54 protein-coding genes and 2 pseudogenes (2 of these 56 cut by a window edge) are annotated in these 57,671 nt (G+C 29.4%); 48 read left to right on the top strand and 8 right to left on the bottom strand.

From position 1 onward, the window contains the following. From tnpB (ACTG46_RS19195) to ACTG46_RS19110, 18 genes and pseudogenes are all read left to right on the top strand, one after another. On the top strand, positions 1 to 27 hold the end of the coding sequence (tnpB, locus tag ACTG46_RS19195) for an IS200/IS605 family element RNA-guided endonuclease TnpB (RefSeq protein WP_479922843.1). The gene continues 1,083 nt to the left of window position 1, outside the view; 27 of the gene's 1,110 nt are visible here — the last part of the coding sequence; the start codon falls outside the window, past its left edge; its stop codon occupies positions 25 to 27. 132 nt (positions 28 to 159) lie between these two features. Next, positions 160 to 444: pseudogene (locus ACTG46_RS19190) on the top strand (isochorismatase family protein); the annotation flags it as partial. A 485-nt stretch (positions 445 to 929) separates the two neighbouring features. Then, the gene (locus tag ACTG46_RS19185; RefSeq protein WP_479923402.1) at positions 930 to 3,017 is read left to right on the top strand and encodes a BglG family transcription antiterminator; all 2,088 of its coding nucleotides are present in this window, start codon (positions 930 to 932) and stop codon (positions 3,015 to 3,017) included. A 14-nt stretch (positions 3,018 to 3,031) separates the two neighbouring features. Next, entirely contained in the window at positions 3,032 to 3,319 is a 288-nt protein-coding gene (locus ACTG46_RS19180; RefSeq protein ID WP_054272057.1) for a PTS sugar transporter subunit IIB, read from the top strand. Positions 3,320 to 3,345: 26 nt separating this feature from the next. Continuing rightward, positions 3,346 to 4,617, top strand: coding sequence for a PTS ascorbate transporter subunit IIC (locus tag ACTG46_RS19175; RefSeq protein WP_054272056.1), 1,272 nt, complete (start codon positions 3,346 to 3,348; stop codon positions 4,615 to 4,617). Positions 4,618 to 4,681: 64 nt separating this feature from the next. After that, on the top strand, positions 4,682 to 5,281 hold the full coding sequence (locus tag ACTG46_RS19170; protein ID WP_054272055.1) for an SIS domain-containing protein: 600 nt from the start codon (positions 4,682 to 4,684) through the stop codon (positions 5,279 to 5,281). Then, positions 5,253 to 6,182 (top strand): 4-hydroxy-tetrahydrodipicolinate synthase, encoded by a 930-nt coding sequence (gene dapA, locus ACTG46_RS19165; RefSeq protein WP_284182488.1) that lies wholly within the window; start codon positions 5,253 to 5,255, stop codon positions 6,180 to 6,182. The genes ACTG46_RS19170 and dapA overlap by 29 nt, the downstream gene beginning before the upstream one ends. 125 nt (positions 6,183 to 6,307) lie before the next feature. Beyond that, positions 6,308 to 6,940, top strand: coding sequence for a beta/alpha barrel domain-containing protein (locus ACTG46_RS19160; protein WP_054272054.1), 633 nt, complete (start codon positions 6,308 to 6,310; stop codon positions 6,938 to 6,940). A 183-nt stretch (positions 6,941 to 7,123) separates the two neighbouring features. Beyond that, positions 7,124 to 7,558, top strand: a complete 435-nt coding sequence (locus ACTG46_RS19155) for a helix-turn-helix domain-containing protein (protein WP_407964188.1) — start codon at positions 7,124 to 7,126, stop codon at positions 7,556 to 7,558. Positions 7,559 to 7,773: 215 nt separating this feature from the next. Further along, positions 7,774 to 8,118 (top strand): zinc ribbon domain-containing protein YjdM, encoded by a 345-nt coding sequence (locus tag ACTG46_RS19150; protein ID WP_054272094.1) that lies wholly within the window; start codon positions 7,774 to 7,776, stop codon positions 8,116 to 8,118. 280 nt (positions 8,119 to 8,398) lie between these two features. Beyond that, positions 8,399 to 9,265, top strand: a complete 867-nt coding sequence (locus ACTG46_RS19145; RefSeq protein WP_479923401.1) for a pentapeptide repeat-containing protein — start codon at positions 8,399 to 8,401, stop codon at positions 9,263 to 9,265. Positions 9,266 to 9,376: 111 nt separating this feature from the next. Next, a complete protein-coding gene (locus tag ACTG46_RS19140) occupies positions 9,377 to 9,781 on the top strand; it encodes a YmaF family protein (protein ID WP_021386546.1) in 405 nt (134 codons plus the stop codon). 175 nt (positions 9,782 to 9,956) lie between these two features. Continuing rightward, positions 9,957 to 10,406 (top strand): GNAT family N-acetyltransferase, encoded by a 450-nt coding sequence (locus ACTG46_RS19135; RefSeq protein ID WP_054277815.1) that lies wholly within the window; start codon positions 9,957 to 9,959, stop codon positions 10,404 to 10,406. 147 nt (positions 10,407 to 10,553) lie between these two features. Beyond that, positions 10,554 to 12,389 (top strand): glycerophosphoryl diester phosphodiesterase membrane domain-containing protein, encoded by a 1,836-nt coding sequence (locus ACTG46_RS19130; RefSeq protein ID WP_479923400.1) that lies wholly within the window; start codon positions 10,554 to 10,556, stop codon positions 12,387 to 12,389. A 70-nt stretch (positions 12,390 to 12,459) separates the two neighbouring features. Next, positions 12,460 to 13,368, top strand: a complete 909-nt coding sequence (locus ACTG46_RS19125; protein ID WP_479923399.1) for a DUF2268 domain-containing putative Zn-dependent protease — start codon at positions 12,460 to 12,462, stop codon at positions 13,366 to 13,368. A 483-nt stretch (positions 13,369 to 13,851) separates the two neighbouring features. After that, entirely contained in the window at positions 13,852 to 15,264 is a 1,413-nt protein-coding gene (locus ACTG46_RS19120; RefSeq protein WP_054277813.1) for a potassium/proton antiporter, read from the top strand. Positions 15,265 to 15,344: 80 nt separating this feature from the next. Continuing rightward, positions 15,345 to 16,157 (top strand): MerR family transcriptional regulator, encoded by an 813-nt coding sequence (locus ACTG46_RS19115; protein WP_054277812.1) that lies wholly within the window; start codon positions 15,345 to 15,347, stop codon positions 16,155 to 16,157. Between the two features lie 204 nt (positions 16,158 to 16,361). Continuing rightward, positions 16,362 to 16,979 carry a DUF488 domain-containing protein gene (locus ACTG46_RS19110; RefSeq protein WP_054277811.1) on the top strand — a complete coding sequence of 206 codons (618 nt, stop codon included), beginning with the start codon at positions 16,362 to 16,364 and terminating at the stop codon, positions 16,977 to 16,979. 157 nt (positions 16,980 to 17,136) lie between these two features. Here the strand turns inward: ACTG46_RS19110 and ACTG46_RS19105 are convergent, their stop codons facing one another. Beyond that, positions 17,137 to 17,580 (bottom strand): staygreen family protein, encoded by a 444-nt coding sequence (locus ACTG46_RS19105; protein WP_479924081.1) that lies wholly within the window; start codon positions 17,578 to 17,580, stop codon positions 17,137 to 17,139. Between the two features lie 373 nt (positions 17,581 to 17,953). On the opposite strand from ACTG46_RS19105, the gene ACTG46_RS19100 reads away from it, so the two are divergent. From ACTG46_RS19100 to ACTG46_RS19055, 10 genes are all read left to right on the top strand, one after another. Next, complete coding sequence (locus tag ACTG46_RS19100; protein WP_054277810.1) at positions 17,954 to 19,312, top strand: MATE family efflux transporter; 1,359 nt, start codon at positions 17,954 to 17,956, stop codon at positions 19,310 to 19,312. 270 nt (positions 19,313 to 19,582) lie between these two features. After that, complete coding sequence (locus ACTG46_RS19095) at positions 19,583 to 19,963, top strand: VOC family protein (protein ID WP_054272043.1); 381 nt, start codon at positions 19,583 to 19,585, stop codon at positions 19,961 to 19,963. Between the two features lie 125 nt (positions 19,964 to 20,088). After that, positions 20,089 to 20,289: a hypothetical protein gene (locus ACTG46_RS19090; RefSeq protein ID WP_054272042.1), complete on the top strand. Its 201-nt coding sequence runs from the start codon at positions 20,089 to 20,091 to the stop codon at positions 20,287 to 20,289. A 195-nt stretch (positions 20,290 to 20,484) separates the two neighbouring features. Then, positions 20,485 to 21,213 carry an ABC transporter ATP-binding protein gene (locus ACTG46_RS19085; RefSeq protein ID WP_054272041.1) on the top strand — a complete coding sequence of 243 codons (729 nt, stop codon included), beginning with the start codon at positions 20,485 to 20,487 and terminating at the stop codon, positions 21,211 to 21,213. 21 nt (positions 21,214 to 21,234) lie between these two features. After that, positions 21,235 to 22,152 (top strand): SufB/SufD family protein, encoded by a 918-nt coding sequence (locus tag ACTG46_RS19080; RefSeq protein ID WP_054272040.1) that lies wholly within the window; start codon positions 21,235 to 21,237, stop codon positions 22,150 to 22,152. A gap of 140 nt (positions 22,153 to 22,292) precedes the next feature. Then, a complete protein-coding gene (locus ACTG46_RS19075) occupies positions 22,293 to 23,477 on the top strand; it encodes an amidohydrolase family protein (protein WP_479923398.1) in 1,185 nt (394 codons plus the stop codon). Between the two features lie 106 nt (positions 23,478 to 23,583). Then, entirely contained in the window at positions 23,584 to 23,772 is a 189-nt protein-coding gene (locus ACTG46_RS19070; protein ID WP_003422320.1) for a ferredoxin, read from the top strand. A 148-nt stretch (positions 23,773 to 23,920) separates the two neighbouring features. Next, positions 23,921 to 24,571 (top strand): HAD family hydrolase, encoded by a 651-nt coding sequence (locus ACTG46_RS19065; protein WP_479923397.1) that lies wholly within the window; start codon positions 23,921 to 23,923, stop codon positions 24,569 to 24,571. 102 nt (positions 24,572 to 24,673) lie between these two features. Beyond that, positions 24,674 to 25,612, top strand: coding sequence for an SDR family oxidoreductase (locus tag ACTG46_RS19060; protein ID WP_054272037.1), 939 nt, complete (start codon positions 24,674 to 24,676; stop codon positions 25,610 to 25,612). Between the two features lie 25 nt (positions 25,613 to 25,637). Further along, positions 25,638 to 26,489, top strand: a complete 852-nt coding sequence (locus tag ACTG46_RS19055; RefSeq protein ID WP_479923396.1) for a metallophosphoesterase — start codon at positions 25,638 to 25,640, stop codon at positions 26,487 to 26,489. Positions 26,490 to 26,717: 228 nt separating this feature from the next. Here ACTG46_RS19055 and ACTG46_RS19050 read toward each other — a convergent pair whose 3' ends face one another. After that, positions 26,718 to 27,458: a tRNA 2-thiocytidine biosynthesis TtcA family protein gene (locus tag ACTG46_RS19050; RefSeq protein ID WP_479923395.1), complete on the bottom strand. Its 741-nt coding sequence runs from the start codon at positions 27,456 to 27,458 to the stop codon at positions 26,718 to 26,720. A gap of 126 nt (positions 27,459 to 27,584) precedes the next feature. Here ACTG46_RS19050 and ACTG46_RS19045 point away from each other — a divergent pair, with 126 nt between their 5' ends. The 9 genes and pseudogenes from ACTG46_RS19045 (at position 27,585) to ACTG46_RS19005 (ending at position 36,015) form a co-directional block, all read left to right on the top strand. After that, the gene (locus tag ACTG46_RS19045) at positions 27,585 to 28,301 is read left to right on the top strand and encodes a M15 family metallopeptidase (RefSeq protein WP_054277805.1); all 717 of its coding nucleotides are present in this window, start codon (positions 27,585 to 27,587) and stop codon (positions 28,299 to 28,301) included. A gap of 136 nt (positions 28,302 to 28,437) precedes the next feature. Further along, complete coding sequence (locus ACTG46_RS19040; RefSeq protein ID WP_479923394.1) at positions 28,438 to 28,929, top strand: response regulator transcription factor; 492 nt, start codon at positions 28,438 to 28,440, stop codon at positions 28,927 to 28,929. Positions 28,930 to 29,509: 580 nt separating this feature from the next. Beyond that, positions 29,510 to 29,575: pseudogene (locus ACTG46_RS19035) on the top strand (IS200/IS605 family transposase); the annotation flags it as partial. Positions 29,576 to 29,601: 26 nt separating this feature from the next. Further along, the gene (gene tnpB, locus ACTG46_RS19030; RefSeq protein WP_479923393.1) at positions 29,602 to 30,711 is read left to right on the top strand and encodes an IS200/IS605 family element RNA-guided endonuclease TnpB; all 1,110 of its coding nucleotides are present in this window, start codon (positions 29,602 to 29,604) and stop codon (positions 30,709 to 30,711) included. A gap of 129 nt (positions 30,712 to 30,840) precedes the next feature. After that, complete coding sequence (locus tag ACTG46_RS19025; RefSeq protein ID WP_054272029.1) at positions 30,841 to 31,041, top strand: winged helix-turn-helix domain-containing protein; 201 nt, start codon at positions 30,841 to 30,843, stop codon at positions 31,039 to 31,041. Beyond that, on the top strand, positions 31,031 to 32,218 hold the full coding sequence (locus tag ACTG46_RS19020) for a sensor histidine kinase (RefSeq protein WP_479923392.1): 1,188 nt from the start codon (positions 31,031 to 31,033) through the stop codon (positions 32,216 to 32,218). The genes ACTG46_RS19025 and ACTG46_RS19020 overlap by 11 nt, the downstream gene beginning before the upstream one ends. 273 nt (positions 32,219 to 32,491) lie before the next feature. After that, on the top strand, positions 32,492 to 32,947 hold the full coding sequence (locus ACTG46_RS19015) for an S-ribosylhomocysteine lyase (RefSeq protein WP_021386558.1): 456 nt from the start codon (positions 32,492 to 32,494) through the stop codon (positions 32,945 to 32,947). Further along, a complete protein-coding gene (locus ACTG46_RS19010; protein WP_074178765.1) occupies positions 32,937 to 33,656 on the top strand; it encodes a vitamin B12 dependent-methionine synthase activation domain-containing protein in 720 nt (239 codons plus the stop codon). Before ACTG46_RS19015 ends, ACTG46_RS19010 begins: the two co-directional genes overlap by 11 nt. Further along, positions 33,634 to 36,015, top strand: a complete 2,382-nt coding sequence (locus ACTG46_RS19005) for a homocysteine S-methyltransferase family protein (RefSeq protein WP_074178766.1) — start codon at positions 33,634 to 33,636, stop codon at positions 36,013 to 36,015. Before ACTG46_RS19010 ends, ACTG46_RS19005 begins: the two co-directional genes overlap by 23 nt. 204 nt (positions 36,016 to 36,219) lie before the next feature. On the opposite strand, the gene ACTG46_RS19000 is transcribed toward ACTG46_RS19005, so the two are convergent. Then, positions 36,220 to 37,449 carry an aminopeptidase gene (locus tag ACTG46_RS19000; RefSeq protein ID WP_479923391.1) on the bottom strand — a complete coding sequence of 410 codons (1,230 nt, stop codon included), beginning with the start codon at positions 37,447 to 37,449 and terminating at the stop codon, positions 36,220 to 36,222. Positions 37,450 to 37,817: 368 nt separating this feature from the next. On the opposite strand from ACTG46_RS19000, the gene ACTG46_RS18995 reads away from it, so the two are divergent. The 7 genes from ACTG46_RS18995 to carB (ACTG46_RS18965) all read left to right on the top strand — a co-directional run bounded on the left by ACTG46_RS18995 (position 37,818) and on the right by carB (ACTG46_RS18965) (position 49,506). Then, positions 37,818 to 38,732 (top strand): nitroreductase family protein, encoded by a 915-nt coding sequence (locus ACTG46_RS18995; RefSeq protein WP_407815158.1) that lies wholly within the window; start codon positions 37,818 to 37,820, stop codon positions 38,730 to 38,732. Positions 38,733 to 38,755: 23 nt separating this feature from the next. Further along, the gene (locus tag ACTG46_RS18990) at positions 38,756 to 39,391 is read left to right on the top strand and encodes a DUF1847 domain-containing protein (protein WP_054277798.1); all 636 of its coding nucleotides are present in this window, start codon (positions 38,756 to 38,758) and stop codon (positions 39,389 to 39,391) included. Between the two features lie 375 nt (positions 39,392 to 39,766). Continuing rightward, entirely contained in the window at positions 39,767 to 40,483 is a 717-nt protein-coding gene (pyrF, locus tag ACTG46_RS18985) for an orotidine-5'-phosphate decarboxylase (protein ID WP_054277797.1), read from the top strand. A gap of 25 nt (positions 40,484 to 40,508) precedes the next feature. Continuing rightward, on the top strand, positions 40,509 to 41,552 hold the full coding sequence (carA, locus tag ACTG46_RS18980; protein ID WP_479923390.1) for a glutamine-hydrolyzing carbamoyl-phosphate synthase small subunit: 1,044 nt from the start codon (positions 40,509 to 40,511) through the stop codon (positions 41,550 to 41,552). Positions 41,553 to 41,604: 52 nt separating this feature from the next. Next, a complete protein-coding gene (gene carB, locus ACTG46_RS18975; RefSeq protein ID WP_074178769.1) occupies positions 41,605 to 44,811 on the top strand; it encodes a carbamoyl-phosphate synthase large subunit in 3,207 nt (1,068 codons plus the stop codon). A 257-nt stretch (positions 44,812 to 45,068) separates the two neighbouring features. After that, the gene (carA, locus tag ACTG46_RS18970) at positions 45,069 to 46,118 is read left to right on the top strand and encodes a glutamine-hydrolyzing carbamoyl-phosphate synthase small subunit (RefSeq protein ID WP_054272032.1); all 1,050 of its coding nucleotides are present in this window, start codon (positions 45,069 to 45,071) and stop codon (positions 46,116 to 46,118) included. 181 nt (positions 46,119 to 46,299) lie between these two features. Further along, positions 46,300 to 49,506 carry a carbamoyl-phosphate synthase large subunit gene (gene carB, locus ACTG46_RS18965; RefSeq protein WP_074178770.1) on the top strand — a complete coding sequence of 1,069 codons (3,207 nt, stop codon included), beginning with the start codon at positions 46,300 to 46,302 and terminating at the stop codon, positions 49,504 to 49,506. A 57-nt stretch (positions 49,507 to 49,563) separates the two neighbouring features. Here the strand turns inward: carB (ACTG46_RS18965) and ACTG46_RS18960 are convergent, their stop codons facing one another. Continuing rightward, entirely contained in the window at positions 49,564 to 49,773 is a 210-nt protein-coding gene (locus ACTG46_RS18960) for a hypothetical protein (protein WP_243194366.1), read from the bottom strand. A 47-nt stretch (positions 49,774 to 49,820) separates the two neighbouring features. Continuing rightward, positions 49,821 to 50,150, bottom strand: a complete 330-nt coding sequence (locus ACTG46_RS18955; protein ID WP_054272018.1) for a PadR family transcriptional regulator — start codon at positions 50,148 to 50,150, stop codon at positions 49,821 to 49,823. 360 nt (positions 50,151 to 50,510) lie between these two features. Between ACTG46_RS18955 and ACTG46_RS18950 the strand changes: the two genes are divergently transcribed. The 4 genes from ACTG46_RS18950 to ACTG46_RS18935 all read left to right on the top strand — a co-directional run bounded on the left by ACTG46_RS18950 (position 50,511) and on the right by ACTG46_RS18935 (position 55,491). Beyond that, positions 50,511 to 51,197 carry a response regulator transcription factor gene (locus ACTG46_RS18950; protein WP_054272017.1) on the top strand — a complete coding sequence of 229 codons (687 nt, stop codon included), beginning with the start codon at positions 50,511 to 50,513 and terminating at the stop codon, positions 51,195 to 51,197. Beyond that, positions 51,184 to 52,173: a sensor histidine kinase gene (locus ACTG46_RS18945; RefSeq protein WP_243194365.1), complete on the top strand. Its 990-nt coding sequence runs from the start codon at positions 51,184 to 51,186 to the stop codon at positions 52,171 to 52,173. Before ACTG46_RS18950 ends, ACTG46_RS18945 begins: the two co-directional genes overlap by 14 nt. Positions 52,174 to 52,255: 82 nt before the next feature. Continuing rightward, positions 52,256 to 52,945, top strand: a complete 690-nt coding sequence (locus tag ACTG46_RS18940; protein WP_054272015.1) for an ABC transporter ATP-binding protein — start codon at positions 52,256 to 52,258, stop codon at positions 52,943 to 52,945. Then, positions 52,942 to 55,491, top strand: a complete 2,550-nt coding sequence (locus tag ACTG46_RS18935) for an FtsX-like permease family protein (protein ID WP_479923389.1) — start codon at positions 52,942 to 52,944, stop codon at positions 55,489 to 55,491. Before ACTG46_RS18940 ends, ACTG46_RS18935 begins: the two co-directional genes overlap by 4 nt. A gap of 146 nt (positions 55,492 to 55,637) precedes the next feature. On the opposite strand, the gene ACTG46_RS18930 is transcribed toward ACTG46_RS18935, so the two are convergent. The 3 genes in view from ACTG46_RS18930 to ACTG46_RS18920 are tightly spaced (at most 20 nt apart) and all read right to left on the bottom strand, a layout consistent with a single transcriptional unit that may run on beyond the window. Next, positions 55,638 to 56,495: a MerR family transcriptional regulator gene (locus tag ACTG46_RS18930; protein ID WP_054272013.1), complete on the bottom strand. Its 858-nt coding sequence runs from the start codon at positions 56,493 to 56,495 to the stop codon at positions 55,638 to 55,640. Between the two features lie 20 nt (positions 56,496 to 56,515). Beyond that, entirely contained in the window at positions 56,516 to 57,181 is a 666-nt protein-coding gene (locus ACTG46_RS18925) for an RluA family pseudouridine synthase (protein ID WP_479923388.1), read from the bottom strand. After that, positions 57,181 to 57,671 carry the 3' portion of a class I SAM-dependent methyltransferase gene (locus ACTG46_RS18920; protein WP_054272011.1) on the bottom strand. It continues 382 nt past the right edge of the window, so only the last 491 of its 873 coding nucleotides appear in the window; its start codon lies off the right edge, out of view — the gene reads right to left on this strand; it ends in the stop codon at positions 57,181 to 57,183. Before ACTG46_RS18920 ends, ACTG46_RS18925 begins: the two co-directional genes overlap by 1 nt.

Below are 57,671 nucleotides of genomic sequence, written 5' to 3'. Positions count from 1 at the left end.
GAAGGATTAAGACTAATAACAGTTTAAAATAGATAACTTATGTAAGAACCGTAGGAACTACGGGGATAGCCTGTGGAGAATTTGTAAGACATATTTTAGTATGCAAAATTCTATGAAACAGGAACCATGTGACTTTAGTCATGTGAGGTTCAGAAAAAAGTAAACAGTGCTTTTAAGGAAACTGGTCTATTAGAATACTTAACAAATAAGGGTGAAAAAGATATAATTGTTGTTGGACTTCAAACAGATTATTGTATTGATGCAACTATAAAATGTGGATTTGAGCATGGTTTTAATATGATAGTTCCAGCTTATTCAAATACAACTGTTGATAATTTATTTATGTCAGCAGAACAATCATATAAATACTACAATGAATTTATATGGAATGGAAGATATGCAGAATGTATTTCATTGGATGAGACACTTAAAAGAATGAAGTAAATATAGGCTACCTATAATAAAAAAATTTAACCTACTTGGTTTTAAAATATTAAAGTCATAAGAGGTATAAGTTACTGAATCTTGTATTTAGATAAATTAATTTCAGAAAAATGATACTAGAGTACAAATTAATAAACAAATCTAATGTATTAGAATGGTACAAGTAAAATAAGGCACATCAATTTTATTTTAAATTAATGTGCTTTTTTAGGTGGAACAATTTATTAAAAGTTAATATGATTTTTATTATTTAAATCACTTTTCTTGTGTTTCTTTACTAAAGAAACCTTTTTTATTTATAAAATCTACAATTGTACTACAGTATCTATTTTAGATAAGTATAATTTTTGTCTCAATCTAAAACAAAAGTTATACTTAAATGAAATTGAAAACAATAAAATTCTCCAATAAAATAAATATTGTGGAGGTGATGAAAGAATCCAATGATAATATGAAGACTAATCTTAATAAGAAAGTAGGGATTAATGGTAGTGGACAAAGAAATTGTATCGATTCTCCAGATTTTATTAAATAGCACATTGATTACAACTAATGGATTACAAGAGGAATCTAATTCTTCAAAAAGACAAATTACTTATAGAATAAATAAAATCAATGACATGCTTAAAGTAAAAAAAGTACCACTTATATGTTTAAGAGCTGATAAAGATATTATCGTTAGAAAAGAAACCAAAAAAGCAATTAAAGAAATTCTAGAAAAAAATTATTCTAAGAATACTTATTACTTTAGTAAAGAAGAAAGACTTTTATATATGTACCTAATGCTTTTTATTAATATGGAGGATATCTCAATTAACCATTTTACAAACTCTATAAAAGTGAGTAGGTCTACTGTAAATCTTGATTTTAAAGATTTAATACCAAATCTTGAAAAAAAGGGCATTGAAATCAAGAATAATCGTATAAGTGGCTATTATTTAGTTGGAAATGAGATGGAAATTAGGAGAGTACTTATTAAGAATATTATAGAAACTTTGTCTAATGAGAAAAGTTCAAGAGTATTTGATATTTTTATAGAAGAATATAATCTAGATAAATTTGAAGAAGCCAAAAAGATTATATTAAAGCTTATAAAAAGATATGAAATTAATTTTGTTGAGGATAGATTAATAGAATTTATTTATATATTTATCTTTCTAAAGGCAAGAATGTGTTCAACTAGAATAGTTACTCAAGAAAATATAGATATCCCTAGTATTGCAGTCATGAGTCCAATGAAGGAATATAAATTTGCTAAGGAATTGTTAGAAGTATATGAAAGTGAAGAAAATATAAGACCTCATAATATAATGTATATTAGTGCTTGGATTTTAGGTATATCAGTAGGAAATTATGAAGAAGACACAGAAGATAAGGTTGTAATTTCAGAAATTGTAAATAAAATGATGACAAGATTTGGGTATTTAAGTGGGGTTTATTATATAAGTCAAGAAAAGATATTTAAACAATTATATTCTCATTTTAGACCAGCCTATTATAGACTTTTATTTAAATTACCTATTTATAATCCAATTTGTGAAAAAGTAAAAGAAGAATATAAATTAGTCTATAGAATTGTAAGTAATGCAATGAAAGAATTCTGTGGCTTATTTGGAGAAGAAATTCAAGAAGAGGAGTTAGCGTACTTAACAATGCACTTTGCAACTCTTTTCTCAAATAAAAAAGAGTTTGATGATTTTAGAAAAAGAATAGCATTAATAGTTTGTTCAAATGGTGTTGGGAGTTCAGCTATTTTACATGCAGAACTTACAAACTTATTTCCTGACTTACATTTTATACCAATGTCAGAATCGGTTGGATTAGAAAATATCAGTGAACCTGTAGACATTGTATTTACTACTAATTATAACACAGAAGGTTTAAAGACAGATGTGCCAGTGATTAAAGTAAGTCCTGTTATGACCACAAAAGAAAAGTATAAGATTACACGTGAAGTGTACATTCAATTGGGAGATATTTTCTTAAGACAACCTAAAATAGATGAGGTTATGAATATAATAAAAAAATATGCAAAAGTAACTTCTGAAAGTATGCTTTCAAGTGAGTTATTAGCTTATTTTGCACAAATAGAGAATTTTACATCCAAGGAAGGAGAGGGGCCTATGCTAAGTGAGATTACTAGTGAAACACTAATAAAATTAAAGGTAAAAGCTAAGAACTGGGAGGATGCTATTAGACAGTCAGCTTCTGCCTTAGTTGAAAACAATAAAGTAACTGAGGGATATGTAGATGCAATGATTGACTCAGCAAAGGTATCTGGGCCATACATAGTAATTACAAAACATGTAGCACTTCCTCATGCTAGACCAGAAGCTGGGTCAAAAGAAATTGCGATAGGTATTGCTACTTTAGATAGCCCTATTGAGTTTGGAAATGATGAAAATGACCCAGTAAAATATGTATTTTGTTTAAGTGCAGTAGATAATAATAGTCATTTACGTGCTATGTCTGAACTGGTTGAATTATTGGAGCAAGATGAATTCTTTAGAGCGTTAGATACTGCTAAAGAAGGAAAAGAAATTATTGATTTTATAAAAAAACACGAATTATAAAGGAGGATTTAATTATGTATAAAATTTTAATCGCATGTAGAGCAGGAGTTGGCTCAAGTTTAATGTTAAAAATAAAGACTCAACAAATCATTAAAGAAAATAACTTTCCAATCGAAGTAGAACATGGTTCATTAGATTCATTAAATGGATTCAATGGAGATGCTGTAGAAACATTAATTGATGTTGCTGAAGAATTAGAAAAGAAGAATTTAAGATTTGATATAATTGGAATTCGTAATATTGTTGACCGCAACGAAATCAAGACAGCGCTAGAAAAATTTCTTGCTTCAAAAGAGGAATAAATTTAAGAAAATAGGGAGGAATGTTTATGGAGTTTATTATTAGTTTGTTGAGTACACCCGCTGTTTTGCTTGGTGTAGTTGCATGTATAGGACTGATTCTTCAAAAGAAATCAGCAGTGGAAGTATTTACTGGGTCTTCAAAAACACTTATTGGTTTTCTAATATTTGGTATTGGTGCATCTGCTATGACTGGCGCACTTCAGAATTTCAATAAATTGTTCCAGCAGGGGTTTGGAATTACTGGTGTTATAGCTTCACCAGAAGCAGCTACAGCACTTGCACAAAGTACATACGGTTTTGCAGTTTCATGTACATTAATTCTTGGATTCATACTAAATTTAGTATTTGCACGTATTACAAGGTTCAAGAATATTTTCTTTACAACAGGTCACAGTTTATTTTTTTCTTGTGTATTAGTTTTAATTATGAAAGCACATGGATTCGATAATACAATCACTATTTTAATAGGTGGAGTTATTTTAGGATTTATGTCTGCTGCACTACCTCAATTCTGTCAGCCATTTATGCGTGAGTTGACAGGTGGGGATGAACAAGCCATTGGTCACTTCAATATGATTGGTTATGGTTTATCAGGATATATTGGACGTTTATTTTCAAAACATAAAGATGATACAACAGAAACTATAGAATTTCCTAAGTGGTTATCAATATTTAGAGACTTTTTAATGGGTCTATCTATAGTTATGCTAATCTTATTTTATATTGCAACCTTAAAAGCTGGGAAGGCCTTTACTCAAGAAATTGCTGGTTCAACACATTGGTTAGTATTTCCACTTATAGAAGCATTTACATTTGTGGCTGGGATGTCAATACTGATGTCAGGTGTTCGTATGTTCTTAGCTGAAATAACTGCCGCATTTGTAATTATTTCAGAAAAATATATCCCAGGTTCACGTCCTGCACTGGATGTTCCAACAGTCTTCCCATATGCACCAAATGCAGTTATTATTGGATTTATCTCAGCATATGCTGCTGGGCTATTAGCAATTGCTATTATGGCATCATTTCCTAGTATATTTCCTGTAGTAATTATTCCAGCTGCTCATATATGTTTCTTTTCAGGTGGTACAGCCGCAATATTTGGTAATACCTCAGGAGGATGGAGAGGAGCTATTGCAGGGTCATTTGTTGTAGGATTATTACTTGCATTTTTACCAGTGATATTATATCCAGTTTATGGGACTCTTGGTATAGAGGGAGCGACTTTCCCAAACATTGATTATAACGTAGTTGGTTCAATATTACATAATATTTTACAATTTATAAAGCCTATCTAGTCTAAATCAATGATATAAAAGTCATAGGTATGGTTGATATAATTTAAAGGAGGGCAAGTCTATTATGAAAAATACACTATCTGCATTTCTAGACACTCTATCTACTGAAGTATCAGAGTTTATTTCATCAATAGATGAAATATCTATAAATAAAGCATGTGATTTAATTTTTGAAGTTGAAAAGAATCATGGACGTGTACATGTGACTGGTATTGGTAAACCAGGACATGTATCAGGGTATATTTCTTCATTACTTTCATCTACTGGAACACCAGCATATATATTACATGGTACAGAAGCAGTACATGGTTCAAGTGGTCAAGTAGTAGCTGGGGACGTTGTTATTGCAATATCAAATAGTGGAGAGACTCAAGAATTAAAAGCAACTATTGAGACACTAAAAGTAAATGGAGCAAAGATAATTGGTGTAAGTGGTAATACTAATTCATTCTTAAAGGATGTTTCTGATATATTTTTATTTGCAGGTGTTAAACATGAAGGTGATTGTCTTAATAAGGCTCCTCGTGCTTCAATTCTTGCAGAAACTATAGTATTACAGTCATTAAGTGTTGCATTACAATATGCTAAAGGACTTGATGTACAACAGTATTTGAAGTGGCATCCAGGAGGAAGCCTTGGAAAGTCTATTAGAGAGGAAATGTAATTTTATGAAATATAAAGGTATTATATGCGCAATGATAACACCTTTTGATGAAAACCAAAATATAAATCCACAAGCAACATGTGAGTTAATTGACTATCTAATAGATAAGGGAGTTTATGGATTATTTATTTTGGGAACTAATGGTGAATGTCATGTGCTAACAGATGATGAAAAGGTTGAATTTGCAAAAATTGTTATCAATCATACTAATAATCGTGTACCTGTTTTTGTTGGGACAGGTGGTAACTCAACCCGTGAAGTTATAACTTTGTCCAAAAGAATGGAAGAAATAGGTGCAAGTGCATTATCAATTATCACTCCATATTTTGTGACACCAACACAACAGGAATTAATTTTACATTATAAGTCTATTGCTGATTCAGTTAATTTGCCTATTATGATGTACAATATGCCAGGTAAGACAGGGATTAATATTGAACCTGACTCAGTGCGTGAATTATCAAAGATAAAGAATATTGTTGGCATTAAGGATAGTAGTGGTAGACTTGACAACATGAAAGCTTATATTGAAGCAACTGAGGGTGAGGATTTTAGTATATTTTCAGGTTCAGATTCACTTATTCTTGATAGTTTGAAGGCTGGTGGGAAAGGTGCTGTTGCTGCAACAGCAAATTTCCTCACAGAGATTGATATTGCTATTTATGAAAACTTTATGAATGGGGATTTAGAAAAAGCTCAAGAAGCTCAAAATAGTATTGAAGAACTTCGCCGTATTCTAAAGCTTGGAACAATTCCATCTGTTATAAAAAAAACTGTTGTCTTGAATGGAATTAATGTTGGAACTGCACGACTTCCTGTAACTGAACCAACTGGAGAATCTCTTGAAGAAATTAAGCAAGTGGTCGAAAATTATAGAGAAATGCTTAATAAACATAGTTAGAATAGACAATATAACGAGAAGAATCAGATTTGTATGTGAATAATATATGCTTTATTAAAAGCAATTTAACTTAATGGAGGTTTAATGGAGAAGTAAAATGTTTTGATGAATATAGAGGTGATGATATGAAAAAGATGAATATAACCAAAAGAATGGCAGAATGTGGGGCTCTTGCGATTGTAAGAGAAGAAACACTTAATCGTGCATGTGAAATTGCTGAAGGGTGTATAAAAGGTGGAATAACAAATATAGAAATGAGCTATACTTTAAATAATGCTGGAGAAATAATTCAAGGGCTTAATAAAAAATATGGTGAATCTCTTTGTGTTGGGGCAGGAACCGTTTTGGATAGTGAAACAGCTCGTCATGCTATCTTACATGGAGCTCAATTTATCATTGCACCAAATTATAATGAAGATGTAGCAAAAACTTGTAATAGGTATCAGATTCCTTATGCTCCAGGATGTACATCATTGACTGAGGCAGTAGAGGCTCTGAGTTTAGGAGCAGCTTTTATCAAGGCCTTTCCAATATCAGATTTTTATGGACCTAAGCTAGTAAAGGTATTTAAGACACCAATACCTGATATGCCAGTTTTAGCAAGTGGTGGAATTAATCTGGATAATTTACATGTATGGTTGGAAAATGGTGTTGATGTATGCGGTTTTGGTAGTCTATTAACTAAAGGTAATATTGGGGATATTGCTAAAAATGCTAAAAAGATTCGTGAAATAATTAAAAATATAAGAGAAGTTTAATGTTGTGGCTGTATCATAGTAGTTTATAATTATTATGATACAGCTTATTTAGTATTTGTTATATTTTAATCCAAATTATAGATAAAATTAGTAATGCAACTATTAGTTAACAAAGTGCAACTATAGGAGGATTGTGAATTAGCCAATATATAAATATAATTAAGTTGAGATGAGGTGATAATATTGAACTTTGGAGAAAATTTAAAGAGACTAAGAAAAGAAAGAAATTTATCACAAGAACAACTTTCTGAAATGCTAAATGTATCTAGGCAAGCTATATCAAAATGGGAATCTAATAAAACATATCCAGATATAGAGAATTTAATGTTGTTAAGAAATATATTTAATATAGCTTTAGATGATTTGTTATTTGATGAAAATAAAGATAAAATTGAAGCTGTTATTAAATCAAGTAAATTACCTACAAATAGTACAAATTATGATGAAGATGAGTCAGAAGATGAACTGTCAGATAATTTCATGATAGGTGGTTTTATAATAGGAATATCAATAGGATTTATTACAGATAATTTTATGTGGGGGATAGCGGGTAGTTTTATAGGTATGGGAGTTGGTTATTTATTGAGATATATAAATAAAAGGGATATGACAAACTAAATTTGGAATAAAGTGTATTATGGTAAGTGCAAGGTATACATAAGTATGTATCCAATTATAATCAGTAATCAAATTAAAAATAATAGTAAGATTAAGAATTTAAATCATAAGCAAAAGAGTTGTTTGTAAATATAAGTATAATATGATATCATATAGGCTCAAAAGAAATTTTATATAGTAAAAAATTAAAAATAACAAGTGGAGGACATATGAATATGGAAAATTTACCAAATTGCCCGAAATGTAATTCAGAATATACTTATGAAGATGGAACTCTTTTAGTGTGTCCAGAATGCTCTCATGAATGGGCTTTAAAATTAGGAGAAGAAGAAGGTTCAAACATTATTAAAGATATAAATGGAAATGTATTAAATGATGGAGATTCTGTTACAGTAATCAGAGACCTTAAAGTAAAAGGGAGTTCATCATCTATAAAGATTGGAACAAAAGTAAAAAATATACGTTTAGTACACGACCCATCAGATGGGCATGATATAGAATGTAAAATAGATGGATTTGGAGCTATGAAGCTGAAGTCTTCTGTAGTTAAAAAAGCGTAAAATCATAAAAAATCACTTTATTATATAATTTTATAGTACATTATAAACCATAAGAATTTATTGAGGAATTAAAGTTTATTTATCCTTATATTTTCTTGTGGTTTTATTAATATGTAATTTTAACAAGTTTATTTAGACAAATAAGAAACCTATGTATACTATTGGAATAACTGATACATTAAATTATAATTAAGAATAAGAAATGTTACATAAGAGGCTGAAGTGTAATTTATTTACAATATTAGCTTATTAAAAAACTATACTGAGAAGGAGAAGTGATATGATAAATATACATAAAAATATATATAATAATGAATTATTTGATGAGTTAAAAATTGATTGTGAGAAGTGTTTTGGACTTTGTTGTTTAGCTCTCTATTTTTCTGCCTCAGATGGATTTCCCACTGATAAGGAATCAGGAAAGCCATGTATTAATTTGCAATCAGATTTTAAATGTTCTGTACATAATAATCTTATAAAGCGAGGTTTTAGAGGTTGTACTGCATATGATTGTTTTGGTTCAGGTCAGAAAGTAGCGCAAATAACATATAAAGGTAGAGACTGGATGCAATCATCAGAATTAGCAAATCAAATGTCTGAAGTGTTTTTAATCATGCGACAATTACATGAAATGCTATGGTATCTTAAAGAAGCATCTGTATTAGACATATCAGATAAAATAAAAACAAAAATTGATTCAATAATTGAAGAAACTGAAAAGATAACCATTATGACTCCAGAACAGCTAATTGATTTAGATATAACATCACATAGAGTAAAGGTCAATTCATTATTATCTCAAGCTAGTGAGTCTGTAATGGAAAAAGTCAAATCTTTTCTTAAAACATCTAATCTTAAAAGTAAGAAAAAATTGAGTAAAAGTATAGACTTAATAGGAGCAGACCTTAGAAAAACAAATTTAATAGGAGCAGATTTAAAAGGAAGATTAATGATAGCAGCAAACTTAAAAGATACAGATTTAAGTGGAGCAAATTTAATAGGAGCAGACTTAAGAGATTGCGATATTAGAGGAGCTAATCTTAAAAATAGTGTGTTTTTAACACAATTGCAAGTTAATACTGCAAAAGGCGATTCTAATACAAAATTACCAGTCTCACTAGTACATCCTAAACACTGGAACAAATAATTAAATTAATACATGATTTTACAAAATATGAACTTTTTTGACTCTACTTCATACTATATATTAGAGATTCTTTAGAAGAATTTCTTAATATATAATAGGAGAGATATAAAAATGAGTTATCAAAATTATAAATGTGAAAGAGATTATGTATATGATGATTATAAATATAATGAATGTAATAAGTGTTATAATGATTATGAAGAAATGACACATGTTCATGAATATTCACAGAGTGTTAAGTTAGCAGAAGAGTGTGATGATAGACATAATCATCGTGCAGCAGGAGTTACTGGTGAAGTTATACCAATAAATGGTGGAACAAATCATGTTCATAAAATAAATGATAATGTAGACTTCCTTGACCATTTTCATAAAATATGTGTTACAACAGGTCCAGCTATTAAGATACCAGGAACTAATAAACACGTTCATTTAGTATGTGGAAATACTACTGTTAATGATGGTCACTGTCATAAATTCCTTTTTACTACTCAAATAGAAGCCCCTTTAGTATAACTAATGGAAATTATTGTAGTAAACTTGTTAGGTTTTAGTATATAAATGATAAAAATGTAATGGGTAATATTTAAATTTAATTAGGGCTATGATATTAATATTCATAGCTCTTTCTAAATTTATATAAATAAACTAGACAAAATTAAAAATTATATAGAATAGAAAGGAAGTATTTATGAACTCTGAAATGATTTTTGAAATGAAGAAAATAAATTCAAGTGAATATAAGGAAATATTGCAAGTATGGGAATCGTCAGTAAGAGCAACACATGATTTTTTAAAGGAGAAAGATATTGAATCTCTAATACCATTAGTTAAAATGGGACTTAAAGAAGTAGAAAATATAGTTGTTGTGAAAGATAATGATATGATAAAAGCCTTCATGGGAATAGAAAAAGACAAAATCGAGATGCTATTTATAAAAGATGAATATAGAGGATATGGTATTGGAAAAAAGCTAATGACATATGCTATAGATAAATATAATATAAAATATGTTGATGTAAATGAGCAAAATAAAAAAGCAGTAGGATTTTATACTCATTTAGGATTTAAAGAATTTGATAGGTCTGAAATAGATGGGCAGGGTAATCCATTTCCAATATTACATATGAAATTAATTTAATATATATATATGTTTAAATGAAGAATAAAACATATAGGAAATATAATTTTTCTATTATCAGCTTACATAAAATTATTAATTTTAAAAAATAATATATATTTATAAGATTTACAGGATAAAATACAATAAAAAGACTAAGGGGACACCATGAATAAGAAGATTTTAGATACTTTTGTAAAATTAATAAAATATAACTGGAGTACATTAATTACATTTGAACTACTTCACAAAGGGCTGGCTCTGATAATTATATTACCATCAATTAAATTTGTATTAAGTAGTTCTATGAAAAGTGCAAATATAGTCTATTTAAGTACTGATAATATAGGAGAAATATTAACTAATCCTATATCAATATTACTAGCTATACTTTCAGTTGTGATATTAACATTTTATATGTTTTTTGAATTTACTTCAGTAATTATATGTTTTGAGAAATCAAGAATTTCTGAAAAAATTACGTTATATAAACTTGTTGAAATGTCTTTAAAAAAATCTATAAAAATATTGTATCCTAAAAATCTATTGTTATTTATATTTGTGCTATTAATAGTTCCACTTACAAACATAGCCTTAACTTCAGGATTTATTGGAAAGATAAAGCTCCCAGAGTATATATTAGAGTATATAAATTCTAATATAGTTCTAAATATAATTTATATGTTTTTAATATTAATATTATATATATCAGTTATTAGATGGATTTTTAGTATACATGAAATAACTTTAAACACAGATAGTTTTAAAGAAGCGAGGGATAAAAGTATTAGCCTTACAAAAGGAAAATCAATAAGACTAATTCTTTATTCATTAGGGATATTCATAATAGTCAGTATTATAGGATATATAATATACCATAGTATTGTTATATTGATAGGAATATGGACAAAAAATTATACTGAGGCAACTTTTTTGAAAGATATATTTATTAATAGGTGTATATTGTTCAATGACTATGCTACATTTATTTCATCAATAGCTATATTTATAATTAGTACAGGATTTATTTCTGCATTTTATTATGAATATAATGATATTAGAATTTATAAAAAGAAATCTGATAAACAAAAAAAATCAGTAACTCAGCTATTAAAAATAACTCTAAAAGTATCCATAATTTTATTTATCCTACATAGTGAATCTATAGCATACTCTCTAAATAATGATATTTTATTTAACTCTTCATTTTTTTATAATACAACAGCAACTGCTCATAGAGTTTCTTCATTAATTGCTCCAGAAAATACACTGGCTGCGTTTAAAGAAACTTTTGTAACTCAAGCTGAGTATGCTGAAATTGATGTGCAAGAAACTAAGGATGGAGAACTGATTTTATTTCATGATTCTAACTTTGAGAGAGTAACTGGTATAAATAAAAATGTTTGGGAAGTAAATTATGATGAAGTTAAGAACTATGATGCTGGTAGTCACTTTAGTTCAAACTTTGCAGGTGAAAAAATACCAACTCTTGATGATGCGATGAAATATTCGAAAGGAAAAATAAAACTTCTAATAGAAATAAAACTTAATGGTCATGAAAAAACCAATGTAGAAAAAAGGGTTTTGGAATTGATTAAATTAAATAGATTAGAGAATCAATGTGTTGTAGCATCTATGGATAAAGATGTATTAAAAAATATAAAAAAATTAAATCCAGATATAATAACATGTTATTTGACAGCAGTTGCATACGGAAATTTTTATAACTGGGATTATGTTGATATATATGGAATAGAATCTACATTTATAACTGAAAATGTTGTGGATAATATACACCAAAACGGAAAGCAAGTTTTTGTGTGGACTATTAATAATAGTAAACTAATGAAAAAAATGATTAATTTAAATGTAGATAGCATAATTACTGATAATCCATTTTTATTGGATGATGTAATTTATTGGCAACAAAATGGATTTGTCAATAGGGTGGCTTATTACTTGTTTGGTGATGATTCTGATGAGACTATAATTGAAGAAGGTTAGATTATAAAAAAATATATTGACATTGACGCTACGTAATTCTATATACTCTATTTTGAAGGAGATGATAAAGATGAATATCATAGAAATTCGCTCAGATAAAGTATATAAGAAGATAATGAATGCACCAGTAAACAAAAAAGAAGATATATATAGATATGAACTTATGAAGCCTTTTGAATTCAAATGGAAATGTATAGATGTTCCAATGGTTGCCAAACAAGAAGGTGGATATGATGTAATTATGGCAAGTGAAATGATGGGGTTTTTATCACCTAAGAATATTAATGAAAATCAAATAAGTAATATAAATGCACTATCTGATGATAAACTTTGGAACACTTGTAAAGATACTATAGAAAATTCTATAAACTCATTTATAAGAGAAGGATACGATTTAAATATTAAGGACTATAAATATTCAATATTGTTGGCTAATCCAAATAGTCCTTATACAATTTTAAGTGATGGATGTTGGGGTGATGGTGGGATACCTGGATATATGTTCATATCACTGGTTCCTAATGAGTACACGCTTAATAGATTACAAGTAGCATTAGCACATGAATGTAATCACAATATTAGATTCCAGTTTATAAATTGGAGTAATGATATAACACTAGAAGAGATGATGATAAATGAGGGTCTTGCAGAGAATTTTGCAACCTGGATGTTTGGCGAGGATATGGTGGGGCCTTGGGTTAGTAAAACGGATATCCAAACATTAGACACATATATAAAACCAATAATAAAAAATGCTTTAAAAGAGACTGGATTTCAAAACATCACATCCTATCTATATGGTGATGATATAGCCAAAATGCAAGGATACTTTCCAGTTGGTTTACCTTACTGTGCAGGATATGCTTGTGGATATTATATGATTAAATATTATTTAGAGAAAACAAATAAATCAATAGTCGAAGCTACTTTGTTGCCTTATACTGAGATAATAGAAGGGATGAAAGAGTTTTGGAAATAAATATTACAGTTGCATAATTTGAAAAAAATTATGCAATTTTTCTATTTTTGAGAAAAAATAAATTGACAATGATTTGTAACAAATATAAAATAATATATATAAAGAAATATTTCAATGTATGAAGTTTTTGAAGATTTCATATCTAAAGTGCCTAACATTGTATGTTAGTTTCTTATTACTTATCTAAATATTATATATTTCATAGTATCTATAAAACTACTATAAGAGTATGAAATATATTAAATAATCAACTGAAAAATGAAACATTAATAAAAAAGAATTCAAATTTTGAATGTTAAATGAATATAATTAAAATAAATATATAAACTTGAGTGCAATACTCATATTTTAGTGTATTATCGAATTTTAATTGTACTTTTATGCACCATAACTTATAAACTTATGTCATGTTATATTTGAACAAGTAACAAAATTGTAGATATAATTTAATCTACAAAATTTATATGAAATGGAGTTGATGCTATGACAGAATTGATGATTATAAGTGGATTAGTGCTATTGATTTGTATAACCTCGAGTAAGGTCTTATATAAATTTGGAGTACCAATATTACTAATTTTTATCCTATTAGGGATGTTATTTGGGTCTGATGGAATGGTAGGAATTTATTTTGACAACTATGAATTAACAAAACAATTATGTTCTATTGGACTAATATTTATAATGTTCTTTGGAGGATTTGGAACAAACTGGAATATGGCTAGACCTGTTGCAGTACCATCTATACTAATGTCATCACTGGGTGTAATAATTACAGCTGGAGTTACAGGGATATTTTGTAATATGGTAGTAGGAACTAGTTTACTTGAAGGCTTATTAATTGGAGCAATTGCAGCTTCAACAGATGCTGCATCTGTGTTTGCTGTGTTGCGTTCTAGAAAACTAAATTTAAAAGGTTCCCTTGCTTCATTATTGGAAGTCGAAAGTGGGAGTAATGACCCCATAGCGTATATGTTGACACTAATTCTTTTGACACTGATGAATAATTCTGGGGTAGAACTTATTATACCAATGGTAATAAAACAAATAGTTTTTGGGCTAGCTATAGGATTTATATTAGCAAAATTGTCTGTTTATATTTTAAGAAATTCAAACTTCGAGATAGAAGGATTCTATACTATATTTATAACAGCTATTGCAATACTTTCTTATGCACTTAGTGAGTATGTTGGAGGAAATGGATATTTAAGTGTGTATATTTCAGGTATTATTATAGGAAATAGTAAAATACCTCATAAAAAAAGTTTGGTTCATTTCTTTGATGGAATCTCATGGATTATGCAAATAATGTTATTCTTTATGTTAGGATTGTTATCTTTCCCTTCCAAGCTACCAGATATATTTGGTATAGCGATGGCCATATCTATATTCATGATAGTTATTGCAAGACCATTAGCGACATTTATAGTTCTAGCAAAATTTAAATTTTCAAATAAGGAAAAATTGTTCATATCATGGGTAGGTCTTAGAGGTGCAGCTTCAGTAGTTTTTGCAATTTATGCAGTTACTCAAGGAGTAATTATAGAGAATGACATATTCCATATAATATTTTTTATAGCTTTACTTTCAGTAGGGGTGCAAGGTACATTGATACCAACAGTAGCTAGAAAGCTAGATTTAGTCGATGATAATACACCTGTATTAAAAACATTTAATGATTATGATGGAGAAATTAGCTCTAAACTTATAGAGGTAAATGTTGATGATAGTAGTAAATGGGCAAATAAGAGTATAATGGATTCTAATATACCAGAAGATATATTAATAGTTATGATAAAACGAAAGGAACAGGTTTTAGTGCCCAAAGGCTCAACTGTTATAAAAACAGGGGATACATTGGTACTAAGTGGAGATAGAATTGAAGAATTAATATAATTATAATTTATTTGCATTGACTTTAACCTAAGGGGAAGGTATAAACTTAAATTAATCAAATCTAATGCGCAGGTGATGAGATGTTTTCTATAGGAATGTTTTCTAAAATAAATAAAATAACTACAAAGACATTAAGGTATTATGAAGATATCGGATTGTTAAAGCCAGAATATGTAGATGAGTTTACAAAATATAGGTACTATACGACAGAGCAATTACCTAAATTACATCAGATAATAACTTTAAAACAAATGGGTTTGTCACTAGCTGAGATAAAAGAAGCTATAGAAAATCCTAAAGCGGTTGAAAATATTTTAAAAAATAAAGAAAAAGAAATGCTGGATGTAATTAAAAGTGAAGAATATAAACTCATTAAACTGCGTAATTACCTTGTGAATTTGAAAGGAGAAGTCAATATGAATGATGTAATTATTAAGTCTTTACCAAAAGTTAAAATTGCTTCTATGAGAAAGGTATTAAAGGGGTATGATGAACTTTTCAGTCTATTTCCAAATGTAATGGCTGAAGAAATGAGGAAGGCTGAGTGTACATGTGCAGTTCCAGATTATTGTTTCAATATATATCATGATGGTGAATATAGAGAGACTAATATGGATGTTGAGATGTGTCAAGCTATAAATGACTTAAAAGAAGATACAGACATATTAAAATTTAAAGAACTAGATGAAGTTGAAAGTGCTGTTTGTATATTACACAATGGTTCATATTCAACATTAGGAAAAACTTACGCAGATGCATTTAAATGGATAGAGGACAATAAATATGATGTGATTGGAAATCCTAGAGAGTCTTATATAGATGGAATATGGAATAAAGAGAATGAGGAAGATTGGCTAACAGAAGTTCAGATACCAGTGAAACGAATTTTATAATAGGTTAAAATAATAAAGATAAAGTTATTAAATGAGGTCTATCTAAATAAAAGATATGCCTCATTTTTTGATATTTATAGATATTATAGATTTATATATGAAAAATATATTGATGTTTTACATATAAAGTAGTATATTTTCGTTGAGGTGATAAAGTGGAAAACATGAGACATTAATTCGTTTTTAAGAATAGGAGGTATTTATATGGAGATATTCGCAATAGGACATTCAAATTATCCATATGATAAACTTATTGATATGATAAAAAAGTACAATATAAACTGTATAGTTGACATTAGAGAAACTCCATATTCTAAATATAATATTCAGTATAATAGAGAGTCCTTCAATGAATCATTGAAAAAATCTGGATTTATATATATATACATGGGCAAGGAGTTTGGAGCAAAGAGAACCAACAAAGATGTATATACAGAGGAAGGATATGCAGATTTTGAAAAGGTAATTAAGGAAGATATTTTCTTAAAAGGAATAGAAAGACTAAAAAATGGATGTCAGATGGGATATAAGATAGTTTTATTGGGAGCAATGCAAGAACCTATACGATGTCATAGAAGTATTTTATTGGGTAGGGTATTGAATAAAGAAGGTTTTGATGTAAAATATATAATGCATGAGGGTCATCTAGAGACTCAAGAAGACATAGAAGAATCATTATTAGATAAGTACTTTAGTGATAGAAAACAACTGAGTATTGATAATTTATTGGGGAATGCATTGACAAGAGAAGAGATGATACAAGAAGGTTATATATTAGCCAATAAAGAGATAGGATTTAGAACAGAGAAAATCAGTAAATAGAAATATTAATTACTAAAAATCTAAAAGTTATCTTAAATAAGAAAATATGCTAAAGTTGTAACAAATAAACATGATGTACTGATTAATAATATTACTATAATTTAATAATACTATTTAGATTGTGATATTACTTTAAATAGTACATCATGTTGTAATGTTACAAAACGAAAGTTCTAATACTGCCGTAATCAACAGTTCTATTAAGCGTAGGATGACTAGATATAAATCTAACTGTAATTTTTGAGTTTAATAAACAAGAGTTAGAAACTAAGAACAACCTATCACCATTTATAATGGAAGTAATCGCAATTGGAAGAACTCTAACAAAGGCATCATATCTATTTCTAGCAATTTCATAAGGATAGTTTCCAACAAAAACGAATAGATTTAAATCGTATATGTCACCAACAACCCAAGCCCATTGACCATAAACTTTATCAATACTTACTGTTCCTAAGCTAAGTGTATCGAAGTAGGTAGCTATAGTTAAATAAATATCGTTTGTATTCTCTGAGTATGAAACAGTGTATCTTCTAAAACGTATAGGTTCTGTAGCAGAAACGGGATAAACCATGTTTACGTTTAAATTAGTTGTATTCAAATTAATCAAAGTATCACATCCTAAAAATAGTCTATAAAATACAATATTTAAATTGAGGCAATTTTGTTACATTTATGTTGTAAGATTTTATATTTTAATTTCCTGTAATATGTAGTAATCAATAAATTCTGGTGGGTGCTAAGTGGTTAATTTAAATATACAAATATTTAAATTATAGTATCCATAAAAAATAATAAACATAAAATAATTATAAAGATGTACTGTGTTAAAATGATATTAAACAAGAATAATATTATTTGAATACAGTATATTATGAGTTGGGAATATAAATTTAAACTTTAAAAGATTAACTAACAATTTGTTAAACTAACTAAAAATTAAATTTATATAAAGAGGGAAAAGAGGAAGAGAGATGTTTATAAGGAAAAATGTTATAAAATTAGCAATTCCTATAATGATAGAGCAGACATTTGTCATGCTTCTAGGGGTATTTAATACAATGATGGCAGGTCATATTGGGGAAGAAGCTGTATCTGCAGTTGGAATGGTTGATTCAATAAACAATATATTCATATCTGTATTTGCTGCATTATCTGTAGGAGCCACTGTTGTTGTAGCTCAACAAATAGGCAAAAGAGATAGTGAAAATGCGAACGAAACTATCAAGCAAGCTCTAGTATCAGGAGTAATACTATCTTTTACAATAACAATCTTAATGTGGGTTTTTAGGACTGGTGTAATTAACTTATTTTATGGTTCAGCAGAAGAATTGGTAAAATCAAATGCAAAATTATACATAGAGTTTACATTATTCACATATCCATTTATTGCGACACAGCAAATAGCAAATGGTATTCTAAGGGGTTGTGGAGATGTAAAGAAACCCATGTATGTAACTATGTTTATGAATATAATAAATGTGACATTGGGATATATACTTATATATGGTATTGATTTAAATTCTTTAGGTATAAATCTACAAATACCATCTTATGGGATAACAGGTGCAGCTATGTCTATTGCTATAGCCAGAATAATTGGATGTATAGTTATTGTAAGAGCTTTATTCAAAGGAAATGAATTTATATCTATAGGTAAAATATTTCCAATTAAGATTGATGTTGAAACTCAAAAATCTATATTTAATATAGGAATACCAGCTGGTGTTGAACAACTACTTTTTAATGCAGGAAAATTAATTGTTCAGGTATTTATAGTTACTATGGGGACCTCAGCAATTGCATCCAATGCAATAGGAATGTCAATTGCATCTATCATAAATGTAATTGGGAATGCTTTAGCATTATCTGCAACAACATTGGTAGGTCAGTATATAGGACGTGGAGATATTAAAGGTGCTAAAAGTACTCTCCTATACCTAACTAAATTTGCAACAGTTTGTTTATTTGCAGTAGGAGCTATATTTATACCAATTGCTCCTTGGATTTCAAGTATGTATACTCAAAACACTAGTGTAATTGATGTATCAACACAACTGATTCGAAGTGATTGTCTAGCCATGGTAATATGGCCTATATCCTTTGTATTGTCAGCAGGATTAAAAGGGGCAGGCGATACAAGATATACAATGATGACAGCTATAATAGGGATGTGGATTTTTAGAATTTTTACAGGTTATGTGTTGGGGGTTGTATTAAAATTTGGTGTACTTGGAATTTGGATAGGTATGTACACAGATTGGCTTGTCAGAGGAACTTTATATTGTTTAAGATTAAGAGGAACAAAGTGGCTAAAACACAAAATTGCATAGGACATATATAATCACTTTTGGATAGAAAACTCTATCTGGAGGTGATTTTTAGCGTATATATTTTCATAATTATAAGTAGGATATAGAATGATTAAATCATATGAATAAAGTCTATAATAATATTGAATATATAAATTACATTATAGTTTAGGATTATATAATATTGGATAAATATTAGATATATATATCTATAGAAAATAATATATATGGGTATATTATTAAATATAAAAAATATTAGATATTTATTTAATAATAAAGGTGGGTATTGTTATGATAAATAAAATAGGAAAGATAAGTCTATATGTAAACAATCAAGAGGATGCAAAACTTTTTTGGACAGAGAAATTAAACTTTGTAGTAACTTATGAAAAGGAAATGGGACCAAATATGAAATGGGTAGAAATAGCACCAAGTAAAAATGAATTTACAACATTTGTACTGTACGATAAAAATCTAATGATGAAGCAAAATAAAGAGATAGAGGTATCTCATCCATCAATAATTTTGAGTACAAGAGATATTAATGGAACTTATGAACAAATGGCTAATAATAAAGTTGAAGTTGGTGAATTAATGGAAATGCCTTATGGAAGGATGTTTTCCTTTAAAGACCAAGATGGAAATGATTATTTGGTTAGAGAAGATAAATGATTTTACAAAGTATTAAATTTACTCAATATCTGATATAATTAGAGACAATAATTATTATAATTTTAGTCTAAGACTATGATTATACAATTAAAAATCAATTGTAAATTTTGAGTAGAGGTGATAAAATGTTTAAGAAAATGGCAGTATTAAAAGATATAGCAACTAAAATAGGACGTAAAAAAGCTTATGAGCTATTAGAAATGGTTGAAGGCAATGATGCTTTTATAGCTGAGGTAAAGATAAAAAAGAATGGAATAGAATCTAAAAAAGAAGAGATTATGTTAAAAGATAATCAAAAAATAATACTAGAGTATATAGAAGGTTAAATTTTAAATACATATAAGTTTATAATAAGAATTTTTTAAGATGAGTTAGTATAAGACTCATCTTTTTTATTTTTTATAAGATTGTTTTATTATTTAATACATATTTTGTCTCTTTGGAGTTGCTGGTATATAAAAATTACTGATATAATAAAAGAATGGATATCAATGTAATATTTTACAGAAAAGAGGGGTATTATGCTTGAAATAAAAAATCTTTCCTTTAATGTTGAGTCTAACAATGAGGAACTAGGAATAATAAATGATGTTAGCCTTTCGTTTGAGAGAGGAAAACTTATTGTTATCACAGGACCAAATGGTGGAGGAAAATCCACAATTGCTAAGCTAATAATGGGGATTGAAAAAGCCACTAGTGGTCAGATAATTTTAGATGGAGAAGATATAACAAATCTTAGTATTACAGAAAGAGCAAAGAGGGGGATAGGATATGCATTTCAACAGCCACCAAGAATAAAAGGCATGACTGTTGAAAATCTACTTACACTTGCTCATGGAAAACCATTGTCTACAGATGTATGTTGCCAATATCTTACAGATGTTGGATTGTGTTCAAAAGACTATTTAAATCGTGAAGTTGATAACTCGCTTTCTGGAGGAGAAATGAAAAGAATAGAGATAGCAACTCTTTTTGCCAGAGATTTAAAGGTTTCTATATTTGATGAACCTGAGGCAGGGATAGACCTTTGGAGTTTTGGAAAGCTTAATGAAAGTTTTAAGAAAATACATGAGGAGTCTGACCAAACTATAATTATAATTTCTCACCAAGAAAGAATATTAGAGTTAGCTGATGAAATAATTGTTTTACAAGATGGTTCAGTAAAAAGCCATGGAACAAAAGATGCTATATTACCTGAAATCATGTGCCAAGTTAATTCAAGTTGTGAATTAATGAAAGATATGAATTAATTAGAAAGGAAGGCAAATTAAATGAACAAAACAGATTTAAATCTTTTAGAAAAAGTTGCTGAACTTCGTGGAACTCCATTAGGAGCATACAATATACGTAAAAATGGGCAAGGAATAGAAAGACATTCAACTGAAAATGTAACTATAGTTCCTAAAAATGATAAACCTGGAATTGATATTATAGTAAAACCAAACACAAAAGGCGAAAATGTCCATATACCAGTAATAGTAACAGAAGCTGGTGTGCAGGATATGGTTTATAATGATTTTGAAATTGGAGAAAATGCAGATGTTGTTATAATTGCTGGATGTGGAATACATAACTGTGGTTGTGATGATAGTGAACATAATGGAATACATAGATTTTTCTTACGTAAAGGAGCTCGCTTAAAATATGTAGAAAAACATTATGGTGAAGGTGACGGAGAAGGAAAGAAAATCTTAAATCCAGTTACTATTGTTAATATGGATGAAGATTCATATTGTGAGATGGAAACAATTCAAATTAAGGGTGTAGATTCAACTAAAAGGGAAATGGATGCAAACCTAGGTAAAGGGGCAAAAATAGTTGTATTTGAGAAATTATTAACTCATGGAAATCAAGTTGCAGAATCTAATATGAAGGTTGTTTTAGAGGGAGAAAATTCGTCTGCTCAAGTAATTTCTCGTACAGTTGGGCAAGATAATTCTAAGCAAAAGTTTAATCCTTGCGTTATTGGGGATTCTCTTTGTTCTGCACATGTTCAATGTGATTCAATAATCATGGGAAATTCTCAAATTAGTGCTATACCTGAGATTGCAGCAAATCATCCAGATGCTCTCTTAGTGCATGAGGCAGCAATTGGAAAGATTGCAGGAGACCAAATACTAAAGATGATGACATTGGGTCTTACTGAGGAAGAGGCTGAGCAACAAATACTTAATTGCTTCTTAAAGTAAATTGAAGTTTTTATTTAATTTAATATAATGAATATAGTATAATATAATGAATAAGTCTAAAATATTTTTATTTTTAGACTTATTTTCTTTATGTAAGAAAACTATTAGAGAAATTATACTGTAATTAGGATGTGGAATAGATGAAAAATTTACTTATAAGAAATGGGACAATAATATCTCCAAAAGATGGTATCAAGTTTGAAAAAAAAGATATCTTGGTTTTGCATGGGAAAATATATGATATTGGATTGAATCTCAAAGAAAAAATAAGAAAAGAGAAATTGCTTAAAAACAAAGAGTTTGAGATAATAAATGCTGATAATATGTATATTTCTCCAGGATTTATAGATGTTCACACCCATTGTTATAAGAGAAAATTACCTACAGGTATGGACTCTGATTCAATTGGAATTGAAAAAGGTTCAACAGTTATATTTGATGCAGGTACAGCTGGCCCTTTAAATTACTATGATTTTAAGAAAAAATATATGGATGAGTGTAAAACTGAAGTATATTCATTTTTAAATGTAACAAATGAGGGATTAAATATACTGAATGAGTCGACATCTTTAGATGTCATAAATTTTGATGATGTTGAGTCTGTTGTGGAAAAAAATATGGACAAAATAAAGGGTATAAAGGTAAAAGCAAGCAAATTTCAATCTAATGAAAATGGTATAGATATAGTTAAAAAATCAAAACAAGTTGCTAAGAAATTAAATTTACCATTAGTGGTATATATAGGTGAGCATCCATCATATATAGATGAAGTAATGAATATTTTGGGTAAAGGAGATGTAGTTACACCTGTATATGGAAACAGTGCAAATGGAATATTTAATGAATTTGGCACGCTAAGAGAATCAGTAATAAATGCAAATAATAGAGGAGTATTATTTGATGTGTGTTATGGATTAGACCAGTTTGATTTTAAAGTTTTTAAAAAAGCAATAAATCAAGGATTAGAACCAGATTTAATAAGCACAGATATGCATATAAAAAATATGAAAGACATAAATTATTCTCTTTTAACAGTTATAAATAAAATTATGGAACTTGGAATATCTTTAGAAAAATGTATAGAAAAAGTAACTGAATATCCAACAAAAATTTTCGATTTACATTCAAATAAGGGCGGAATAAAGGTTGGTGGAGAAGGTGATTTTACTATATTTACAATGGAGAAGAGTAACGATATTATAAAAGACTATAATGATAATGAATTAGTTTTAAATAGAAAATTAAGTTTACAATATACTGTAAAATCATGGATGAAAAGTAGCGAAGTTTATAGACATGGATATGAATATACTATAATAAATTAAGCAATCGTGATAAAATAATAAATATATGTTTAAATTGGCATATATTGGATAAATATCTAAAGAAACAATAATTAAAAAAAGATAATTTTAGGGGAGGTATTTTAGTATGAAAGCATTTGTCGATAAGGATGTATGTGTAGCTTGTGGAGCATGTATAGGAACATGTCCAGACGTTTTTAGTATGAGTGATGAAGGACATTCAGTTGCAATTGAAGGGGAAATACCAGCAGATTTACAAGATTTATGTAAAGAAGCAGAAGAAGGATGTCCAGTTTCAGCTATAACAGTTAAATAGAATGATTTAGATTTATTTTAACACCAAACATATAAGATTCAATTATTACTTAAGCTATAGTATTAGAAAATTCTATTACTATAGCTTTTTAAAATAGATAAATATAAAATAGGAGATATTATTTTTTATAAATATGGAGGATTTAAACATGAAGAAAAACTATGAAATAGTGTTGTTTGATTTGGATGGAACGCTTACAGACCCTAAAGAAGGAATAACAAAGTCTATTCAATATTCATTAGATAGTTTTGGTATAAAAGAAAATTTAGATAACTTAGAACAATTTATAGGACCACCATTACATGATACTTTTAAAGAATACTATAAATTTGATGATGAAAAAGCTAAAAGAGCTGTTGAGAAGTATAGAGAATATTTTTCAGATAAAGGGATATTTGAAAATAAAATTTATAAGAATATAAAAGAGATATTAGAAATGCTCTATACAAATGATAAAATATTATTATTAGCTACTTCTAAGCCAACAGTTTTTGCAGAAACTATACTTAAATACTTTGATATAGATAGATATTTTAAGTATATAGTAGGTAGTAATCTTGATGGTACGAGGGTAAATAAAAATGAAGTTATACAATATGTACTAGATTTATGTAATGTGAAAGATAAAGATAAAGTTATTATGGTTGGAGATAGAAAGTATGACATAATTGGTGCTAAGAAAATAGGAGTAGATTCTATTGGAGTGTTGTATGGATATGGTTCATTTGAAGAGATTAGTGAAAGTGAACCTACTTATATTGTCGAAAGTGTAGATTCTATAAAAGATATTTTGCTATAAATATCTTTTATAAACAAAAATAATACAAAATACTGTAGCATATTTAAAAATATGATATTATAATTAAGGAAGTCATTTAAAAAAGAGGAGGATGCACTTAAAATGAAATCTATTTTAATTATGGGTGGAAGCGACTTCATAGGTTCTGCACTTGCTAAGCGTTTAATTAAATGTGGGTATCAAATTGATATACTTACAAATGGTAAAAAGGAAATAGATTATACAGGTTTTAAAGAACATCTAATTTGTGATAGAAAAGTTCGCAAAGACATGGAAAACATTATCAGAGGAAGAAAGTATGATTACATATATGATATGACAGCATACACAAAAGACGATGTAAGTAATCTTATTGATTTTGTAAACCCAGATAGCCTAAAGAAATATATAGTGTTGTCAGCAGGAGCAGTATACAAAGATAGTGGGAGAAATGTTAAAGAAGAAAATGAGAAGGGCGAAAATGAAAACTGGGGAAAATATGGCCTAAATAAAAAAGAAGCAGAGGATTTCGTTATAAGTAGCTCTATACCATATATAATTATCAGACCAACTTATATATATGGGGAAAATAATAATTTATATAGAGAATATTATTTCTTCGAGAAAATAGAAAAAAATGAAAAAATACCAGTGCCAAAAGGAAAACAAGTAAGCAATCAATTTATATATATTGGTGATTTGGTAAAGGTATTAGAAAGTATAATGAAAAATCCTCATGTAAGAGAGGCCTATAATGTAACAAATCCACAGTTAATTTCTTGGGACGAACTTATACATACATGTGGAGAAGTTATTGGTAAAGAACCTATTATAAAGTATGTAGATATGGAAAAAGTAGAGTTTAGAGAAAGAACATATTTCCCATTTAGAAACATAGACTTCAATCTGGATATAAATAAGCTTATTGAACATGGGCTTTATATACCAAATGTATTATTAAAAGAAGGGCTTACAGCTACATATAAATGGTTTTTAGCTAATAAACCAAAAATGCATGACAGAAAAATGGACAAAGTTGAATCTGTGATGCAAATAGTCTAAGAAAGTAAATAAGTAGGTAGATGCTTTGAATTTAAGAGTTAAATCTTTTTTAAAAATTTTTATGCTGATATTTATTCTGATTTTTATATACTCAGTTGCGATAGAACCGAGTCTATTAATCGTGAAAAAATATAGTATAAATGAAAGTGGAAATTTAGTAAAAAATGATACAGTAAAGACTGAATCCGAAAGTATAAAAGTAGTTCAAATTTCAGATACTCAGATAGGTAGTTTTTACTCAACTAAGAACCTTAAAAAAGTGGCTAATAAGGTTAATGCTTTGAATCCAGATATAATAGTATTTACTGGTGATTTAATTGATTATTCCAATAAAAATCCAGATATAGATGAAATTACAGCTATCTTATCAAGTATGAATGCTAGGTTGGGAAAATTTTCAGTATTCGGCAATCATGATTATATGTATAAACTTCCTAGGTATTATAGACAAATTATGAAAAATTCCAACTTCAATCTTTTGATAAATGAAAATAAAAAGATAAAGTTAGCTGATGATAAGTATATTAATATATTAGGTGTTGATGAAATATTAAATGGAAATCCTGATATAAAATATCTAGAGAATAAGACTGATAAGAATAATTTTAATTTGTTATTAGCACATGAACCAGATTTAGTCGATATGTTTAGTAAAGATTCAATGAATTTAGTTTTATCTGGGCATAGTCATGGTGGTCAAATAAGAATACCTTTTAAAGGCGCCTTAGTTACTCCTCCATATGGAAGGAAATATACTAAAGGATTTTATGAGGTAAATGGAAATCACTTATATGTGAGTTCAGGTCTTGGAAGTACAAAGTTACCATTTAGATTTTTTAATATACCAGAAATAGTAGAATTTAACATTCTAATTTAATATGAAATACTATTTTATTTATTAGAATGGGTAGAAATTGCAAAAGTAGATTGAATTAAGTAAGATACAAATGTTCAAGTTATAATTAGTATATTAGATAATAGAAACATTATTAATAACTATTAAGATATAGATTAAAACAATATAAGATAAAAAAATATAGCAAGATTGTGTAGGTTATTTATGGTTTATTTATAATTAATACAATCTTGCTTTTTTGTAAAAGTATTAATTACTATTTAAATTTTTTATCTTTTCTTTATCCCATACAAACAGTTTCTCTGAATTATTTAAAGCACCAAATACATTTCTTTTAAAATCTGGCATCTCTTTATTTAAATCAGCAATAAGATTTTTTATGTATTCTCTTCTGGTATGACCATTTGCAGGGCATGGATTTGTTATAATAGGATAGTTAGAATCTTTTGAAATCTTCTTAGTCATATACTCTTCTATGTAAATCATAGGTCTTATGACAGTTAAATCTTGTCTATCTAAGTATGTTTTTGGAGAAAAACAATTTACTCTGCCTTCATAAAACATAGACATTAAAAATGTTTCAATTGCATCATCTTTATGATGTCCAAGAGCCACTTTATTACATCCCATTTTTTTAGCATTATCATTTAGGGCACCTCTTCTTAAATTAGCACATAATGCACAAGGATTTTTTTCTTGTCTTATATCAAACACAATTTCCTTTATATCAGTTTGAAATTCATAAAAGGGTACATCTATTTCCTCACACAATTTATTTAGTGGAGAATTATCGATACCACCAGTATTTAGAGTTATAGCTATCAATTCAAATTTTTGAGGAGAAAATCTCTGATAGCTTTTAAGTATATGAAGTAGTGTTAAACTATCTTTTCCACCAGATAGTCCAACAGCAATTTTATCATTTTCTTGTATCATATCAAAGTCTTGTATAGCCTTGCGAGCTTTACTAAGAAGTTTTTGTATAGACATTTTTAGCACCACCTTTCAAAAATATTAAATTTAAGATTTACTTAAGATTTACTTATAAAATACTTAAAATTTATACTCTAAAATTAACATTATAGACAAGCATACAAAAAAGGAGAAGATGTAGCCATGAAAAAAATTAAATTAATATTAGCTATTATTATAGTAGTATTTATAAGTGTATTTATATCTAAAGATAAATTTCTTATAAAAGATAAAACACCAACAGGAACTGCTCAATTTGCTTCAGAAAAAGATGTTGAATCAAATTCCCAAAATAAAAATCACTCAAATAGTATAGCAAATATATTACTGGTAAACAAGACAAATGGAATTAGTAAAGATTATGCTCCTGAAAATATTACTAAAGTAAATATACCTTTTGTTGAAGAAGCAACAGAAGAAGAAAAACAAATGGCAGGAGAACCTGCAAAAGCAGTGGAAGATTTAGTTAAGCAAGCTAGTGAAGAAGGAATACAGTTTTTAGGGTCTTCAGCATATAGGTCTTACAATACTCAGCAAGATACTTATACAAAAAGAGTAAAATCTCAAGGGCAGGAAAAAGCAGATGAATATGTGGCAAAACCTGGTCATAGTGAGCATCAGACTGGGCTTTGTATTGACTTAACAAATCCAGAGAGATGGTTTGTTGGTAGTACAAAAGAAGCTATATGGCTTGCAGAAAATGCTCATAAGTTTGGGTTTATAATAAGATATCCTAAAGGCAAAGAAGATATAACTGGTACAGCATATGAACCATGGCATATTAGATATGTTGGTAAAGATATTGCCGAGGAAATTTATTCAAGAGGATTAACTTTAGAAGAATATCTACAAAGCAAATAATATAAATATTTAAAATAAATTGTATTATATTGGAAGTGGGTAGGTGAAGAAATTTAATGGATTATTCTAACTAAAGTATAGTATAATTTTATTTGAATAAAAACTATGTACAAAGGTTAAGTTGGGATGTGTAAAAGTGGAAAATACAATTCTTGTTGTCGATGATGAAAAAGAAATAAGAGAGCTTATAGAGATATATCTTTTAAATAGTGGATATAGTGTAATTAAAGCTGAAGATGGAGAAGAAGCTATAGAAATTTTAAAAAAAGAGAATATTCATTTAATGGTGTTGGATATAATGATGCCCAAAATGGATGGTATAGAAGTTTGCAGAAGAGTTAGAGAAAGTTTAAATATACCAATACTTATGTTGAGTGCAAAATCAGAAGATATGGATAAAATACAAGGAATAATGACTGGTGCAGATGATTATCTGACAAAACCATTTAATCCACTTGAGCTCACTGTGAGAGTCAAATCTTTGATTAGAAGAGCATATTATTTTAGTGGTGCTAATAATGAAAATAAGAATACCATAGAAGTTGGAGCGTTATTAATAGATAAGGAAAAGCATAGTGTAACAGTAGCTGGGAAGGACATAACTTTAACATCAAGAGAATTTGATTAAAAAATAGCTACGCACACTTGTGACTTTAGTCGTGAGTTAGTAGCTAAAATAGTCAGCATATAGGGAAACTTATATGTAGAGATAGGATATAACCTATCCAATACTACCTGAATTGCTGGAAACCCCTAAAGCTAACCAAACTAAAACATAAGGATGAAATAAACCTAAGTGTGAAAGTTACGAAAGTAGAAAAAATTGGTTAGATGGTATAAGGTTAAACCCTAAGTACTTTAAAATGGGCAATCAGCAGGTAAGCTCCTAAGTAGGAGAAACTTCAACGACTATTCCTCTTGAGGGAAGTACACTACAAGCTATTGGTAGTGGAAGTGGGTAGACCTTAACGGATAACTCCGAAGGATAAGATATAGTCTGTGCTTACATGAAAGTGTAAGAAGTTCATAAGAGAACTGCATAGGTAGTAGCGAACTTATGTGAACGACAACCTCAAAAATGATAAAAGTTAGGACTTACGGTTCTTACATATGTTATTTAAAAATAAATATAAAAACCTTCAAAAAACTTGTTTTAAAAAATTGTACTTGTTAATATTAGAGTGGATAATGAAAAATGGAAGTGACTTGGATATGTATATTTAGTAAAATACCATATAGTATGGTGTGTAAAATATAGACATCTAGTATTAACATAATCATAAAAAACAAGTAAAGTGAGGTGATAGTAGTGGAAAAAGCTTATAAGTTTAGAATGTATCCAAATAAAAAACAGCAAGAGTTAATTAACAAAACTTTTGGATGTTGTAGATTTGTATATAATAAATATCTTGCTAAAAAAATAGAAGTTTATGAAAGCGATAAAGAAACTTTTACTTATAAACAGTGCAGTTCTGATTTGACCAATTTAAAAAGAGAATTAGAGTGGCTTAAAGAACCTGACAAATTTTCACTACAAAATACCTTAAAAGATTTAGAAAACGCATATAAAAAATTCTTTAAAGAAAATATAGGATTTCCTAAATTTAAATCAAAGAAAACTAATAGATTTTCATATAGAACAAACTTTACAAATGGAAATATTCTGTACCTTAGTCAATATATAAAATTACCTAAACTTGGTATGGTTAAAGTAAGGGATAAACAAGTACCTCAAGGAAGAATACTTAATGCTACTATATCCAAAGAACCAAGTGGTAAATATTATGTATCATTATGTTGTACTGATATAGATATTAAAGCATTTGAAAATACTAATAGTCAGATAGGTTTAGATTTAGGAATTAAAGAATTTTGTATCTCAAGTTGTGGAGACTTTATAGAAAATCCTAAGTATCTTAAGAAGTCATTAAACAAACTTGCTAAATTACAAAGAGAACTATCGAGAAAAACAATTGGTAGTTTAAATAGAAATAAAGCAAGATTAAAAGTTGCAAGACTTCAAGAACATATAGCTAATCAAAGGAAGGATTTTCTACAAAAACTATCTACTAAATTAATACGAGAGAATGATATTATTTGCATAGAGGATTTACAAGTAAAGAATATGACTAGAAATAGTAAACTATCTCGCTTAATTTCTGATGTGTCATGGTCAGAGTTTGTTCGTCAATTAGAATATAAGGCTAATTGGTATGGTAGACAAATTGTAAAGGTAGGTAAATTCTTTGCAAGTTCACAAATATGCAATAAATGTGGGTACAAAAACGAGGAAATGAAGAATTTAAATATAAGAGAATGGATTTGTCCTTGTTGTAATGTAACTCATGATAGAGATATAAATGCAAGTATAAATATACTAAAAGAAGGATTAAGACTAATAAGAGTTTAAAATAGATAACGTATGTAAGAACCGTAGGAACTACGGGGATAGCCTGTGGAGAATTGGTAAGACATATTTTAGTATGCGAAATTCTATGAAGCAGGAACCCTGTGACTTCAGTCATGGGAGGTTCAGATATTGTACTTACTAGCAAATAATAAGGGAAGAGTATATAGTACAGAAGAAATATTTGAAAAGGTATGGAAAGAGAAATATTATCAATCTAATAATACTGTAATGGTCCATATGAGTAGAATAAGAGATAAAATTGAAAAATATACAGATGGAGAAAAAATAATTCATACTGTATGGGGAGTAGGATATAAAATTGAAAAATAAAAGCTTATTAAATCATATGTTTCGTCCTATAATAGATTTTGCAATAAGTTGCATTATTACTTTAATAATTATGTTAACAAGCATTTATATAATAAAATTGTTATATGTTAATACTCATTTATCTACAATTAATTATCTTGTATATAATTTAAGAGATTTAAGAGCATCTATGGGAGATGGACTGTTTTATCCATTTTTATTTATAATTTCATCGTTAGCAATTTATTCTTTAATATCATACAAGAGAAATAAGCAAGTTGTAGATTTTATAAAAAAAGCTAATAAAAAAAATCAGAAGTTAGAAGTTATTTTAGATGCTGTAAATTCAATGGATGAAAGTGATTTACAAAAGAATATAGATATCGAGTATGATTTAGAAGAATTAAAGGATAAAGAAGTTGATGATATTGATGAACTAGCACATAAAATTAATAGTATTATTCATCAACTTAGAAACATAACTGTTGAAGAGAGACAAGCTCAGCAAACCAAAACAGATTTAATAACAAATGTGTCACATGATTTAAGAACACCTTTGACATCAATAATGGGTTATTTAGGATTGATAGAAGAAGGTAAGTATAAAGATGAAGTACAGATGATGTATTATGTTAATATTGCATATGAAAAATCGAAAAATTTAAATGTACTCATAAATGATTTGTTTGAACTTACTAAAATGCAAAACAATACAATGAGATTAAATAAGATAGAAATAAATTTAGTAGAGCTATTAAGTCAGATAGTATCTCAATTTGAAATTTATTTTAAGCAGGAATTTATGGTTAGTAGAGTTAATTTTAATGAAGAAAAATTAATTGTAAAAGCTGACCCAAATAAATTAGTAAGAGTATTTGAGAATCTTATGACTAATGCTATGAAGTATGGAAAAGATGGGCTCTATGTAGATATAGTCACAGAGAAAAAAGAAGATATGGCGATTGTAAAGGTCATAAATTATGGAGAACCAATTCCAGTATTAGATTTACCAAATATATTTGACAGATTTTATAGAGTTGAAAAGTCAAGAAATAGAAATGCTGGAGGGTCTGGATTGGGTCTTGCAATCACAAAGAACATTGTAAACTTACATGGTGGAGAAATCACTGTTTCAAGCAATAAACATCAAACTGTATTTGAGGTACAACTGCCAATAATACAATCAGTTGAGTTATAAAACAAAAGTATAATTAGATGTATGAATAATATAGCGATAAAGTGTTTACAAAAATAAAAAAGTAATATATAATTTAAGTCAGTTTAATAAGATACTTATCAAGAGTTAGGGGAGAGAGTTAGCTCAGTGATCCTATACCAACCTTTTATTAGGTGGTCCTGCTAACAACGATGAGACGATTTGAAATAATATACTCTTCTTATCAATAATGGATAGGGGGAGTTTTTTTTAGAATTAATGTAATGAATTTAAAAGATAATGGAGGATTAAATAATGGAAAAAGTGGAAAGTTTTAAGTTAGACCATACAAAAGTAAAAGCTCCTTTTGTAAGAAAATGTAGCGTACTTGATGGAGTAAAGGGAGATAAGGTAAGTAAATTTGACCTAAGATTTTTACAACCAAATGTAGAGAGTTTTGGAACTGCTGCTATGCATGGTTTAGAGCATCTGTTAGCAACTTATTTAAGAGATACATTAGAGGGAGTAATAGACTTATCTCCAATGGGATGTAGAACAGGATTTTATTTAATACTATGGGGAGATGTAGATGCCAATACAGTTAAGGTTGGTTTAGAAGAAGCATTAAAAAAAGTGGTTGAATCAGATGAAATGCCAGCAGCTACAGCAATAGAATGTGGGAACTACAGAGATTTATCTTTATTTGGAGCAAAAGAATACGCAAAAGATGTTTTGGACAAAGGATTTTCTTTAAACATATATGGAGAATAATTTAATTGAAAAAGGAAATATAAACATAAATCAAAGTGAAGTTTTAAGATACTTACAATACAGAGGTCAAGAGATAGATAAAGACCTTAAAGATACTATTGATGAATGTGTAGATATAACTAAAAATAAAATAAATCCTAGATATTTATCTAGGATTTATCCTATTAAAATAAATAAAGATAATGTTGTAGAGTTAGAGGGGACAAATTTAACATTAGAAAGTAAAGATATATATGAACTTTTAAAAGAATGTAATGAATGTGTAATTATGGCAGCTACATTAGGATTAGAGATAGAAAAAGAAATAAAAAGACATTCTTATTCAGATTTAACAAAAGGACTAATAATAGATTCATGTGGAACAACAGCAATAGAAGAAGTATGTGATATCATTCAAGATAATGTAGAAAAGGTTTTTTTAGAACAAAATAAATTTATAACTATGCGATATAGTCCAGGATATGGAGATTTACCAATAGAAAAAAATATAGATATATTAAATGTGTTAAATGCTCAAAAACAAATAGGTTTAACAATTACTTCCAATGGGATTATGATACCTAGAAAGTCAGTAGTGGCTATCATAGGTATTTCTAATATAAAAATAGATGAATCTAAAAAAGAAAAATCGTGTGAAAATTGTAAAAACTATAGAAACTGTACATATAGAAAAGGAGAGAATTCTTGTGGAAATAAGACAATATCTTAAGAATAATATACTAATATTTGATGGTGCAATGGGAACAATGCTTCAACAAAAAGGTTTAAAGTTAGGTGAAAACCCAGAAGTGTTTGGTATTCAAAATCCAGACAAACTTATAGAAATACATACCTCATATTTAGAGGCAGGTTCAAACGTAATTCTTACAAATACTTTTGGATGTAATGAGCTAAAATTAGATAGTAACTATACAGTAGAAGAAGTGATTGATAATGCTGTTTTAGTGGCTAGAAAAGCTATAGAAAATGTAGATAAAACTAAACCTAGATATGTAGCATTAGATATTGGGCCTATAGGAGAGATGTTAGAGCCTATGGGGACTTTAAGTTTTGATAGAGCATATGAAATATTTAAAAGACAAGTATTACAGGGCGCAAAATCTGGTGTTGATGTGATAGTAATAGAGACTATGATGGATTTATATGAAGCTAAAGCAGCTGTATTAGCTGCAAAGGAAAATTCTGATTTACCTGTTTTCTGTACTATGACATTTGATGAAGGAGGAAGAAGTTTTACTGGATGTATGCCAGAGAGTATGGTGGCTACTATAGAAGGATTGGGTGTTGATGCAATAGGAGTAAACTGTTCATTAGGACCGAAACAACTTTTACCAATAGTAAAAAAAATAGTATCAAGAGCTACAATACCTGTGATGGTCCAAGCAAATGCTGGTTTACCAAATATAGTTGATGGAGAGGCTATATATGATGTTGATGCAAAAGAGTTTTTTGAAGGTGTTAAGAAATTCGTTGAGGTTGGTGCTACTATAATAGGTGGATGCTGTGGTACAAATCCAAGTTTTATAAAAGAAATATCTGATAATATAAATTCTGTTGTAAAGGGAAATATAGAGAAAATTGACAAATGTGTAGTTTGTTCACCATCAAAATTTGTAGAAGTAGAATCACCTATAGTTGTTGGAGAAAGATTGAATCCTACAGGAAGAAAATCTCTTCAAGAAGCATTGAAAAATGAAAATTTAGATTATGCAATAAACTTAGGACTAGAACAAGTAAATGCTGGGGCACAAATATTAGGAGTAAATGTTGGTTTACCAGAGGTAGATGAGAAAAAATTAATGCCAAAATTAATAAGAGAAATACAGGCAGTAGTAGATACACCTTTACAAGTCGATTCTTCCAATGTAGAGGCATTAGAACAAGGGCTTAGATATTATAATGGTAGAACAATAGTAAACTCTGTAAATGGCAAAGAGGAGTCTTTAGAAAGTATATTACCAATAGTCAAAAAGTATGGTTCATGTGTAGTTGGACTTACTCTTGATGAAAAAGGTATACCTAAAAAAGCTGAAGAAAGGTTTGAAATAGCAAAAAGAATAGTAGATAGAGCAGTTTCTTATGGAATAAAGCCAAAAGATATATTTATAGATTGTTTATCATTAACTGTGTCAGCACAACAAGAGGAAGCAATAGAGACGATAAAGGCTATAACAATGGTAAAGACATTGGGAGTAAAAACTATTTTAGGTGTTTCAAATATTTCATTCGGACTTCCAAATAGAAAAGCACTTAATGCTTCTTTTCTAACATTAGCTTTAGGAGCAGGTCTTGATTTAGCAATTATAAATCCAAATGAATATAGTATGATGGAGGCTATTAACTCTTTTAGAATCTTAAATAATACAGATAAAGGATGTATCAAATATATAAATCAATATAGCAATATAAATAATTCAAAAAAATCAGACTCTTCTACGAAAACTGACAAAGATTTGTCTCTAGATGTTTTAGTTGAAAGAGGATTAAAAGATGAAGCAAAAAATGTAACACTGAATCTTTTGAAGGAAAAGGATGAAAATTATATATTAGATGAGATTTTAATTCCTGCCCTTGATAAAGTAGGAAAGAGATATGATAGTGGAGATATATTCTTACCGCAATTGATTCAATCAGCAGAGACAGTTAAAGCTTCATTAAATACAATAAAGGAAACTTTATTAAGTAAAAGTAGTGATAATGTATCTAAAGGAAAAATAATAGTTGCCACAGTAAAAGGCGATATCCATGATATTGGAAAAAATATAGTAAAAATAATGCTAGAAAATTATGGATATGAAGTTATAGATTTAGGGAAAGATGTTCCAATTGAAGAAGTAGTAGAAGTAGCCAAAAAAAGAAATATAAAATTAGTAGGATTAAGTGCACTTATGACTACAACTGTTCAAAGCATGAAAGATACGATTCAAGCATTAAGAGATAATGATATAAATGCGAAAGTATTTGTAGGAGGTGCAGTTTTGACAGAAGAATATGCAGAAGAAATGGGTGCTGACTATTATTCAAAGGATGCAAAATCTGCTGTTGAAATAGCAAAGTTAAATTTTTAGCATGTAAATTAAAATAAAGGTTTTACTAAATAGGATATTTTATATATAATATAGATATAAGTTTTAGATACTTATGTTTGAAACAATAGGAATTAATCTATAAAAATGAGATTAATTAATATAAAAAAATATTTATCATCAACATTAAAAAGGGCTGGGAAGTCTGGTATAACTTCCATCAGCCCTTTTTAGTTAAAGCATAGATTAAAAAGCCCAGTTGCCATTTTTAAAAATTTGTATTTGCTTTCCATCATAAGTTTCTCCTATAATATCCATATCATCAGACCCAATCATAAAGTCTACATGTGTTAAGCTATCATTTACACCATATTCATCCAATTCTTCATCTTTTAAATTGTTTCCACCATCTAGACAAGTTCTGTAAGCAGAACCAATTGCAAAATGGCAAGAAGCATTCTCATCATATAGAGTATTATAAAAAATTATATCTGTATTGGATATTGGTGAGTTGTATGGAACAAGAGCAACTTCTCCTAAATATTGAGAACCTTCATCTGTTTCAATAAGTTTCTTTAAAGTTTCAAGTCCTTTTTCAGCAGAAAAATCTATTATTTTTCCATCTTTAAAAGTTAAGAAGAAATTATCAATTATATTTCCACCATAAACAAGAGGTTTAGTACTATAAACAGTTCCATTCACTTTAAACTTATGTGGCATTCCAAAAATTTCTTCTGTTGGGATGTTAGGATTAAAGCTTATTCCATTAGGGTCTTTAGATGCTCCACTTAACCAAATATGATCTTTTGGCAAATCTAAAGTCAAATCAGTTTTTGAAGATTTATATTTTAAAGTTTTAAAATTATTTTTATTTAAGAAATCCATTTTAGACTTAAGATTTTTATTATGTTCCTCCCATGCTTTTATAGGGTCTTGACCATCTACTCTTGAACACTTAAATATAGCATTCCATAATTCTTCGATTGCTTTTTCTTCTGATAAATTTGGAAATACTTTTTTTGCCCATGCTTTTGTTGGCACAGAAACTATGCTCCATTTACATTTATCAGTTAGAGTATAAGAACGCCATTCTTTTAAAGCCTTACCAGATGCTTTTTGAAAATTTGCCACTCTTTCAGGGTCAACATCTTTTAGTAAGTCAGGATTTTGAGCATATACTGATAAAAATGCTCCACCTTCTTTTGCTATATCTACATATTGTTCTGCTGTCCATTTTGGGAACTCATGAAATGCTTCATCTGGAGCATATAAATACTTAATAAGAGCACTTTCTTCATCAGACCATTCTATATATACATTTTTAGCACCACATTTATATGCTTCTTTAAGTGCATTTCTTGCAAAATCAGCACATTCTATTGGTGATTTTATAAGTAAAGTTTGACCTGGCTGTATGTTAATCCCGACCTTGATTGCCAATTCAGCATATTTCTCTAAATTTCTATTTAAATCCATGTTTATCCTCCTATATTTTTAATATTGAATAACCTATAAAGTATTATAACATTACTTAGATTTTGGGTCATATTTAAAATATTTATACTCTATAAACTAAGAAATAAAAAATATCTATTTTAATTAAAACAGATTGTTTAGAAGCACAAACTTAATTGGAAGAATATTTTTTGTTGATATTAGTATTAAAGTAGAAATAAAAATACTTTTTTAGTGAAAAGCTATACAAGAATACTGAAAAAAACTTATAATATAATAATGAGATAAATATAAATAATGAAATAAAAAATTTTCTGGCAAAGCTTATATATGTTTAAATATAGTAGTTTATATATTATGAACAGAAGATTTCAGTTAGGAGGGCATAAATGGAGCTTTATGAAGCCATTTTTTATAGAAAATCTGTAAGAAATTTTTCCAGTAATAAGATAAAAAAGCCATTAATGGAAGAAATAAAGAGAAGTTGTAAAAATTTAGAATATTTAAATGAAGATTTAAATATTAAAGCGCATGTTGTTGATAGAGGTCATATAATACATTTCTTAATGGGTAAGGAATGTAAAGTAAAAGCACCTCATTATATAGTAATCACATCAAATAAAGGTGAAGATTATTTACAAAATATAGGTTTTGCTACAGAAGGTGTAGTTTTACGTCTTACAACATTGGGTGTAGCTACCTGTTGGCTGGAGGGAAACTTAAAGAGAGAAGATATTTTAGAATTTGTAGATATAGGAAATAAAAACTCTGAAGAAGATGAAGAAGACGATTTAGATTATTTAGCTGGAATAAAAACAGAAGAAGATAAGGAAGAAGAAATAGAGTATCCTTATATAATAATAGCTTTTGGATATCCAGCGAGAAATGAGGATTTATTTAGAACAAGATATGCTAGACCTGATAGAAAACCAGTAAAAGATATGATAAATAAAATAAACAGAAATAAAAAGTGGAAAGAAGTATTAGAATTTACAAGAAGAGCTCCATCTATAAAGAATTCTCAACCGTGGTATTTCCATAAGGATGAACGAGGTCTTCATTTATTTGAAAAAAAACCTAAGAAACATTGTGAAGATATGAATAAAGTTAGCTTAGGCGTAGGATTAAGACATTTTGACATAGCATGTATAAAAAATAAAATAGATGTTTCATATGAAAAACTTCCAATAAGAAATAAAATAGGAAAATCATATTTTATAACTGTAGTTGAGCATGTGAAACCAGAAGAAGAGATACCAGAAGAAAGTGTAAGTCCAGAGAAAGAAGAATCACAAGAAGAATAAAATTTTGGAAGGGGATATTGGATATGTACAAGTGTGGAAAGTGTAATCTTAGGGGTTGTTCTGATGGAAATATGGATAAGCTAATGAAGATATGTCCTACTAGAGAAGTTGAACTACAACAAAAAGCAAAACAACTTTATGAGGAAGAGGAAAATAGAAAAATAGCTTATAATGCTGGATTAGTTGAGTCAGAAGGGTATTGTCAATATACTAGACTAAAAGAGATAATAGAGTTTGCTAAGAAATGTGATTATAAAAAAATAGGTATAGCATTTTGTATTGGATTAAAAAGAGAAATGCAAACAGTACAAAAAATATTTGAACACCATGGATTTGAAGTATTTTCGGTTATATGTAAAAATGGAGCAATATCTAAGAGCACAGTTGGCTTAGAAGCATCTCAAACAATATCAAAGTGTGCAGATGAAATAATGTGTAATCCAATAGGACAGGCTTTGTTTTTAAATGAAGCTAAAGTTGACCTTAATGTAATTCTTGGATTATGTGTTGGACATGATACATTAGCCATGAAATATATGGAAGCTCCTATAACAACTCTAATTGTCAAAGATAGAGTAACTGGGCATAATCCAGCTGCTGCGATATATAATGCAGAGTCATATTTTGAAAAAAAATTGTTTGATAAAGATGAAGAATAATTCAAAGACTTATTGACATAAAAAGCAATTAGTGGTTTAATTATAAAAAAAGATAAAACTTTAAATTATCTTAGAGATACATAAAGTTATATTAATAAAGAAAAATATTACAGCTAAATTCCTTAAATTAGTCCAGAGAGACTAAAGGGTTATAGATAGTGTTAATATATAACCTCTAGTAAATCTTCTAGAGGTTTTTGATGAGTATAAAATAAAAATTTAAATATAATAAAGTCTTTTAAACTAGTCCAGAGAGACTGGGAAAGATATCTCATAGCTAAGAATTGAGTTATGTATAGATAAAATCCTTGTGCCTCTTTTGGTGTGAGGATTTTTTTATGAAGATTTAGGCTTTATTAAAAAGGAGATGTAAAAATGATAAATGGTAAAGAAAAATTAATAGTTGCAATTGATACTGACGAATTTGATAAAGCTAAAGAATTAATAGACAAATTAGAGGATAGTGTAGATATATTTAAAGTAGGATTAGAACAATATGTTGCTACAAAAGGAAAAACAATAGATTATCTTAAAGAAAAAGGGAAAAAAATATTTTTAGACCTTAAATTCCATGATATTCCAAATACTATGAAAAGTGCAGTAAGAGCTGCAGTGAGAGATAATGTTTGGTTAATGACAATACATGTATCAGATATGGAAGGAATGAGACAGTGTGCACTAGTTGCTAAAGAAGAAGCAGAAAGATTAAATATAGAAAAGCCTTTAGTAGTTGGAGTAACAGTTCTAACTTCATTAAGCAATCAAGACTTACAAGATATAGGATGCAATATGACAACAGAAGAGTTAGCTATAAAGAGAGCTAAACTGGCAAAAGAATCAGGAATAGATGGGGTTGTTTGTTCAGCACAAGAAGTAGATAAGATAGTAGAAGCATGTGGAACTGATTTTATAACAGTTTGTCCAGGCATAAGACCTAAATCAGCAGAGGTTGGAGACCAAAAAAGAGTTGTAACTCCATCAGATGCAATAAAAAGAGGAGCTCATTATTTAGTTGTTGGAAGACCTATAACAAAAGCAGAAAATCCAAGAGAATCAGCGATTAATATTGTAAAAGAAATAGAAAATGCTTAGATAAAATATTTGGGAGGTAGCTTATATGAAGGGGAAATTAATTTTAGAAGATGGAACAGTATTTGAAGGAAAAGCATTTGGATATCTAAAAGAAACTGTTGGAGAAGTTGTATTTAACACTTCAATGGCTGGATATGGAGAACTATTAACAGATGCAACTTATTATGGACAAATAGTTACTATGACTTATCCACTTATAGGTAACTATGGGATAAATCTAGAAGATGTAGAATCAAATAAAGTACAAGTAAAAGGATTTATTGTAAGAGAAAAAAGTGATAACCCAAATAATTTTAGATGTGAGATGGATATAGACACATACCTAAAGCAAAATAAGGTAATAGGGCTTGAAGGGATAGATACAAGAGCATTAACTAAAATTATTAGAAATAATGGAACAAAGAGAGGTATCATAACTTTAGAAAATGCATCATTACAAGATGTTGAATCTAAGTTAGCAGAGCATTGTAACAAGGATTCAGTAAAAAATGTTACAAGAAAAGAAATTGAAAATATTAAAGGGAATGGTGCAAAAGTTGTAGTTATAGATTTTGGTGTTAAAAATAGTATACTAGAGTCTCTTAAAGCTTGTAACTGTGATATAACTATAGTACCAGCGATGACTACATCAGAAGAAATTTTAAATATAAATCCTGACTTAATATTATTATCTAATGGACCAGGGAATCCAGAAGATGTAAATGATATAGTTGAAAATATAAAAAATTTAGTAGGTAAAAAGCCACTGACAGGAATCGGTTTAGGACATCAAATTTTAGCCTTGGCATTAGGAGGAAAAACTTCAAAGCTTACATTTGGACATAGAGGAGGAAATCATCCAGTTAAATGTTTAGAAACTGGAAAAGTGTTTATAACTTCTCAAAATCATGGATATAATGTTTCAGAAATGCCAGAAAATACAGAGATAACTCATATAAATTTAAATGACAATACTATAGAAGGAATGAAACATAAAGAATTACCAATATATAGTGTTCAGTACATTCCAGAATACACAACAATAGAAGATTTAGATTGTATATTTAACAAATTCTTAGCATTAATATAGATTTAGTATTATTTACAGATAGTAAAAACCATTTAGATAAGGAGAAAAATTTATGCCTAAATTAGATAGTATAAAGAAAACTTTAGTATTAGGGTCAGGACCAATAATAATAGGTCAAGCAGCGGAATTTGACTATTCAGGGACACAAGCTTGCCAATCTTTAAAAGAAGAGGGAATTGAAGTTGTATTAATAAACAGTAATCCAGCTACGATAATGACTGATAAAGAAGTGGCAGATAAAATATATATAGAACCATTAACAATAGAATTTATAGAAAAAATAATAGAAAAAGAAAGACCAGATAGTTTACTTGCAGGTATGGGTGGGCAAACAGGGCTAAACTTAGCAGTTGAGCTTTATGAAAAAGGAATACTAGATAAATATGGAGTAAAGATAATAGGAACTTCAGTAGAATCTATTAAAAAAGGTGAAGATAGAGATATATTTAGAGATGTAATGAAAGAAATAAATCAGCCAGTAATAGTTAGTGATATAGTTACAGATTTACAAGCAGGTCTTGACTATGCACTTACAATAGGTTATCCAGTAGTTGTAAGACCAGCGTATACATTAGGTGGAACTGGTGGAGGTATAGCCGATAATGAAGAAGAATTAAGAGAAATACTTTCACATGGATTACAATTAAGTCCAGTAGGTCAAGTTCTTCTTGAAAAGAGTATAAAAGGTTGGAAAGAAATAGAATATGAAGTAATAAGAGATTCAAAAGGTAACTGTATTGTTGTATGTAATATGGAGAATATAGACCCAGTTGGAGTTCATACAGGAGATAGTATAGTGGTTGCCCCAACTCAAACTTTAAGCAATAAAGAATGTGCGATGCTTAAAAAAGCATCTTTAGATATATTAAATGCAGTAGAAGTTCAAGGTGGATGTAATGTTCAATTTGCACTTAATCCACATAGTTTTGAATATGCAGTTATAGAGATAAATCCAAGAGTTAGTAGATCATCAGCTTTAGCATCAAAAGCTACAGGGTATCCAATAGCTAAAGTTTCATCAAAAATAGCTCTAGGATACACTTTAGATGAGATAGAAAATGCAGTAACTAAAAAAACTTATGCTTGTTTTGAGCCAACTATAGATTATGTAGTAGCAAAAATACCAAAATGGCCATTTGATAAATTTAAAAAAGCAAATAGAAAATTAGGAACTAAGATGATGGCAACTGGTGAAATAATGAGTATAGGAAGTAACTTTGAAGCGGCTATTCTTAAAGGAATAAGATCACTTGAGACAGGAAAATATTCATTGGTTCACACACCATCTGAAGAAAGAAGTATTGAGGAACTAAAGAAAAGAGTTGTAGTACCTGATGATGAGAGACTATTTGACTTAGCTGAGATGATAAGAAGAGGCTATAAAGTAGAAATGATAGAGCAAATTACAGGTATAGACAAATGGTTTATAAATAAATTTAAATGGATAGTAGAGCAAGAAGAAAAATTAAAAGTTATGAAAATTGAGGATTTAACTAAAGATTATCTTCTTGAATTAAAGAAAAAAGGATTTTCTGATAAAGGTATATCTGACTTAATGAAGATAAGCCCAGAAAAATTATATGAATTGAGAAGTCTATATAATATAAAACCAGCATATAAGATGGTTGATACTTGTGCAGGTGAGATAGATGCTATATCTCCTTACTATTATTCAACTTATGAACAATATGATGAGGTAGTTGTTAGTGATAAGAAAAAGGTAATAGTGTTGGGTTCTGGGCCAATAAGAATAGGCCAAGGTATAGAGTTTGACTATTGTTCAGTTCATTGTGTAAAATCTTTAAGAAAAATGGACATAGAAACTATAATTATAAACAATAACCCTGAGACAGTAAGTACAGATTTTGATACATCAGACAAGTTGTATTTTGAACCATTAACAGAAGAAGAAGTTCTAAGTATAATCGAAAAAGAAAAGCCAGAAGGTGTAATATTACAGTTTGGTGGGCAAACAGCTATAAAATTAGCTAAGTTCTTACACGAAAAAAATATACCTATATTAGGTACTGATTTTGATGATATAGATGCAGCAGAAGATAGAGAGAAGTTTGATGACTTATTAGAAAAACTAGATATAAATAGACCAAAAGGAAAAGGCGTATGGTCGCTTAGTGAAGGTATTGAAATTGCTAATGAATTGGGTTATCCAGTATTAGTCAGACCATCTTATGTACTTGGTGGTCAAGGTATGGAAATAACTTATAATGAAGAAAAATTATCTCAATACTTACAGGATGCATTTGATAGAGACCACAAAAACCCAGTACTTATAGATAAATATCTAACTGGTAGAGAAATAGAAGTAGATGCGATATGTGATAGAGAAGATATATTAATACCTGGTATAATGGAGCATTTAGAAAGAGCTGGAGTTCACTCTGGAGACAGTACAACAATGTATCCAAGTCAAAATATATCTGATGAAATAAAAGAAAAGATAGTAGAATACACTAAAAAAATAGCTTTAGAACTTAATGTAATTGGTATGGTTAATATACAATTTATAGAATTCCAAAATGAATTATATATAATTGAGGTTAATCCTAGAGCTAGTAGAACAGTTCCATATATAAGTAAAGTTAGTGGAGTACCAATAGTTGACTTAGCAACTAAATGTATGTTAGGAGCAAAATTAAAAGATTTAGGATATGGTACAGGAGTTTACAAAGAGCCAAAATTAGTATCAGTAAAAGTGCCAGTATTCTCAATGTCTAAATTATCTAAAGTTGAAGTAAGTCTAGGACCTGAGATGAAGTCTACAGGAGAGGTTCTAGGTGTAGGAGAAAACTTAGAAGAAGCTTTATACAAAGGATTTTTAGCAGCAGGTAGACATATGTCTGATGAAAGAGGAGTAGTGCTTGCTACTGTTAATAATCTTGACAAAGATGAGTTTATAGAGATAGCAAAAGATATGAAAGAGTTAGGATATACTTTTGTTGCTACAGAAGGAACAGCTAAGAGTCTAAGAGAAAATGGAATAGAGGCTGATACAGTAAATAGAGTAGAAGAATCTAGACCAAATATATTAGATGCTATAAGAAATAAACAAGTTGATATAGTAATAAATACACCAACTAAAGGAAATGATTCTACAAGAGATGGATTTAAGATAAGAAGAACAGCTATTGAGTTCTCTACCGAAATAATGACATCTTTGGATACATTAAAAGCTTTAGTAGAAGTTAAGAAGAAACATCTAAACAAAGATAAGTTAAAAGTTTACAATATAGCTGAATAGACATTAATTTGATTATATAGTTTAAGAATTTAATTATTAAATTAAAAATAAGAAGTTATTTTTTCTATGAGTTTTTACTTTTGAGATAACTTCTTTTTTTTAGGAAATTTGTAGTATAATAGAAAAAGATAAAAAATAAGTGTAAATAAGTATAAAACTAGAATGTAAAAGTGAAAAATATATATAGATATTTAAAAGCTTATATTTAGTTAATGTTCTTTAGTTTACCTAAAGAGAATTATAGGAGGTACTGTAATATGAAAGCAAGGTTAATATTAGAAGATGGCACAATTTTTATAGGAAAGGCATTTGGATATTTAGAAGAAAGTGTAGGAGAAGTAGTATTTAACACTTCTATGATAGGATATGGTGAAGTTCTAACAGACCCTTCTTACTATGGTCAAATAGTTACTATGACTTATCCTCTTGTAGGAAATTATGGTATAAATTTATCATCAGCAGAATCTGAAAAAGTACAAGTAAAGGGATTTATAGTAAGAGAGAAAAGTGATTCTCCAAGTAATTTTAGATGTGAAATTGATATAGACCAATATCTAAAGCAAAATAAAGTTATTGGGCTTGAGGGAATAGATACAAGAGCTTTGACTAAGATACTTAGAAATAATGGAACAATGAAAGGGATAATTACATTAGAAGACAGTAAGTTAGAAGATGTTAAACATAAATTGGATAAGTTTTCGAATACAGAAGCAGTTAGAACAGTTACAAGAAAAGAAGTAGAGCATATAAAAGGAAATGGCCCAAAAGTGGCTGTTATGGATTTTGGAGTTAAGAGAAACATATTAAGATCATTTGCAGCTCGTGGATGTGATATAACAATATTTCCAGCCACAACATCTCCAGAAGATGTATTAAGTATAAATCCTGACTTAATATTCTTGTCAAATGGACCTGGAGATCCAGAAGACCTAGAAGATGTTATAGCAAATATAAAAGCTCTTATCGGTAAAAAACCTATAGTTGGAATATGCCTAGGACATCAACTTTTAGCTTTAGCTCTTGGAGGAAAGACTGCTAAACTTAAATTTGGACATAGAGGTGGTAATCACCCAGTTAAAGATTTAGAAGAGGGAAAAGTATTTATAACTTCTCAAAATCATGGATATTATGTTTCAGAAGTTCCTGAACAAATGAAAATGACACATATAAATTTAAATGATAATACTGTTGAAGGAATGAGACATGAGAGTCTAGATGTATACAGTGTTCAGTACCATCCTGAAGCTTGCCCAGGACCAAAAGATAATGATTATATTTTCGACAAGTTTTTAGAGTTAGTAAAATAAATAGTACTAAGATATAATTAAAAAATAAGAATAATTTAAATCAAAAAATGCATTGGTTTAATTAACATAGATATGTATAATAAGGAAATCTAAATTTAAGATGAAATAAAGTAATTAAAATTGATTATATAGATGATAAAGATAAGAACCGTGAAAATTGTTTAGATAAGGAGAAAGAGTTATGCCTAAATTAGATAGTATAAAGAAAACTTTAGTATTAGGGTCAGGGCCAATAATAATAGGTCAAGCGGCAGAATTTGACTATTCAGGAACACAGGCCTGCCAAGCATTAAAAGAAGAGGGAATAGAAGTCGTATTAGTTAATAGTAATCCAGCTACTATAATGACTGATAAAGAGATTGCAGATAAAATATATATAGAACCATTAACAATAGAATTTATAGAAAAAATAATAGAAAAAGAAAGACCAGATAGTTTACTTGCAGGTATGGGAGGTCAAACAGGGCTTAACTTAGCTGTAGAACTACATGATGCTGGGATATTAGAAAAATACAATGTAAAAGTTATAGGAACATCTATAAACTCTATAAAAAAGGGCGAAGACAGAGACTTATTTAGAGAGGTAATGAAAGAAATAAATCAGCCAGTAATAGTTAGTGATATAGTTACAAATTTAGAAGCAGGGCTTGAATTTGCTGATAAAATAGGCTATCCAGTAGTTGTAAGACCAGCATATACATTAGGTGGAACTGGTGGAGGTATAGCCGATACTGAGGAAGAATTAAGAGAAACTCTTACACATGGATTACAATTAAGTCCAGTAGGTCAAGTTCTTCTTGAAAAGAGTATAAAAGGTTGGAAAGAAATAGAATATGAAGTAATGAGAGATGGAAATGGTAACTGTATAACTGTATGTAATATGGAAAATGTAGACCCAGTTGGAGTTCATACAGGAGATAGTATAGTTGTTGCTCCAAGTCAAACTTTAAGTGATGAGGAGTATCAACTACTTAGAAAAGCATCAATAGATATAATAAATGCAATAGAAGTTCAAGGTGGTTGCAATGTTCAAATAGCTTTAAATCCACATAGTTTAGAATATGCGATAATAGAAATAAATCCAAGAGTTAGTAGGTCATCAGCTTTAGCATCAAAAGCTACAGGCTATCCAATCGCAAAAGTAGCAGCTAAGATAGCTCTAGGATACACTTTAGATGAGATAGAAAATGCAGTAACTAAAAAAACATATGCTTGCTTTGAGCCAACATTAGATTATGTAGTAGTAAAAATACCAAAGTGGCCATTTGATAAATTTAGACATGCTAATAGAAAATTGGGAACTAAGATGATGGCAACTGGTGAAATAATGAGTATAGGAAGTAACTTTGAAGCAGCTATTCTTAAAGGAATAAGATCACTTGAGACAGGAAAATATTCATTAGTTCATGCTCCATCAGAAGGTAGAACATTAGAAGAATTAAAGGCTAGAGTAGTAGTACCTGATGATGAGAGACTGTTTGACTTAGCTGAAATGATAAGAAGAGGCTATAAAGTAGAAATGATTTCAGAAATAACTGGTGTTGATAAGTGGTTTATAAATAAATTTAAATGGATAGTAGAGCAAGAAGAAAAATTAAAAGTTCTAAAAATAGAAAACTTAGACAAAGAGTATTTACACGAATTAAAGAAAAAAGGATTCTCTGATAAAGGTATATCTGACTTAATGAAAATAAGTCCAGAAAAATTATACGAGTTGAGAAGTCTATATAATATACAACCAGTTTATAAAATGGTTGATACATGTGGGGGAGAATTTGAAGCTTTATCACCTTACTATTATTCAACTTATGAGCAATATGATGAAGTAGTTGTTAGTGATAAGAGAAAGGTAATAGTGTTGGGCTCTGGGCCAATAAGAATAGGCCAAGGTATAGAGTTTGACTATTGTTCAGTTCACTGTGTAAAATCTTTAAGAAAAATGGGTATTGAGACTATAATTGTAAATAATAACCCTGAGACAGTAAGTACAGATTTTGATACATCAGACAAGTTATATTTTGAACCATTAACAGAAGAAGAAGTTTTGAATATAATTGAAAAAGAAAAACCAGAAGGTGTGATATTACAGTTTGGTGGGCAAACAGCTATAAAATTAGCTAAGTTCTTACATGAGAAAAATATACCTATATTAGGAACAGATTTTAGAGATATAGATGCAGCAGAGGATAGAGAGAAGTTTGATGATTTATTAGAAAAACTAGACATAAATAGACCAAAAGGAAAAGGTGTATGGACAACTAACGAGGGTGTTGGGATTGCTAAGGAGTTAGGTTATCCAGTATTAGTTAGACCATCTTATGTACTTGGTGGTCAAGGTATGGAAATAACTTATAATGAAGAAAAATTAATTCAGTATTTGGATGATGCGTTTGATAGAGACCACAAAAATCCAGTACTAATAGATAAATATCTAACTGGTAGAGAAATAGAAGTAGATGCGATATGTGATAAAGAAGATATATTAATACCTGGTATAATGGAGCATTTAGAAAGAGCTGGAGTTCACTCTGGAGACAGTACAACAATGTATCCAAGTCAAAATATATCTGATGAAATAAAAGAAAAGATAGTAGAATATACTAAGAAAATGGCTTTAGAGCTTAACGTACTTGGTATGGTTAATATACAATTTATAGAATTCCAAAATGAGTTATATATAATTGAGGTTAATCCTAGAGCTAGTAGAACAGTTCCATATATAAGTAAAGTTAGTGGAGTACCAATAGTTGACTTAGCAACTAAATGTATGTTAGGGGCCAAATTAAAAGATTTAGGATACGGTACAGGAGTTTACAAAGAGCCAAAATTAGTATCAGTAAAAGTGCCAGTATTCTCAATGTCTAAATTATCTAAAGTTGAAGTAAGTCTAGGACCTGAGATGAAGTCTACAGGAGAGGTTCTAGGTGTAGGAGAAAACTTAGAAGAAGCTTTATACAAAGGATTTTTAGCAGCAGGTAGACATATGTCTGATGAAAGAGGAGTAGTGCTTGCTACTGTTAATAATCTTGATAAAGATGAGTTTATAGAGATAGCAAAAGATATGAAAGAGTTAGGATACACTTTTGTCGCTACAGAAGGAACAGCTAAAAGCTTAAGAGAAAATGGAATAGAGGCTGATACAGTAAATAGAATTGAAGAGCCTAGACCAAACATATTAGATGCTATAAGAAATAAACAAGTTGATATAGTAATAAATACACCAACTAAAGGAAATGATTCTACAAGAGATGGATTTAAAATGAGAAGAACAGCGATTGAGTTCTCTACTGAGATAATGACATCTTTAGATACATTAAAAGCTTTAGTAGAAGTTAAGAAGAAGCACCTAAATAAAGACAAGTTAAAAGTTTATAATATAGCTGAGTAGAGTAAGTTTATTAAAATATTTTAAAGGCGTTAGCCATAGAGGCTTTCGCCTTTTATTTTAATCAATAAATAGAGGATAAAGATGATAATCATGAATTTCTTCATGTATAAGATTTTCATATTTATCATAAGAATATTTAATTGTAACAACTATCTTATCTCCCTTAGATACATTTTTATAAAGTTTTTTACTCTTGATAGAATATATATCATTTTTGTATGAAGCATTAACTATAAAAATCTCTGATTCGTAATCAAATGTACCCATTATTGGATTATAGTGTTCCTAAATACTCTTCTATTATTTTCATAAATCTATTCACCTCTCTTTAGAAATTTGTTCATAACATTTTGTATAAAGTTCCACTCTTGAATTTTTACTTCTAAATTTTCTTTTCCATAATCAGTTATATTATAATATTTTCTTCTACTTCCAAGACCTTGGTCGTTTCCCCAATATGATTTTATTAGACCTTTGGATTCTAATCTTTTAAGAGATACATAGAGAGTACTTTCCTTTAATTCAAAGCTTGTTTCGTCTCTAACCACTTTTGCTATTTCATATCCATATGAATCACCTTTGTTTAGTATTGATAATATTAAAGTATCAATATGACCTTTAAGTACTTCTTTGTTCAAGTCCATAAATTCACCTACTTTGTTTTATCATATACCTTATATTATGAGGTATATATAATTATATAATAAGACTTTCAATTTAATTTTTCAAGTATAAATTATAAAAGATACACTAATTTTAGGAATAATAGAAAGAATATACTTTTTCATTATAGAGACTAGGGTGTATGATTATAGACTAATTATGCGAAAATTATTGTACTTATACCATGTTTTATGACTCAACTTGTATCTTTGTGATAAAAGAAATATAATAAATCAATAAAGGGTTATTTATTATTATATAACAACAAAATAGATTGATAAAATTTGGAAAACTACAGATAGAGAGTATAAAATCAGTAAAATAAAGGGGGATGAAAATAAATGAAGAGGATATTTTTGGTTGAGGATGACAAGGCAATTGCTAAGAACCTTATTCTTTTGCTAAATGCAGAAGGATTTACAGTAATCCATGCTTCCACAAGAAGTGAAGCACTTGATGAGATTGCTAGCAATAAATTTGACTTGGCACTGATTGATATTTCCTTGCCTGATGGAAATGGATTTACAGTTTGTACAGAAATTAAAGAAACACAAGACATCCCAGTTATCTTTCTGACAGCTTCTGGTGATGAATCGAGTGTTGTTACTGGGCTGAACATGGGTGCGGATGACTATATCACTAAACCTTTTCGTCCACGTGAATTGATTGCACGAATTAAAACAGCACTGAGAAAAAGTGAGCGTTTTGGGGCAACTTTTGAAATCTGTGGTCTTTATATTGATACAGCAAGTGGTGTCGTGAAAAAAAATGGTAATGAAGTTTTTCTTTCAGCTCTAGAATATCGATTGTTGCTGGTGTTTATTAGTAATCCCAAAAGTATTATTACGAGGGTTAAATTGCTTGATGAATTGTGGGATGCAGCAGGTGAGTTTGTAAATGACAATACACTGACTGTGTACATTAAACGCCTGAGGGAGAAGATAGAGGATGACCCTTCAAGTCCACAGATAATTTTGACTGTTCGTGGAACAGGGTATAGATTGGGGGGAGGACATGTTTCGGAATAGAGAGTTTCGTAGGTTTGCTATTTTGTTCTTATTAATAACTGTTGTCACTGTAACTCTAGGATTTGCAATCAATATGATGGCTGGAATCCTTGTAATTGTATCTGACACTACTTTTGGTACATTATTTCTTATATTTACTAGGGCCAGATACAAAAGTATTGCACATATTTCAGAACAAATTGATATTGTGCTTCATAATACTGACCATATGTATATTGCTGAAATAGATGAGGGAGAACTTTCTATTCTTCAAAGTGAGATAACTAAAATGACATTGCGTATTCGGGAACAAAATGAAGCACTAAAAAGAGAAAAAAGACATCTTGCTGATTCTTTAGCTGATATAGCGCACCAGCTTCGAACTCCTCTTACATCAGTAACTCTTATTATGTCATTATTAGAGACTAATACTGATGAAGATGAACGGAAAGGTCTAATACGAGAGACAGAGGAACTGCTCTTGCAGGTGGATTGGTTACTTACCTCTCTATTAAAATTATCTCGATTGGATGCTGGCATTGTGGAGTTTCAAAGTGAACAGATAGACATAAATGACTTGATATATGCTTCTCTTAGACCATTTATGATTTCAATGGAGCTACATAATATCGATTTACAAATAGATATTCCTAAAAGGATGATTATTAATGGTGATTCAAGTTGGCTTTCGGAAGCAATTCAAAACATCCTCAAAAACTGCATAGAAAAAGTAGGAGATGGTGGTAAGATTGAGATTGTTTGTGAGGATAACACACTGTTTACTGAGATTACCATTCATGATAGCGGAATGGGAATTGGAAAAGAAGATTTGCCATTTATTTTTGACAGGTTTTATCGTGGGAAAAACACAAACATGGCAGGGTATGGGATTGGATTGTCTCTATGCAAGATGATTATAACACGTCAAGGAGGAACAATTAACGCGAAAAATCATCCAGAGGGTGGCGCGATATTTACTATACGTTTTCCAAAGTGACTAATCTCTCATCTTAAAGTCACAGAGATGTAAGCTGAAAGTTCTATTATATGGGTAAACCATAAGAAAGGAGACTCACATAATGGAGTTTTTAAAAATTGAAAATTTATGCAAGGTATATGGAAAAGGTGAAAATCAGGTTACTGCACTTGACAATATTTCACTTACTATCCAAAAAGGAGAATTTACTGCTATTATAGGCTCCTCTGGGTCTGGTAAATCTACATTGCTACATGCCATTGCAGGTGTAGATGTGCCAACAAGTGGAAAGATATACCTAGATGGGCAAGATGTATATGGCCAAAGTAATGAAAAACTTGCTATTTTTCGTAGACGTCAAGTTGGATTGATTTATCAGTTTCACAATCTGATACCAACACTAAATGTAGTGGAAAATATTACTTTGCCTATACTTATGGATAAGCGTAGGGTTAACAAGGAACGACTAAATGACCTGTTGGAGTTACTTGGCTTAAAAGAGCGAAGAATGCATTTGCCAAATCAACTTTCTGGAGGTCAGCAACAACGTGTAGCAATCGGTCGTGCTTTAATGAATGCACCAGCAGTTATGCTTGCTGATGAACCTACTGGTAGCTTAGACAGTAAAAATGGACAGGATATTATCCAGCTATTGAAAGAAAGCCATAATAAATATCATCAGACCCTTATAATTGTCACACATGATGAAAATATTGCATTACAGGCAGATAGAATTATCTGTATTGCAGATGGAAAAGTAGTGCGTGATGAAAGGCTGGTGAATCGTTCATGAACATTTTCAACAAAGTTGCACTGCAAGGTATGAAAAAAAATCGTACACGAACTCTTGTAACAATTATAGGGGTCGTACTATCTGCTGCCATGATTACGGCAGTCACAACATTTGGAGTTTCTTTGATAGACTATTTGACAAAAGGTGCTATTTCGAAGTATGGTGATTGGCATGTTGAGTTTTTAGATGTTGATTCATCTTTCATCCAGAAACAGGCAGGTAATGATGAAGTTACAAATACCACAGTATTTGAAAATATCGGCTATGCAACACTTAGTGGCAACAGAAATCCAGATAAGCCATATCTTTTTATAGCTGGATTCAACAAAGAAACCTTTGATACTGTGCCTATAGATTTGATTTCAGGAAGATTGCCTAAAAACAGTGGAGAGATTCTTGTTTCCAGTAAAGTTGCAACAGATGGTGGTGTCAAATTCGCAGTAGGCGACACTGTTTCATTAGATATAGGTAGACGTATAAATGATGTAAATGAGAGGCTTGGTCAAGGTGATTTATACACTGCTGGAGGGGAAACTCTTGTATCACAAGATAAGAGGACATATAAAGTTGTTGGTATATGTCGAAAGCCTATCTTTGAGGAATCTTCTGCACCAGGATATACCTTGATAACTAAAGCTGATGCACAATTCAAAGGGGATAGTTTTAGCTTGTTTGCCACATTGAAAAATCCTCGTAAAGCCCATTCTTATGTAAGTAGCACTGGAGAACGTGCTTATGTTTTAAATGACAACGTGTTACGTTTCATGGGAGCTTCTGACAACAAGTTATTCAATGTGTTTTTATATTCGGTTGGTGGGATTGTGCTTGCTATCATAATGATTGGCTCGATTTTTCTAATCTATAATTCGTTTAATATGTCATTGAATGAACGAACACAACAGTTTGGAATCCTTTCATCTGTTGGAGCTACAGCAAAGCAGTTACGGAATTCAGTGTTGTTTGAGGGATTTTGTATTGGTACTGTTGGGATACCAATTGGTGTCGCAGTTGGAATACTCAGTATTAAGCTTGTGATTTCTGTTATTTCCAAAAACTTTGCAAATGTTCTATATACTAACGTCCCTCTGACCTTGACTTTATCTATTCTCGCAATTATTGTTGCAGTAGTGGTTAGTATGGTTACTATCTTAATCTCAGCTTATATTCCGGCCAGAAAGGCAGCTAATACACCAGTGATGGAGTGTATACGCCAGACTAATGAAGTAAAAGTCGAATCTAAAGCTGTGAAGACATCAAATCTCTCACAACGCATTTATGGTTTGGAGGGAACTCTCGCTCTGAAAAATTTTAAAAGAAATAAGAAACGCTATCGCAGTATAGTTTTATCATTAGCTCTCAGTATAGTGTTATTTATATCGACTAGTGCTTTAGTAGGAGATTTAAAACAGATGTCAAGCCAGAAATCAGAGGTTACTGACCATGACATTATCTTTTCCACACAAGGCATGAGTGACAGTGAAATGCTAAAGCTATATGATAAGATGAAGAGTGCTAATGGTGTTTACGAAGGTTTGTATCAAGAAATGATTACTTATTCATGTATCGTTAAAGGAAGTAAGCTTACAGAAAATTACTTACAACATGAAAATATGCATGCAACAAATGAAACAGTCAATTTACCAGTAGATATGCAATTTCTTGATGACAGTACTTATCTGAATATTATGAAAGGTCTTGGCTTAAACACAAAAGAATATACTGGAGAAAATGCAAAGATGCTTGCTGTTTCTATGGCTGTTGAGGATGACCATACTATTGATATTTTTACAAACTCCTCTATGAATGTTAATCTTACCTCTGAAACTGATGGTAATTTGGATAATGTTGAAAAGCAAAATGTAAACATTACATTTGTAAAAATAGTGCCACCTGATTCTCCTCCAAGTGCAAGAAATTCTAAGAATAAGCAAGTAAACTTCAGAATACTGGCTCCTTATTCAGTCAAATATAAGTTTGAGGCTCTTGATGTTTCTACAGGAATCAAGAGTATGGGATTTCAATCAAAAAATCCAACTCAGTCAGTTGCAGAAATGGAAAAGATTATTGAGAGTGAGGGTGTTACAGTTGAGCATAATCTCTACAATATGTATGGAATGATGGACGATAATCGTAATTACATATTCATTGTCAACGTATTCGCCTATACTTTCATCATTATGATTTCACTTATTTCTGTCGCTAATGTTTTCAATACAATTTCTACGAATATCAAGTTGCGTCGTAGAGAGCTTGCCATGCTTCGTTCTATTGGAATGTCTGAGCGTGATTTCCAAAAAATGATGAATTTTGAGTGTATATTTTATGGTATGAGGGCTCTTCTATTTGGGCTACCTATAGCAGTAATTTCTTCCTGGTTAATTCATAAAGGAATGGTAGCAGATGATATTAACTTTATGTTTCCATGGGTAAGTATCGGAATAAGTGTGTTTGGCGTTCTCTTTATCATATTCATTACAATGTTGTATACTACTAATAAGATAAAAAAAGAAAATATTATCGATGCACTGCGAGATGATATGGCTTAATTTAAGGTATATGTTAATTTTATAGAAAAATAATTCTAAGAGATGGCGCATAATAAAAGAATAGTAATTTATACTAAAAATAGGAGGGAATTAGCATTAGCTACATTCCCTCCTATTTTCTTAAAAAATTTACTGAGAAAAGTCAATTAAACTAAACATCTTAAGTCAATTTCTCTCTTTTTAACTTGTATCTGAATTTCAGTTAGAAGTTCTTCTTCATTGTTTGTAGATAAAGGGTCTATTATAGGTATTTCATATATATAATTTTCAATAGGTATTCTTTTATACTCAACATAATCAACTAATTTTTTAAAAGCAGTATAATTTTCTTTGTAAGGTCCTTTATATGTCATACAGATGAAATCGCCAGCTGAAATTTCTGTTATATATTTTTGCGATTTTGTATCAAATAAATCTCTTTCAACTGTAACAAAGCTATTGTCATAAATGACTTTATCTTCCTTTAAAAATTTATCTATAGATACAAGCCCACTTACGCCACCATAAAATACAGATATATTATCTTCTAATATATTGGCTATTTGTCTTCTTGAAAGTTCCATAGTTTCTTCACTACTTAACCCTTCTTCATATTCTATAGATAATATACTTCTTCTTGGAATATGTTTTCTAACTATTTTATTAACATCATCTACTTTCATACCTTTTTCCATTGTTTCTTTCTTAGTACTTAGCACTTTTTTTATAAGTTCTAATTCTTTAATTTTCTCGTCCACTATATTAATTTTATTAGTTAGCAGTTTTAGAATTTCTTCATTATTTTCATCAAGTTTTGATTTAATTTCCTTTAAAGGCATACCTAGATATTTTAAGTATTTTATAATATCTAATTGTGAAAATTGGTCAATTGAGTAATATCTGTAATTGCTTTCTTGATCAACATGAACAGGTTTAAATAAGTCTATTTGGTCATAGTATCTTAGTGTCTGTATACTTATTTTATGAAGCTTTGACATCTCTCCTATTGAAAACTTTTTACTCATACAATCACCTCATTTGAGATTTAAAATATATTCCATGGATATTTATCAGGCGTATTACATGTAAATTCCATTTTTTCTTTTGTAGTAGGATGGTAGAGTTCTATTTTATTAGACCAAAGAGCTATTTGTTGTCCAACTTTATTTATTTCTTTACCATACCTTTGGTCTCCATATAATGGATGTTTTCTGCTTGAAAATTGAACTCTTATTTGATGAGAACGACCAGTTTTCAAGTTTACTTGAACCAAGCTTAGGTTTTCTTTAAAGTTTAATATCTTATAGTCAAGTTCAGCTTCTTTGGCATCTTTATGATTTTTTTTCACCACAGTTACCATATTAGTCTTTTTATTTTTATATAAAAAATCTTTTAATGTATCTTCACCAGATTTCATATTGCCATGTATAATAGCTAGATAAGTTTTATTGAAGGTCTTATTTCTTACTTGTTCAGACAATCTTGATGCTGCTTTTGATGTCTTTGCAAAAACCATAACTCCACCTACTGGTCTATCTAATCTATGTATTAAACCAATATATACATTTCCAGGTTTGTTATACTTTTTTTTTACATAGTCTTTTAAAAGATTTACCATATCTTTATCATTAGTATCATCTCCTTGAGATAATATATTAACTGGTTTTTCTACAACGAGTAAATGGTTATCTTCATATATGACTCTTATCATTACTTTTTCTCCCATCTTCCAAATATACCACAAGGAAGTATCTTACCATCTCTAGAAGCTGGTATTCCTAATTCTCCACCATATATATCTCCTGCATTTGCTTTTTTGCCTATTGTTGTAGATAGTACATTTTCAAGAACTATTGAAGAAAAGCCTGTTGTATAAGAATTAATCAAGAAAAATAATGGGTCATCTGATAAAACTCCCATACATAAGTCTACAAAACTATATAATTTTTCTTCTATTTGCCATACCTCTCCTTTAGGACCTCTTCCATAAGAAGGTGGGTCCATTATTATCGCATCATATTTTTTCCCTCTTCTTATTTCTCTTTCAACAAACTTTACAACATCATCCACTATAAATCTTACTGTTTGATTTTTAAGACCAGATAACTCTATGTTTTCTTTTGCCCAATTAACCATACCTTTTGCTGCGTCAACATGGCATACTTCTGCACCAGCAGATGCACAAGCTACTGTAGCCCCAC

Source organism: Clostridioides sp. LIBA-7678 (assembly GCF_056716065.1).
This window is presented reverse-complemented; position numbering and strand designations above follow the sequence as displayed.

Coding starts and splice junctions, on each gene's coding strand:
- ACTG46_RS19075 (WP_479923398.1), top strand. CDS start 22,293: ATGAAAAATTTACTTATAAGAAATGGGACAATAATATCTCCAAAAGAT.
- ACTG46_RS19070 (WP_003422320.1), top strand. CDS start 23,584: ATGAAAGCATTTGTCGATAAGGATGTATGTGTAGCTTGTGGAGCATGT.
- ACTG46_RS19145 (WP_479923401.1), top strand. CDS start 8,399: ATGATAAATATACATAAAAATATATATAATAATGAATTATTTGATGAG.
- carA (WP_479923390.1), top strand. CDS start 40,509: ATGAAGGGGAAATTAATTTTAGAAGATGGAACAGTATTTGAAGGAAAA.
- pyrF (WP_054277797.1), top strand. CDS start 39,767: ATGATAAATGGTAAAGAAAAATTAATAGTTGCAATTGATACTGACGAA.
- ACTG46_RS18990 (WP_054277798.1), top strand. CDS start 38,756: ATGTACAAGTGTGGAAAGTGTAATCTTAGGGGTTGTTCTGATGGAAAT.
- ACTG46_RS19110 (WP_054277811.1), top strand. CDS start 16,362: ATGGAGATATTCGCAATAGGACATTCAAATTATCCATATGATAAACTT.
- ACTG46_RS19060 (WP_054272037.1), top strand. CDS start 24,674: ATGAAATCTATTTTAATTATGGGTGGAAGCGACTTCATAGGTTCTGCA.
- ACTG46_RS19115 (WP_054277812.1), top strand. CDS start 15,345: ATGTTTTCTATAGGAATGTTTTCTAAAATAAATAAAATAACTACAAAG.
- ACTG46_RS19180 (WP_054272057.1), top strand. CDS start 3,032: ATGTATAAAATTTTAATCGCATGTAGAGCAGGAGTTGGCTCAAGTTTA.
- ACTG46_RS18955 (WP_054272018.1), bottom strand. CDS start 50,150: ATGGACTTGAACAAAGAAGTACTTAAAGGTCATATTGATACTTTAATA.
- ACTG46_RS18940 (WP_054272015.1), top strand. CDS start 52,256: ATGGAGTTTTTAAAAATTGAAAATTTATGCAAGGTATATGGAAAAGGT.
- ACTG46_RS19000 (WP_479923391.1), bottom strand. CDS start 37,449: ATGGATTTAAATAGAAATTTAGAGAAATATGCTGAATTGGCAATCAAG.
- ACTG46_RS18960 (WP_243194366.1), bottom strand. CDS start 49,773: ATGGGTACATTTGATTACGAATCAGAGATTTTTATAGTTAATGCTTCA.
- ACTG46_RS19150 (WP_054272094.1), top strand. CDS start 7,774: ATGGAAAATTTACCAAATTGCCCGAAATGTAATTCAGAATATACTTAT.
- ACTG46_RS19140 (WP_021386546.1), top strand. CDS start 9,377: ATGAGTTATCAAAATTATAAATGTGAAAGAGATTATGTATATGATGAT.
- ACTG46_RS19010 (WP_074178765.1), top strand. CDS start 32,937: ATGGAGAATAATTTAATTGAAAAAGGAAATATAAACATAAATCAAAGT.
- ACTG46_RS19065 (WP_479923397.1), top strand. CDS start 23,921: ATGAAGAAAAACTATGAAATAGTGTTGTTTGATTTGGATGGAACGCTT.
- ACTG46_RS18950 (WP_054272017.1), top strand. CDS start 50,511: ATGAAGAGGATATTTTTGGTTGAGGATGACAAGGCAATTGCTAAGAAC.
- ACTG46_RS18995 (WP_407815158.1), top strand. CDS start 37,818: ATGGAGCTTTATGAAGCCATTTTTTATAGAAAATCTGTAAGAAATTTT.
- ACTG46_RS19160 (WP_054272054.1), top strand. CDS start 6,308: ATGAAAAAGATGAATATAACCAAAAGAATGGCAGAATGTGGGGCTCTT.
- ACTG46_RS18945 (WP_243194365.1), top strand. CDS start 51,184: ATGTTTCGGAATAGAGAGTTTCGTAGGTTTGCTATTTTGTTCTTATTA.
- ACTG46_RS19045 (WP_054277805.1), top strand. CDS start 27,585: ATGAAAAAAATTAAATTAATATTAGCTATTATTATAGTAGTATTTATA.
- ACTG46_RS19175 (WP_054272056.1), top strand. CDS start 3,346: ATGGAGTTTATTATTAGTTTGTTGAGTACACCCGCTGTTTTGCTTGGT.
- ACTG46_RS19080 (WP_054272040.1), top strand. CDS start 21,235: ATGAACAAAACAGATTTAAATCTTTTAGAAAAAGTTGCTGAACTTCGT.
- ACTG46_RS19015 (WP_021386558.1), top strand. CDS start 32,492: ATGGAAAAAGTGGAAAGTTTTAAGTTAGACCATACAAAAGTAAAAGCT.
- ACTG46_RS19125 (WP_479923399.1), top strand. CDS start 12,460: ATGAATATCATAGAAATTCGCTCAGATAAAGTATATAAGAAGATAATG.
- ACTG46_RS19095 (WP_054272043.1), top strand. CDS start 19,583: ATGATAAATAAAATAGGAAAGATAAGTCTATATGTAAACAATCAAGAG.
- ACTG46_RS18935 (WP_479923389.1), top strand. CDS start 52,942: ATGAACATTTTCAACAAAGTTGCACTGCAAGGTATGAAAAAAAATCGT.
- carA (WP_054272032.1), top strand. CDS start 45,069: ATGAAAGCAAGGTTAATATTAGAAGATGGCACAATTTTTATAGGAAAG.
- ACTG46_RS19090 (WP_054272042.1), top strand. CDS start 20,089: ATGTTTAAGAAAATGGCAGTATTAAAAGATATAGCAACTAAAATAGGA.
- ACTG46_RS19120 (WP_054277813.1), top strand. CDS start 13,852: ATGACAGAATTGATGATTATAAGTGGATTAGTGCTATTGATTTGTATA.
- ACTG46_RS19135 (WP_054277815.1), top strand. CDS start 9,957: ATGAACTCTGAAATGATTTTTGAAATGAAGAAAATAAATTCAAGTGAA.
- carB (WP_074178770.1), top strand. CDS start 46,300: ATGCCTAAATTAGATAGTATAAAGAAAACTTTAGTATTAGGGTCAGGG.
- ACTG46_RS19170 (WP_054272055.1), top strand. CDS start 4,682: ATGAAAAATACACTATCTGCATTTCTAGACACTCTATCTACTGAAGTA.
- ACTG46_RS19050 (WP_479923395.1), bottom strand. CDS start 27,458: ATGTCTATACAAAAACTTCTTAGTAAAGCTCGCAAGGCTATACAAGAC.
- ACTG46_RS19130 (WP_479923400.1), top strand. CDS start 10,554: ATGAATAAGAAGATTTTAGATACTTTTGTAAAATTAATAAAATATAAC.
- ACTG46_RS19085 (WP_054272041.1), top strand. CDS start 20,485: ATGCTTGAAATAAAAAATCTTTCCTTTAATGTTGAGTCTAACAATGAG.
- ACTG46_RS18930 (WP_054272013.1), bottom strand. CDS start 56,495: ATGAGTAAAAAGTTTTCAATAGGAGAGATGTCAAAGCTTCATAAAATA.
- carB (WP_074178769.1), top strand. CDS start 41,605: ATGCCTAAATTAGATAGTATAAAGAAAACTTTAGTATTAGGGTCAGGA.
- ACTG46_RS19100 (WP_054277810.1), top strand. CDS start 17,954: ATGTTTATAAGGAAAAATGTTATAAAATTAGCAATTCCTATAATGATA.
- ACTG46_RS18925 (WP_479923388.1), bottom strand. CDS start 57,181: ATGATAAGAGTCATATATGAAGATAACCATTTACTCGTTGTAGAAAAA.
- ACTG46_RS19185 (WP_479923402.1), top strand. CDS start 930: ATGGTAGTGGACAAAGAAATTGTATCGATTCTCCAGATTTTATTAAAT.